54 protein-coding genes (2 of these 54 only partly in view) are annotated in these 56,884 nt (G+C 51.2%); 26 read left to right on the plus strand and 28 right to left on the minus strand.

Annotated features, from left to right (window positions below):
• From pgeF to D4L85_RS02755, 3 genes are all read left to right on the plus strand, one after another.
• Positions 1 to 656, plus strand: the 3' portion of a protein-coding gene (gene pgeF / locus D4L85_RS02745; protein ID WP_119752882.1) for a peptidoglycan editing factor PgeF. Its footprint begins 118 nt before the window's first position; 656 of the gene's 774 nt are visible here — the last part of the coding sequence; the start codon falls outside the window, past its left edge; its stop codon occupies positions 654 to 656.
• Between the two features lie 10 nt (positions 657 to 666).
• Positions 667 to 1,563, plus strand: a complete 897-nt coding sequence (locus tag D4L85_RS02750) for a helix-turn-helix domain-containing protein (RefSeq protein WP_119752883.1) — start codon at positions 667 to 669, stop codon at positions 1,561 to 1,563.
• Between the two features lie 64 nt (positions 1,564 to 1,627).
• Positions 1,628 to 2,026: a DUF983 domain-containing protein gene (locus D4L85_RS02755; protein ID WP_119752884.1), complete on the plus strand. Its 399-nt coding sequence runs from the start codon at positions 1,628 to 1,630 to the stop codon at positions 2,024 to 2,026.
• A gap of 8 nt (positions 2,027 to 2,034) precedes the next feature.
• On the opposite strand, the gene D4L85_RS02760 is transcribed toward D4L85_RS02755, so the two are convergent.
• Entirely contained in the window at positions 2,035 to 2,799 is a 765-nt protein-coding gene (locus tag D4L85_RS02760) for an SDR family NAD(P)-dependent oxidoreductase (protein WP_119752885.1), read from the minus strand.
• A 133-nt stretch (positions 2,800 to 2,932) separates the two neighbouring features.
• Complete coding sequence (locus D4L85_RS02765; protein WP_119752886.1) at positions 2,933 to 3,289, minus strand: hypothetical protein; 357 nt, start codon at positions 3,287 to 3,289, stop codon at positions 2,933 to 2,935.
• Positions 3,290 to 3,631: 342 nt separating this feature from the next.
• Between D4L85_RS02765 and D4L85_RS02770 the strand changes: the two genes are divergently transcribed.
• The gene (locus tag D4L85_RS02770; protein WP_119752887.1) at positions 3,632 to 4,879 is read left to right on the plus strand and encodes a DUF748 domain-containing protein; all 1,248 of its coding nucleotides are present in this window, start codon (positions 3,632 to 3,634) and stop codon (positions 4,877 to 4,879) included.
• 48 nt (positions 4,880 to 4,927) lie between these two features.
• Here D4L85_RS02770 and D4L85_RS02775 read toward each other — a convergent pair whose 3' ends face one another.
• Positions 4,928 to 5,149 (minus strand): hypothetical protein, encoded by a 222-nt coding sequence (locus D4L85_RS02775; RefSeq protein ID WP_160143503.1) that lies wholly within the window; start codon positions 5,147 to 5,149, stop codon positions 4,928 to 4,930.
• 402 nt (positions 5,150 to 5,551) lie between these two features.
• Between D4L85_RS02775 and D4L85_RS02785 the strand changes: the two genes are divergently transcribed.
• The 3 genes from D4L85_RS02785 to D4L85_RS02795 all read left to right on the plus strand — a co-directional run bounded on the left by D4L85_RS02785 (position 5,552) and on the right by D4L85_RS02795 (position 7,228).
• Positions 5,552 to 6,079 carry an inorganic diphosphatase gene (locus tag D4L85_RS02785; protein WP_119752890.1) on the plus strand — a complete coding sequence of 176 codons (528 nt, stop codon included), beginning with the start codon at positions 5,552 to 5,554 and terminating at the stop codon, positions 6,077 to 6,079.
• Between the two features lie 186 nt (positions 6,080 to 6,265).
• Complete coding sequence (locus tag D4L85_RS02790; protein ID WP_119758629.1) at positions 6,266 to 6,595, plus strand: DUF3175 domain-containing protein; 330 nt, start codon at positions 6,266 to 6,268, stop codon at positions 6,593 to 6,595.
• A 60-nt stretch (positions 6,596 to 6,655) separates the two neighbouring features.
• A complete protein-coding gene (locus D4L85_RS02795; RefSeq protein ID WP_119752891.1) occupies positions 6,656 to 7,228 on the plus strand; it encodes a DUF4142 domain-containing protein in 573 nt (190 codons plus the stop codon).
• Between the two features lie 85 nt (positions 7,229 to 7,313).
• Here the strand turns inward: D4L85_RS02795 and D4L85_RS02800 are convergent, their stop codons facing one another.
• From D4L85_RS02800 to D4L85_RS02810, 3 genes are all read right to left on the minus strand, one after another.
• The gene (locus D4L85_RS02800; RefSeq protein ID WP_119752892.1) at positions 7,314 to 9,722 is read right to left on the minus strand and encodes an ABC transporter permease; all 2,409 of its coding nucleotides are present in this window, start codon (positions 9,720 to 9,722) and stop codon (positions 7,314 to 7,316) included.
• A gap of 49 nt (positions 9,723 to 9,771) precedes the next feature.
• Positions 9,772 to 12,132 carry an ABC transporter permease gene (locus D4L85_RS02805; RefSeq protein ID WP_119752893.1) on the minus strand — a complete coding sequence of 787 codons (2,361 nt, stop codon included), beginning with the start codon at positions 12,130 to 12,132 and terminating at the stop codon, positions 9,772 to 9,774.
• A 72-nt stretch (positions 12,133 to 12,204) separates the two neighbouring features.
• Positions 12,205 to 14,577, minus strand: a complete 2,373-nt coding sequence (locus D4L85_RS02810; protein ID WP_119752894.1) for an ABC transporter permease — start codon at positions 14,575 to 14,577, stop codon at positions 12,205 to 12,207.
• A 223-nt stretch (positions 14,578 to 14,800) separates the two neighbouring features.
• Between D4L85_RS02810 and D4L85_RS02815 the strand changes: the two genes are divergently transcribed.
• Together D4L85_RS02815 and D4L85_RS02820 are read left to right on the plus strand one after the other, a co-directional pair.
• The gene (locus D4L85_RS02815; protein WP_119752895.1) at positions 14,801 to 16,174 is read left to right on the plus strand and encodes a sigma-54-dependent transcriptional regulator; all 1,374 of its coding nucleotides are present in this window, start codon (positions 14,801 to 14,803) and stop codon (positions 16,172 to 16,174) included.
• Positions 16,164 to 17,519 carry a sensor histidine kinase gene (locus tag D4L85_RS02820; RefSeq protein WP_119752896.1) on the plus strand — a complete coding sequence of 452 codons (1,356 nt, stop codon included), beginning with the start codon at positions 16,164 to 16,166 and terminating at the stop codon, positions 17,517 to 17,519. The genes D4L85_RS02815 and D4L85_RS02820 overlap by 11 nt, the downstream gene beginning before the upstream one ends.
• A gap of 2 nt (positions 17,520 to 17,521) precedes the next feature.
• Here D4L85_RS02820 and D4L85_RS02825 read toward each other — a convergent pair whose 3' ends face one another.
• Positions 17,522 to 17,962 carry a lipocalin-like domain-containing protein gene (locus D4L85_RS02825; RefSeq protein WP_160143504.1) on the minus strand — a complete coding sequence of 147 codons (441 nt, stop codon included), beginning with the start codon at positions 17,960 to 17,962 and terminating at the stop codon, positions 17,522 to 17,524.
• Positions 17,963 to 17,967: 5 nt separating this feature from the next.
• On the minus strand, positions 17,968 to 24,195 hold the full coding sequence (locus D4L85_RS02830) for a type I polyketide synthase (RefSeq protein ID WP_160143505.1): 6,228 nt from the start codon (positions 24,193 to 24,195) through the stop codon (positions 17,968 to 17,970).
• A gap of 238 nt (positions 24,196 to 24,433) precedes the next feature.
• On the opposite strand from D4L85_RS02830, the gene D4L85_RS02840 reads away from it, so the two are divergent.
• Together D4L85_RS02840 and D4L85_RS02845 are read left to right on the plus strand one after the other, a co-directional pair.
• Positions 24,434 to 25,072 (plus strand): 4'-phosphopantetheinyl transferase family protein, encoded by a 639-nt coding sequence (locus D4L85_RS02840; protein ID WP_119752900.1) that lies wholly within the window; start codon positions 24,434 to 24,436, stop codon positions 25,070 to 25,072.
• 166 nt (positions 25,073 to 25,238) lie between these two features.
• Positions 25,239 to 25,625, plus strand: a complete 387-nt coding sequence (locus D4L85_RS02845; RefSeq protein ID WP_119752901.1) for a hypothetical protein — start codon at positions 25,239 to 25,241, stop codon at positions 25,623 to 25,625.
• Between the two features lie 216 nt (positions 25,626 to 25,841).
• Here D4L85_RS02845 and D4L85_RS02850 read toward each other — a convergent pair whose 3' ends face one another.
• Positions 25,842 to 26,045: a hypothetical protein gene (locus D4L85_RS02850; protein ID WP_119752902.1), complete on the minus strand. Its 204-nt coding sequence runs from the start codon at positions 26,043 to 26,045 to the stop codon at positions 25,842 to 25,844.
• A gap of 279 nt (positions 26,046 to 26,324) precedes the next feature.
• On the opposite strand from D4L85_RS02850, the gene D4L85_RS02855 reads away from it, so the two are divergent.
• From D4L85_RS02855 to D4L85_RS02870, 5 genes are all read left to right on the plus strand, one after another.
• Positions 26,325 to 26,894 carry an RNA polymerase sigma-70 factor gene (locus tag D4L85_RS02855; RefSeq protein ID WP_119752903.1) on the plus strand — a complete coding sequence of 190 codons (570 nt, stop codon included), beginning with the start codon at positions 26,325 to 26,327 and terminating at the stop codon, positions 26,892 to 26,894.
• 70 nt (positions 26,895 to 26,964) lie between these two features.
• The gene (locus D4L85_RS02860) at positions 26,965 to 28,062 is read left to right on the plus strand and encodes a FecR family protein (protein WP_119752904.1); all 1,098 of its coding nucleotides are present in this window, start codon (positions 26,965 to 26,967) and stop codon (positions 28,060 to 28,062) included.
• A gap of 273 nt (positions 28,063 to 28,335) precedes the next feature.
• Entirely contained in the window at positions 28,336 to 29,514 is a 1,179-nt protein-coding gene (locus tag D4L85_RS02865) for an acyltransferase family protein (RefSeq protein ID WP_119752905.1), read from the plus strand.
• A gap of 41 nt (positions 29,515 to 29,555) precedes the next feature.
• Complete coding sequence (locus D4L85_RS34310; RefSeq protein WP_160143506.1) at positions 29,556 to 29,750, plus strand: hypothetical protein; 195 nt, start codon at positions 29,556 to 29,558, stop codon at positions 29,748 to 29,750.
• Entirely contained in the window at positions 29,750 to 31,210 is a 1,461-nt protein-coding gene (locus tag D4L85_RS02870; RefSeq protein ID WP_119752906.1) for an O-antigen ligase family protein, read from the plus strand. Before D4L85_RS34310 ends, D4L85_RS02870 begins: the two co-directional genes overlap by 1 nt.
• Positions 31,211 to 31,253: 43 nt before the next feature.
• On the opposite strand, the gene D4L85_RS02875 is transcribed toward D4L85_RS02870, so the two are convergent.
• The 10 genes from D4L85_RS02875 to D4L85_RS02920 form a co-directional block, all read right to left on the minus strand.
• A complete protein-coding gene (locus D4L85_RS02875) occupies positions 31,254 to 31,568 on the minus strand; it encodes a DUF3817 domain-containing protein (protein WP_119752907.1) in 315 nt (104 codons plus the stop codon).
• A 3-nt stretch (positions 31,569 to 31,571) separates the two neighbouring features.
• On the minus strand, positions 31,572 to 32,033 hold the full coding sequence (locus tag D4L85_RS02880) for a hypothetical protein (RefSeq protein ID WP_119752908.1): 462 nt from the start codon (positions 32,031 to 32,033) through the stop codon (positions 31,572 to 31,574).
• 72 nt (positions 32,034 to 32,105) lie between these two features.
• A complete protein-coding gene (locus D4L85_RS02885; protein WP_119752909.1) occupies positions 32,106 to 33,062 on the minus strand; it encodes an AraC family transcriptional regulator in 957 nt (318 codons plus the stop codon).
• Entirely contained in the window at positions 33,062 to 33,928 is an 867-nt protein-coding gene (locus D4L85_RS02890; RefSeq protein ID WP_119752910.1) for an NAD(P)-dependent oxidoreductase, read from the minus strand. Before D4L85_RS02890 ends, D4L85_RS02885 begins: the two co-directional genes overlap by 1 nt.
• A 117-nt stretch (positions 33,929 to 34,045) precedes the next feature.
• On the minus strand, positions 34,046 to 34,819 hold the full coding sequence (locus D4L85_RS02895; protein ID WP_119758630.1) for a helix-turn-helix domain-containing protein: 774 nt from the start codon (positions 34,817 to 34,819) through the stop codon (positions 34,046 to 34,048).
• 85 nt (positions 34,820 to 34,904) lie between these two features.
• Positions 34,905 to 35,165: a hypothetical protein gene (locus D4L85_RS02900; protein WP_228450751.1), complete on the minus strand. Its 261-nt coding sequence runs from the start codon at positions 35,163 to 35,165 to the stop codon at positions 34,905 to 34,907.
• A 79-nt stretch (positions 35,166 to 35,244) separates the two neighbouring features.
• A complete protein-coding gene (locus tag D4L85_RS02905; RefSeq protein WP_119752911.1) occupies positions 35,245 to 35,676 on the minus strand; it encodes a VOC family protein in 432 nt (143 codons plus the stop codon).
• A gap of 249 nt (positions 35,677 to 35,925) precedes the next feature.
• Positions 35,926 to 36,309 carry a DUF3037 domain-containing protein gene (locus D4L85_RS02910; RefSeq protein WP_119752912.1) on the minus strand — a complete coding sequence of 128 codons (384 nt, stop codon included), beginning with the start codon at positions 36,307 to 36,309 and terminating at the stop codon, positions 35,926 to 35,928.
• Positions 36,287 to 37,081 (minus strand): HipA family kinase, encoded by a 795-nt coding sequence (locus D4L85_RS02915; RefSeq protein WP_119752913.1) that lies wholly within the window; start codon positions 37,079 to 37,081, stop codon positions 36,287 to 36,289. Before D4L85_RS02915 ends, D4L85_RS02910 begins: the two co-directional genes overlap by 23 nt.
• A gap of 86 nt (positions 37,082 to 37,167) precedes the next feature.
• Complete coding sequence (locus tag D4L85_RS02920; RefSeq protein WP_119752914.1) at positions 37,168 to 38,523, minus strand: FAD-binding protein; 1,356 nt, start codon at positions 38,521 to 38,523, stop codon at positions 37,168 to 37,170.
• A gap of 211 nt (positions 38,524 to 38,734) precedes the next feature.
• Between D4L85_RS02920 and D4L85_RS02925 the strand changes: the two genes are divergently transcribed.
• The gene (locus tag D4L85_RS02925) at positions 38,735 to 39,355 is read left to right on the plus strand and encodes a 3-keto-disaccharide hydrolase (protein ID WP_119752915.1); all 621 of its coding nucleotides are present in this window, start codon (positions 38,735 to 38,737) and stop codon (positions 39,353 to 39,355) included.
• Positions 39,356 to 39,387: 32 nt separating this feature from the next.
• On the opposite strand, the gene D4L85_RS02930 is transcribed toward D4L85_RS02925, so the two are convergent.
• Positions 39,388 to 40,431 carry a GNAT family N-acetyltransferase gene (locus D4L85_RS02930; protein ID WP_119752916.1) on the minus strand — a complete coding sequence of 348 codons (1,044 nt, stop codon included), beginning with the start codon at positions 40,429 to 40,431 and terminating at the stop codon, positions 39,388 to 39,390.
• 209 nt (positions 40,432 to 40,640) lie between these two features.
• Here D4L85_RS02930 and D4L85_RS02935 point away from each other — a divergent pair, with 209 nt between their 5' ends.
• Positions 40,641 to 41,717: a hypothetical protein gene (locus tag D4L85_RS02935; protein ID WP_119752917.1), complete on the plus strand. Its 1,077-nt coding sequence runs from the start codon at positions 40,641 to 40,643 to the stop codon at positions 41,715 to 41,717.
• A gap of 42 nt (positions 41,718 to 41,759) precedes the next feature.
• Here the strand turns inward: D4L85_RS02935 and D4L85_RS02940 are convergent, their stop codons facing one another.
• The 3 genes from D4L85_RS02940 to D4L85_RS02950 all read right to left on the minus strand — a co-directional run bounded on the left by D4L85_RS02940 (position 41,760) and on the right by D4L85_RS02950 (position 43,572).
• Positions 41,760 to 42,662 (minus strand): alpha/beta hydrolase, encoded by a 903-nt coding sequence (locus D4L85_RS02940; RefSeq protein WP_119752918.1) that lies wholly within the window; start codon positions 42,660 to 42,662, stop codon positions 41,760 to 41,762.
• Between the two features lie 117 nt (positions 42,663 to 42,779).
• Positions 42,780 to 43,196, minus strand: coding sequence for a response regulator (locus D4L85_RS02945; protein WP_119752919.1), 417 nt, complete (start codon positions 43,194 to 43,196; stop codon positions 42,780 to 42,782).
• A 181-nt stretch (positions 43,197 to 43,377) separates the two neighbouring features.
• Entirely contained in the window at positions 43,378 to 43,572 is a 195-nt protein-coding gene (locus D4L85_RS02950; protein ID WP_119752920.1) for a hypothetical protein, read from the minus strand.
• 233 nt (positions 43,573 to 43,805) lie between these two features.
• Here D4L85_RS02950 and D4L85_RS02955 point away from each other — a divergent pair, with 233 nt between their 5' ends.
• The 5 genes from D4L85_RS02955 (at position 43,806) to D4L85_RS02975 (ending at position 47,965) form a co-directional block, all read left to right on the plus strand.
• A complete protein-coding gene (locus D4L85_RS02955) occupies positions 43,806 to 44,114 on the plus strand; it encodes a protein-tyrosine phosphatase family protein (protein ID WP_119752921.1) in 309 nt (102 codons plus the stop codon).
• Positions 44,115 to 44,307: 193 nt separating this feature from the next.
• Positions 44,308 to 44,964, plus strand: coding sequence for a response regulator transcription factor (locus D4L85_RS02960; RefSeq protein WP_119752922.1), 657 nt, complete (start codon positions 44,308 to 44,310; stop codon positions 44,962 to 44,964).
• A 155-nt stretch (positions 44,965 to 45,119) separates the two neighbouring features.
• Entirely contained in the window at positions 45,120 to 45,713 is a 594-nt protein-coding gene (locus tag D4L85_RS02965) for an RNA polymerase sigma factor (RefSeq protein ID WP_119752923.1), read from the plus strand.
• A 42-nt stretch (positions 45,714 to 45,755) separates the two neighbouring features.
• Positions 45,756 to 46,304, plus strand: coding sequence for a hypothetical protein (locus tag D4L85_RS02970; protein ID WP_119752924.1), 549 nt, complete (start codon positions 45,756 to 45,758; stop codon positions 46,302 to 46,304).
• 251 nt (positions 46,305 to 46,555) lie between these two features.
• A complete protein-coding gene (locus D4L85_RS02975) occupies positions 46,556 to 47,965 on the plus strand; it encodes an ATP-binding protein (RefSeq protein ID WP_160143507.1) in 1,410 nt (469 codons plus the stop codon).
• Positions 47,966 to 47,975: 10 nt separating this feature from the next.
• On the opposite strand, the gene D4L85_RS02980 is transcribed toward D4L85_RS02975, so the two are convergent.
• Complete coding sequence (locus D4L85_RS02980; RefSeq protein WP_160143508.1) at positions 47,976 to 48,344, minus strand: bleomycin resistance protein; 369 nt, start codon at positions 48,342 to 48,344, stop codon at positions 47,976 to 47,978.
• Positions 48,345 to 48,374: 30 nt separating this feature from the next.
• Complete coding sequence (locus D4L85_RS02985; RefSeq protein ID WP_119752927.1) at positions 48,375 to 49,358, minus strand: GlxA family transcriptional regulator; 984 nt, start codon at positions 49,356 to 49,358, stop codon at positions 48,375 to 48,377.
• A gap of 144 nt (positions 49,359 to 49,502) precedes the next feature.
• Here D4L85_RS02985 and D4L85_RS02990 point away from each other — a divergent pair, with 144 nt between their 5' ends.
• Positions 49,503 to 49,922 (plus strand): VOC family protein, encoded by a 420-nt coding sequence (locus tag D4L85_RS02990; protein WP_119752928.1) that lies wholly within the window; start codon positions 49,503 to 49,505, stop codon positions 49,920 to 49,922.
• A 36-nt stretch (positions 49,923 to 49,958) separates the two neighbouring features.
• Positions 49,959 to 50,336 carry a DoxX family protein gene (locus D4L85_RS02995; protein WP_119752929.1) on the plus strand — a complete coding sequence of 126 codons (378 nt, stop codon included), beginning with the start codon at positions 49,959 to 49,961 and terminating at the stop codon, positions 50,334 to 50,336.
• Between the two features lie 61 nt (positions 50,337 to 50,397).
• Here the strand turns inward: D4L85_RS02995 and D4L85_RS03000 are convergent, their stop codons facing one another.
• Positions 50,398 to 52,809 carry an ABC transporter permease gene (locus D4L85_RS03000; RefSeq protein ID WP_160143509.1) on the minus strand — a complete coding sequence of 804 codons (2,412 nt, stop codon included), beginning with the start codon at positions 52,807 to 52,809 and terminating at the stop codon, positions 50,398 to 50,400.
• A 188-nt stretch (positions 52,810 to 52,997) separates the two neighbouring features.
• On the opposite strand from D4L85_RS03000, the gene D4L85_RS03005 reads away from it, so the two are divergent.
• A complete protein-coding gene (locus tag D4L85_RS03005; protein ID WP_119752931.1) occupies positions 52,998 to 53,975 on the plus strand; it encodes a toxin-antitoxin system YwqK family antitoxin in 978 nt (325 codons plus the stop codon).
• 64 nt (positions 53,976 to 54,039) lie between these two features.
• On the opposite strand, the gene D4L85_RS03010 is transcribed toward D4L85_RS03005, so the two are convergent.
• Together D4L85_RS03010 and D4L85_RS03015 are read right to left on the minus strand one after the other, a co-directional pair.
• Entirely contained in the window at positions 54,040 to 56,451 is a 2,412-nt protein-coding gene (locus D4L85_RS03010; RefSeq protein WP_119752932.1) for an ABC transporter permease, read from the minus strand.
• 158 nt (positions 56,452 to 56,609) lie between these two features.
• Positions 56,610 to 56,884, minus strand: partial view of an ABC transporter permease gene (locus D4L85_RS03015; RefSeq protein WP_228450752.1) — the end only. It continues 2,380 nt past the right edge of the window; the window shows 275 of its 2,655 coding nt (coding positions 2,381–2,655); the start codon falls outside the window, past its right edge; its stop codon occupies positions 56,610 to 56,612.

Here is a 56,884-nt window from a genome sequence, read left to right on the forward strand (position 1 = left end):
CCTTGAGCTTTTCCAGTACACCCGATAAAGAATTGGTCCGGCGCAACCGGCACCTGTTGGCGAAGGCCATGGGCGTGGACGATGGGCATTTGTTCTTTCCCTCGCAGGTGCACAAGACCCGGATCGTTCGGGTCACGTCACAAACGCCTTTGGCGGAGCTCCTGGAAACGGATGCGCTGATGACCAATCAGAAAGGTTTGTGTATTGCTGTGATGTCGGCGGATTGTGTTCCGATCTTGCTCTATGACAAAACAAACAAAGCTGTCGCTGCCGTGCATTCAGGATGGCGCGGAACAGTAGCCCGCATCCTCGAGAAAACATTGCACGCCATGCATGATGCCTTCGGTACGGAAGGAAAAGACATCATCGCCGGCATTGGGCCGTCGGTGAGCCAGGATGCGTATGAGGTGGGCGAGGAAGTCGTGCAGTCAGTACACCACGCGTTTGGGAGAGAAAGCGGACTGATGATCCCCCAGCCGGATGACAAGGCAAAGCTCGATCTCTGGAAGGCCAACCAAATCCAACTGCAGGAATTCGGTGTGCACGACAAAGTCATCGAAATCTCCAATCTTTGCTCGGTAAAAAACAACGCGCATTTCTTCTCGGCCCGCAAGGGAGACGCCGGACGCTTTGCCGCAGGCATCCTTCTAACCTAGCCCGGCATTGATGGCAACGCGCTCCTCTTCCAACCATACCCCGGTGTATTGCCTCGACACCTTTAGCAAAAAGGCAGACGACAGCCTCTTCTACATCGAGAAGCTTCAGACCCACCTGAAGCAACACGAGTTTGTCAGCAAGCCCCACCGCCATGACTTTTACCTGCTTTTATACATCACCCAAGGCTCGGGCAAACACCACATCGACTTTGTTGCTTATGACCTTGGCCCCGGATCCATTTTTGTGATGACGCCCGGCCAGGTGCATGCCTGGAACCTGGCCCCCGGAACCGACGGCTATATCGTTTTCTTTATACCCGAATTCTATCGGATGGGGTTGACGGAAAACAGTTTGCTGGATTTTCCATTCTTTCACTCGCTCCACCCCAATCCATTGATCCAACTGGGCCCGCAGGCCGAACCGATGTTGGACCGGGTACTCCAGGAAATGCAAGCCGAATTTCACCGTCCGATCCCCCCAGACCTGCGCCTCCTGCGAAGCTATCTGGACATCGTGCTGTTGAAGGTGGCCCGTCACTACACCACCGATGTGAAAGGGCAGGCCGCACAAGGCACGACCTTTAAGCTTCGAAAACTGGAGGCGTTGATCGACCAACATTACGCCACCCTAAAGCAGCCCTCCGAGTATGCCGAACACATGCACCTCTCTGCATCCTATCTCAACAACATCTGCAAAAAGAATCTGAACAAGACCCTGAGCGACCTGATCCACGAGCGTGTGGTCCTGGAAGCAAAACGGTACTTTGCATATTCCGATCTCACCATCAACGAGGTGGCGCATGCCCTGAATTTCACGGAAACGTCCTATTTTATACGATTCTTCAAAAAGCAGACAGGCCTGACGCCTGAACAGTTTAAAGAATCCACGATTCGTGCTATAGAATAGCTAAACCGTCCTGTGCAACGGAGGCTCCGGATACGTTTATTTGATAGATCAAACAAAAAACGCCATGGACCTCAGCCGTTCTACATTCTACAGCATGCTGGCCATCCGATGCCCGCGTTGCCACGAGGGCAAGATGTTTCCCTCCGACACCCTCTATCATCCCACCAAGTTCACCACCATGAACAAGACCTGCGCTTGCTGCGGACAATCGTTCGAGCCGGAACCCGGGTATTATTACGGGGCCATGTTCGTGAGCTATGCGATCAACACCGCCCTTTTTGTTGCCGTATGGGTAGCCCTCTCGGTTTTGGTTAGCGAGATCAGCACCACCCTCATGGTCGTCACCTTGCTGGCCGTGGTGTTCGGGTTCCTGCCCATCACCTTCCGGTTATCGCGGGTGTTGTGGATCAATATCTTTGTTCACTACGAAGGCGTCTGCAACGAGATCCCCCGTCGCAGTTGACCAAGCGGTTATAAGAACATCCCACCTGAAGCTTCGATGCGTTGTGCGTTGATCCAGCGTGCCTCTTCCGTGCAAAGGAAGGCCACCACACCACCGATGTCGTCGGGCACGCCGGTTCTTCCCAGCGCGGTGTTGGCTTCGATATGTTTTATGACCTGGGGTGCATGTTCAAAGGTGGCTTTCGTAAAATCCGTTTGAATAATGCCCGGCGCTACAACATTGGCCGTGATGCCCCGGGATCCCACTTCCTTTGCCAGGTAGCGCGTGAACACTTCAACGCCACCCTTCATGGAAGCATAGGCGGCATAACCCGGTGTGGTGAAACGCGCCAGTCCCGTGGAAAGGTTTATGATGCGGCCGTTGTCGTTTAAATGCGGCAGCGCTTTTTGCGTGAGGAAAAAAACGCCTTTGAGATGGATGTTCATCAATTCATCAAACATTTGTTCCTCTGTTGCCGCGATCGAAGCGTGAATGCCAATGCCCGCATTGTTAATAAGAAAGTCAAACTTTTCGGTGCCGAAGCTTTCCTTCAGTTGAGCAGACAGGCGTTTAAAGAAATCATCGAAGGTCTTGCTGTCGCCCACATTCAATTGGAGTGCGGCAGCATTTCTTCCCAGTGCTTTGATATCGGCCACCACATTTTCGGCTTCCTGTCTATTGTTGTTGTAGGTGATGAGCACGTCGTTTCCTTTTTCGGCCAGTTTTATAGCCATGTTCTTTCCCAATCCCCGGTTACCGCCGGTGACCAGGGCGATTTTGTTTTTTGATTCCATAAGCAAATTCATTTTTTAGTGCTACAAAGCTGGCGGATCCTGGTTTCTTCAGAATGGTGACAGCTTCAGTAAAAAATGGTGAGCACTTCAGTATTTGCACGTCCGTTTGCCTTCCTCCCCGTTTTTTTTCCGCTCATTGAACTTTACAACTCCGCATAAAGAAACCGATGCCTTCGTCTGTGATTGCGATCTTGTAGTTCACTCCCACATAATCCGACTTCTTCCAATCGTCTACATAGCCCATGAGCCTTTCAACGTTAACCTCAAAATTATCCAGGGCCGTTTCTTCGCCCGTAAAACTGTAGCCCTCAAAGACACGGATGTAATTCGCCGTTAACAAAAAACTCATTGAACCAATCAAGGCATTCACCAGCTGATCCTCATTCTTTCCCCCGATAGCTTTTTTCACCATCGACAAGATCTCCACGATAGACAGCGAATGACCTTGTACTGCATCCAGCACAAGGCAGTGCATCTTTTTTTGTTCCATACAATTTGTTTTAAATATTCCAGGACGAAACCTTCTATAGGTGCATCGTCGATTGACAAGGCAGGCGTGTTGAAGAAAGAGGGCGAGACGATTCCACAGGGCGCTGTTCAAATCTATATAGAAAATTCGGAACAATGAAGGCCCGGTTTATTGCCAGAGATGCGATGACCTGGAAGGCGTCAAGAGACCTCGGAGCAAATCTTGTAGATAAAATTCCGCAGTGACCACGGGATACCCTTTGGCATGAATTTTCCACTGTCTTATCAAAAGGTAAATCCGTTTCGACCACGATCAATCGCAGGTCTGGCCATTAGCGCGGGTTAAGCCTCCAAAGAGAATTTTATGACCACGGCGAAAACTAAACATAAAAAAAGAACAGGTGTTATCATCACCATCAGTCTTGTAGTGCTGTTGGTGACCGGCCGGCTCCTATTGCCTTACATTGTTTTAAATTATCTCAATAAAACCCTGGCCAACATGAAAGGCTACCGGGGTCATATTGAAGACGTGGACATCGCACTGATACGGGGCGCTTACAAAATCGATAGCATTTATCTCCACAAAGTTGACACCGCAAAAGATAAAGAGACGCCGTTCTTTGCCGCTTCCAGCGTAGACCTTTCCGTAGAGTGGAAGGCCCTCTTTCACGGATCCATCGTTGGTGAAATGATTTTTGAACGGCCCATGATCCGCTTCACAAAAGACAAAGTTGAACCCAAACAAGTGCGCAACGATTCGACGGGGTTTAAAAACCTTTTGGACGATTTCATGCCGCTAAAAGTGAACCGGGTCGAGATCAACGACGGCGAGATCCAGTACAAGGATGAATTCTCAAAACCGAAAGTGGACCTCGCGCTAACCCACACCTATGCCCAGGCACTCAATCTCCGGAACAGCTACGACTCCGCCGCCCTCTTGCCTGCCTCTCTCACGATTCGGGCAGACCTCTATGAAGGCAAGCTCTCCCTGAATGCAAAACTGAACCCACTCGCCGACGATCCCACCTTCGACATGAATGCCGACCTGAAGCACACCAACCTGGTGAAGTTGAACGAGTTCTTCCAGGCCTACGCCAAGGTGGACGTGAACAAAGGCGACTTTGGCCTATATGCCGAAGTGGCCGCTAAGAAAGGAAACTTCGCCGGTTATGTGAAGCCGCTCATCCAAGACCTGGACGTGCTCGGTAAGGAAGACCGAAAAGACAATGTGTTTCAAAAAATGTGGGAAGGATTTGTTGGAACCGTTGGTGAGGTCTTTCGAAATCAGCCAAAAGACCAGGTAGCCACTAAGGTTGAATTTAAAGGAAGCCTCAAGAATCCGGATACCAACGTCTGGAGCGCGATCTATAACGTGTTGGAAAACGCCTTTATTCAGGCCCTTCAACCGTCCATCGATCACGAGATCAACATTGCTTCTGTAGACACAAAGAAAGAAGAAAAGAAAAATTTCCTGCAGAAGATTTTTGACAAGAAAGACGATAAGGATAAAGAAAAAGGCAAAGCCGAAAAAAAGAAAGAAAAGGAGAAAAAGAAGAAAGAAAAGGAGAAGAAGAAAAACAACAACAAAGAAGAGTCCAGCAACAACGTTTAGTCGCTCAAACCTATACCCGGGTAAAATTGATCTTGCCACCTCCCATCATCATTGTTCATTGCTGATGGATGAATACAACAGCCGGATGCGGTCGATGTATTGCAGGGCATTGAGCGAGTTGATTTTGGTTGGATATTCGTTGGTGCCCGGTCGGACAACAATAAAATTCTCGTCTGCGATCCAGGCACAACGTTCTTTGTTGTAGCGCTGGGCTGAACTGTCGCGAAGGTTGCTCCGCAAGATGTTCAATATAATTCTATAGTCTATCATAAGGATCTCATTTAAAAATACGAACGATTAATCAACCTAAAGATTCGTACCAAAACAGAAGACATAGATTTCACATCCATTTTTGCCAGATCGGAAAATGTTATGTGGATTCTTTTTCCCCGTCATGCGATTATTTCTACACCCTTTTGGCGTGAGAAAATGTCCACACTTCGCTCCGTATGCATTGGCATGAGATTGAAAGCCACGGGGATTTGCATATCTTTAATTCACTTAACCCGGAGCCCTATGAATAACTTATTGAGAGGACTTATTGCCGGCTATGGCGCAAAAAAACTCGGCGGCGGATGCCTGGGGACCATCATCGTTTTTATCCTGATCTGGGTTGCGTTAGGACAGTGCCAATAATGAAAGACCATCCCCAGTTGACTCATCATCGCGTCTATGAACCTATCCCGTATACCCACCTTTGTTAATCAGCATATCCATGTGGTGATCGAAACTCCCAAGGGTAGTCGCTTCAAATATGCTTACGAGGAAAATGTTGATCTCCTGGTGGTTCGTCACGAACTGCCCGAGGGATTCACCTTTCCGATCAACTTCGGTTTTATCCCCCATACGCTGGCCGGTGATGGAGATCCATTGGACGTGTTGGTCATGAGCGAAACGCCGGCCATTAGCGGATGCCTGATGGAGTGCCGTGTCGTTGGAGCCGTCACTGCCCGGCAGCGCGATCGAAATAAATGGGTGCGCAACGATCGGGTGTGGGCTGTGCCGGTAGCCAGCCGGTCGTATGAGAATATTCAGTCGTTGAGCGATATCAGCAAAACATTTCTCACCCAGGTCGAACAATTTTTTGTTGCGTATAATGCTGCCCGTGGCAAAACCTATCAATCGTTGAAGCGGTTGAGTCCGGTGCAGGCGTTGGCATTGATCCGAAAAAGTCAAGTTCCACTCCCGCCACATACATAAGGGCAACTGTGTAGCCACACCGAAACTGTGGAATTCTTTCCCTCTTTTGCTGACTTGAATACTCAAAGTCGCAAAACAGGTTCGTTCCATCCAATAAAAAAGCTGCGTTACATTCCAGAACGACACGGGCACGAACTGGCATTTTTTTCGCGTCTTCGCAAAAGAAACAACATCTCCGGAACGGCTATGCTGACCAAAAGAAAAAACACCACCCCATCCCCGCACCACCGACCACGCAAACCCCGCAAGTGGTCCGCGCAGGTAACCCAAACCAGCGATGCCATGGACCTCCGGAAAAATGTTTTTCGTTTGTCGGACCCTAAACGGATCGCCCGGTCGGTGAAGCGGTCGGCCCAGCAAAGCAAACGCAGGAAAGGCACGCCCTATCAATCCGCGATGTCGATGTTGAACTTCTACATCAACCGGGCAGGAAAAAATCTAACCCCCGCTAAAAAAGCAAAACTCGAAAAAGCCAAGGACGAGTTGAGAGCGCTTTTCCATCGAACCGGGGATTAATATTGGCTCGAATAAAAACGGGTGGTATCCTTTCAAATCATCACCTTAAATTCAACGGATATGAAAATCAACATAGTGTTCGTGATGTTCCTTACCCTGGTGGTTGTAGCTAGCATCAACTCCTGTAAGAAATCCCCGCCCGATAGTAAGGACGTGGCGGAAGCGCAAAACAAAGCCGTGTTCGATACCACCAGCGTGGAAGATGATGTGCAGTTTGCCATTGCCGCCGCCGACGGCGGCTTGCTGGAAATTCAATTGGGAAACCTGGCCCTTACCAACGCGTCGTCTGCCGAGGTGAAAAAATTCGGCCAAAGCATGATCGACGACCACAGCGGGGCCAACAAGGAACTGTCGGCCCTGGCTTCGCAAAAAAATATTACGCTTCCGCAATCGCTAAGTGAGAAAAATCAGAAACGTTATGACGAACTTCAGCAAATGAAGGGCAAGGAGTTCGACGAAGCCTATGCCGACTTCATGGTGAAAGACCATAAGCAAGACATTGACGAATTCAAAAAAGAAGCAGAAAAAGGAAACGACAAAGACTTGCAATCCTGGGCCCAGGGAAAGGTGCCTGTGTTGGAGCACCATTTGAGTATGGCGCAACAAACACAGGAATCGCTGAAGAACCAGTAGTCTCTCAAAAAAAACGATTTCATCACAGGGTGAAAACGGGTCGCGAAAACTCTTTAAGATCGACGCGCGGCACAAGCGTTAGGCATCACTCTTCTTTCAAGGATTGGGTTGGACTGACACGTGAAGCCCGGATGGCCTGACTCCCCACGGTCAACCACGTAATGATCAGTGCACCCATGCCCGGGATCAAAAAGTACCAGGCATTCAGAGCGATCTTATAGGCAAAGCTTTGCAACCATACGGTGACTATAAAATAGCTCACGGGCACAGCGATCACGACTGCCGCCAGCACAATTTTTGTAAAGTCGCCCGACAACAAATAGACGATACCCATTTCGCTCGAGCCCAGGATCTTCCGGATGCCGATCTCTTTCAACCGGCGCTCGGCCGTGAAGGCGGCCAGGCCAAAGAGGCCCAGACAAGAAATGAGAATGGCCAACACCGCGAAGCAACGCGACAGCACAGAAACACGCTGCTCGGCGGCGTACAACGCCTGGTAGTCGTCGTCAAGAAATCTATAGTCGAACGCCAGGCCAGGGTTTTGTTCCTGATAGAGCTTTTGGATCTGCGGGAGTGTTTCGGCCTCCGTTCCTTTTTTCATTTTTACCATGATTCGGGGAACTCTTGGCTCCAGTTGGATCAGACACGGCTTCATCTCCTCGAAAAGGGATTCGAAATGAAAATTTTTCGTCACCCCGATAATCTGTTTCTCCTCACCCCAAACCCGAATGGTCTTTCCGATAGGGTCCTTCAGGTCCATCATGTCAATGGCGGCTTCGTTGAGAACGATCTTTTGCTTTTCGCCGCTGAGCTCTTTAGAATACGACCGGCCTTCTTTCATTTGAATGCCCAGCGTTTCAATAAAATCAAAACCCACCTCGAGGTTAGAAAAACTTTTTTTACTGTCCTCGTCACCCGGTTTCCAGTCCACGCCGCCAAGGCCGCCGTGATGGCCAACGACATCGTGATCAAAGTTAGCCGCATTCACCACGTTGGGGAGACTTCGCACGCGATTCAGGAATGACGCCACTGCATGGTCCAGCGTTCCTCCAATCTCAAAAAACATCGGGTCGCCGGTGTTCTTCACCTGGATCTCGAAGTGTATAACGTTATCGCGGTCGTAGCCCAGATTTTTCGACTGCACATAGTCGATCTGTTTGTACACCACCAGCACCGTCACAATGAGAATCACCGACGCCGTGAATTGAAACACCACCAGTCCCTGGCGTGCCCAACGTTCGCCCAGCGAGCTGTTCAATTTTCCCTTCAGCACGGCAGCAGGCTTGAATCCTGAAAGGTATAAGGCCGGATAGCTGCCGGCAATCAGCCCGGTGATGAAGGTGATGCTCAACACCGTCAGCATAAAGCTGGGCGTTAATTGCAGGATAAGGTGTTTGCCGGTGATGACGTTGAATTGCGGCAGGCCGATGTCGACCAAGAGTATCGATAGCGCCAGCGACAAAAATGTCATGAACATCGATTCGCTGAGGTATTGCAATACCAGCGTGTAGCGGCTCGCGCCAACGGCCTTCTTGATGCCGATCTCCTTGATACGCCGTGAAGCCTTCGCCGTGGAAAGATTCATGAAATTGATACAGGCAATCACCAGAATAAAAATGGCAATGACGGAAAGCAACCGGACGTATTCGATGCGCCCTCCGACAGGCACTCCGTTTTCATAGCGTCCATGTAAATAGCGGTCGGAGTAGCGTTGCAGCAGCAACGTATTCTTCGTCTCTTTATTTTTCGTTTTGATAAACCCGGCAATTTTTGCGCTGAACGCCTTGGGGTCGGTGCCCTTCTTCAATAACACGAACGTGCTGGGATCGCTGTTCGTCCAATATTGCAATCCCTCCCGGTTCGAGAAGAACAATTCGTAGTTGAATAAAATATCGAATTGATCGGTCGCGTTAGCCGGTCGGTCTTCAAAAACGCCAACGATGTGAACGGGCTCTTTGAACTGATCTCCGGTCCAATCCACGATCTTGCCTATCGCATTCGCCGGTGATTGAAAAAGCTTCATGGCCAATTGCTCGGAAATGGCCATCCCGTATTTATCGACAAACAAAAGATTCTGGTCACCTTCTTTAAAAGGAACCGTGAACATCTTGAAGTAGTCTTTGCTCACGTACTGGCTGCCGGCCTTTACACTGTTGCCTTCAAAAGAAACGATGCCCTTCGCCGAAAACCAATCGGCAGGAACAACCGAGGCGGCATATTCCACTTCGGGCATCTCATCGGCCAAGGCGCGGGCCAGGAGTCCTTGTGTGCCTTCCCCGGTTCCGATGTTACCCTCGTTGTAGAAATTCTGCAGCACCTGGTAAAGGTGCTCGTCGTGTTCGTTGAATTTGTCTACGTGCCACTCGTCATTTACCCAAAGATAGATGAATAGCGAGCACGACAGGCCTGCGGACAATCCAATAAGGTTGATGAAAAAAGTGCTTTTGAAACGCTTGAAGTTCCGGTAGAGTAAGAGGAAGGCATGCCTTATCATAATGTCGTCTGTTTTTGTCGAAAGCCAGTTAAGTTAGGATGGTCACTGTCTATTGTTCCTTCAGACACTTGACCGGATTGACCCGGGCCGCTTTGAAAGCCTGCACGCTCACCGTAAGCCAGGCGATGCACAAAGCGATGAGGCCTGCCGCCACAAAGTACCACCACTCCAAGGGCGTTTTGTAGGCAAAGCCTTCCAACCAATAGTGCGATAAGAAATAGCTCAACGGCAAGGCCACGAGGATGGAGATCAGCACCGTTTTGGTGAAGTCACCCGACAACAGGAACACGATGCGAAACACACTTGACCCCAAGACTTTCCGGATGCCAATTTCCTTCAAACGGCGCTCGGCCGTGAACGACACCAAACCAAAAAGCCCCAGGCATGAAATGAGCACCGCCAAACCGGCAAAATAGCGCGACAACACGGCCACGCGGCGTTCAGCGGCATAGAGTGCCTGTTGGTTCTCATCCAAAAAGCTGTATTCGAAAATAAACCCCGGATTGACTTTGCGAAAGGTATCTTCAATGCGCTTTATGGTTTCGTGTTGCGGTCCCCGTGCCAGTTTGATCACGATGTGCCAGGTGTTGCCCGCATACATTCGCAAGAACAAGGGCTTCACCTTTTGATGCAACGACTCGAAATTAAAATCCTTTACCACGCCGATGATCTCCATATTATCGCCCCATAACTTCACCACCTTCCCAATCGGATCCTCCATGCCCATAAAGCGGATGGCGGCTTCGTTGAAAATGATTCGCGCCGTATCGGAAAAATCTTTGGAAAAAGCCCGGCCCTCTTTCAATTCTATGCCCATCGTTTCCATCAGGTCATGATTAACGCTCATGTTCTCGAACTCGGTTTTATCTTTCAAATCTTTTCCGGGCCACTCTACGCCGGAGGTGCCGCTGTTGTGCCCCATAAGATTGTGACCGAGGCTCGACGCGTTCACCACGCCGGGGATCGCTTTTATTTCCGACAGAAAAGTTTCCAGAGAGGCGTCGGTCCAAATATTTCCTTCGCGACGCACAAAAATCACGTTCTCTTTGTCATATCCAAGATCGCGCGATTGCACGAATTCGATTTGTTTATAGACCACCACCACCGAAACAATAAAGATGATGGAGATTGTAAACTGAAAGATCACCAATCCTTTCCGCGCCCATTGCTCGCCCCATGAAGCGCTGAATTGACCTTTCAGTACCGTGGCCGGGTTGAACCCCGAAAGGTATACCGCAGGATAACTCCCCGCCAGCAAACCCGTGATCGTCGTGATCGCCATCAACTGCAATCCCGTGACGGCATCGAGGTGAAGCGCAATGTGTTTACTCGTGATCTCATTGAATTTCGGCAACAACAGATCCGCGATGAGAATGGCCAGCACCAGGGAGAGCAAGCTCATGAATAACGATTCGCCGAGGTATTGAATAACAAGTGTTTTGCGTCCAGCGCCAACGGCTTTTTTGATACCCACCTCCTTCATGCGTCGTGAAGCTTTGGCGGTAGACAAGTTCATAAAATTGATGGAGGCGATGACCAGGATAAAGGCTGCAATGATGGAAAACAGTTTTACGTAGGTGATCCTTCCACCCGTTTCAACGCCATTCTCATAGTTACCATGCAGGTAGTTTCTCGAAAAAAGTTTCAGGAATGGCGTGCGGTAGCGATCTTCATCTTTTGTTTTAATGCTGATATAGCTGGCAAACTTTGCATTGAAAGCCGCCACGTCCGCGCCCGGTTTGAGCAACACAAAAGCATAGGTTCCCGTGTTGCCCCAATCCAGAAGCCATTCCTTTCCGTCCTTGAACTTTTCGAAGGAGCCTAAAAAATCCATCTGCAAAGACGATTGCTGGGGCACTTTCTTAAACACACCCGAAATCACGTACGAATCGTGATGATCATATTCAACGGTCCGGCCCACCACATTATCGGTCGTGTTGAAAAGTTTTAGGGCCAACTCGTCACTGATCACCAGGGAACTCTTGTCGAGCAGGACCTGGTTGACGTCGCCTTGCAATAGGGAAAAGGAGAACATTTTAAAAAAATCTTTTCCGACGAAGCGACCTTCCGCCTTCATATTCTTATCGCCTATCGTGAGCGTGGCACCTTGACCCGAAGACGTGTTCATGGCATACTCCACCTCGGGCATTTCTCCTGACAGTGTTTCGCCTAAAAGACCCGACGTCGTGTAGGCTGTCCAGATGCCACTAGGCCTCATGCGATTCTCGATCACCTGGTACAACCGATCCTTTTTCTCGTGAAATTGATCGAACGCCAATTCGTCGTTCACCCAAAAATAAATGAGCAACGAGCACGCCAGGCCGGCAGTGAGTCCGGCGAGGTTGATAAAAAAGGTCGTTTTGAACCGAAGAAAATTGCGGAAGAGCAAAAGGAGATTATGCTTTATCATAGTGATTCGGTCTGATTAATTTTATTTAGCAATTATTTGATTCAGGGTGCTTATTGTACCCGGGATTAACGGTCATTGCTCCTTCAAACATTTCGATGGATTGATCCGGGCCGCCTTAAACGCCTGCGTGCTTACCGTCAGCCAGGCGATCATCAAAGACAGACCGCCCGCACCGACAAAGTACCAGACGGACAGATCGATCTTGAACACAAACGTATCGAGCCAGTAGCGCACGATGAAATAGCTTACGGGCAAACCGATCGCGATCGACACCAACACGATGCGGGTGAAATCTTTTGTCAACAGGTAGACAATGCCCGCTTCGCTGGAGCCCAACACCTTGCGAATACCCATCTCTTTCAAACGGCGCTCGGCGGTGAAAGCCGCCAGTCCAAACAGGCCCAGGCATGAAATGATGATGGCGAGCGCCGCGAAATAGCGCGACAAAATTGCTACGCGTTTTTCCGCCACGTATTGCGCCTGGTAGTCCTGGTCAAGGAATTTATAGTCGAAAGTGAAGCCGGGATTGAAGGTCGTGTAGAATCGACCGAGGCGCTCCAATGTTTCTTTTGTCTTGCCCCCTTCGATCTTCACCATCACGTGCAGGGTTTCGTCGGGAACGTATCGAAAGAAAAGTGGCTTCACATTTTCGTGCAGTGATTGAAAGTGGAAATTCTTGACCACACCGATGATCTGCATTTTTTTGCCCCACATCGTGATCTCTTTTCCCACGGGGTCTTTCAGGCCCATCACGTCGATGGCCGCTTCGTTGAAGATGATCTTCGATTGCTCGTCGCCAAAGCGGTTGGAGAACGTGCGCCCGGCAAGCATCTGCACACCCAAGGTCTCGATCATCTCGTAGTTGACGCCGACATTTTCAAAGGGTATGATGTCCGAGGGATTTTTTCCCTCCCACTCCATCCCGGTCGTGCTGTTTTCAGCTCGCACCATCGCATGAGCGCTGCTGGACGCATTGATCACTCCCGGCATCCGTCTCACCTCTGCCAGGAACGTTTCCAGGCTTTCGCCCACTTTTCCACTGGGCTTGAAGTAGACGATGTTGTCTTTGTCGAAGCCTATATTTTTGTTTTGAACGTACTCGATTTGTTTGTACACCACCATCACCGAAACAATGAAGACGATGGACAGCGCAAATTGAAACACCACCAGTCCCTTTCGCGCCCACATTTCGTTGGCCGAGTTGACGAACCGCCCCTTCAATACCAACGCGGGGTTGAATCCCGAAAGGTACAGGGCAGGATAACTGCCCGCGAGCAACCCGGTCGCTGTGGCAATCCCAACCAAAGCCAGCGCAAAGCGACCGGTAAAGTTCAGCGTCAACTGTTTGCCGGTGACGTCATTGAACAGCGGAAGTAAAAGATCTACCAGCAACACGGCCACGGCCAACGACAAGAACGCCATCAACAGCGATTCCACGAGGTGCTGCGCAACCAACGTTCTCCTTCCCGCACCGATCGCTTTTTTGATGCCCACTTCTTTGATGCGGGTCGTGGCTTTGGCCGTCGACAAGTTCATGAAGTTGATGCAGGCGATGATGAGAATGAAAATGGCAATCAGGGAGAACAACCGGACGTATTCAATCCTACCGCCGGCTTGCACGCCGTTCTCGTAGTGCCCATGCAGATAGCGGTCGGAGTAGCGCTGCAAAAACAAGGTCACGTGCGACGAGGGATCTTTTCGTTTTATAAAATCCGCGATCTTCGCGTCGACGTCGGCTGGACGCACACCCTCTTTCAATACGGCATAGGTGTTTGTTCCAAAATTTCCATACGTCAACGCATCCTTCCCCACAATTTCCTTATATACTTCGAACGACAAAGCAAAGTCAAACCGGTCGGAAGCCGAGGCGGGAAGCTCTTTAAAGATACCCGTGATCACAAATTGTTTCTTGATGTTCAACACCTCCCACGACACCACCTTTCCCACGACATTGCGGGTGGTATTGAAAAATTTCTTTGCCAGGGTTTCCGAAATGACGATCGAACCTTTGTCGGTCAGCACGTTGGCAGGATCGCCCTGCAGGAAAGTATAGGAGAACACTTTGAAATAATCCTCACTGATCATCTGACCCACGGCACTCACGTGCTTGTCTTCCACGGAAACCGAAAACTCGTAGGGCTCATTGAAACCAACCGAGGTGGCCACATTTTCAAATTCCGGAACCTCCGCGATCAATGCCTCGCGAAGTATCGCCGGCGTGGAGGGAGACGTGTCGATGCCCTCGGTTAACTTTTTATAGGTCATCACCGAAAAGAGACGCGCATCGTTTTTGTGAAATGTATCGACAGACAGTTCATCGTTCACCCAAAGAAAGATCAACACCGCGCAAGTCAACCCGGTGGACAATCCGATCAGGTTAATGAGAAACGTACTCTTGAAGCGTTTAAAATTCCGAAAGACGAGGAGTAAATAGTGTAGTATCATGATGCTCGATCCAGTTAAATTAGGTTGCTCGCTCCTTCCTATGGCAGGGCTTGTGCCACAATGCGAAAGCCCATTTCCAGGCTGGAAAGCCATTTTTTTGACGTTCCCCATCCAAAACTGCCCATCCGTAGAAAAGTCACTGTCCAATATTGGGCACTTTTTATGGTTTTTCGATGGCCGATGGATAGCTTTAAATTCTCTTTTATAAATGTAGCGTCAGAAAATGAGTAAACCCCTGGGCCGTATTTTGTTGGTAGACGATGATGAGTTTGTGCTGCTTTCGGTGAAAATGTTGCTGGAGCCGCACTTCGCCGTGGTGAAGACCGTGAACAACCCCGAGCGCATCCCCGCATTAATTGACCACGAGGGATTTGATGTCGTGGTGCTCGACATGAATTTCAGAAGCGGCGACACAACCGGCAACCAGGGACGTTTCTGGCTCAAGAAAATCCTCAGCCGGCACCCCGACACGCAAGTGATCCTCCTTACCGCCTATGGCGATATTCAGCTTGCCGTGGATTCTATCAAGGAAGGCGCGCTGGATTTTATTGTCAAACCTTGGCAAAATGAAAAACTGCTCACCACCGTGAAAACCGCCAACCTCGTGAGCCAGGAAAAAAATAAAGTAAAACAGCTGCGCTCACAGCAACGCTCGCTGGTGTCGGCGCTACGTCAAAAGAACGAGCCACTGGTGGGCACATCTTCCGGCATCATGGCCATTCGCAAGACGATCGAGAAAGTGGCACCCACCGAGGCGGAAGTGCTCATCCTAGGCCAGAACGGCACGGGGAAAGAAGTGATCGCCCGCGAGATCCATGAGAAGTCTCAGCGCGCCGAAGGCATCTTCATGACGGTGGATGTGGGGGCCTTGAGTGAAAATCTCTTTGAAAGCGAAATGTTCGGTCATCGCAAGGGTGCATTCACCGACGCCAAAGAAGATCGCGTCGGCCGGTTCGAAGCGGCGGCCGGGGGCACGTTGTTGCTGGACGAGATCGGGAACCTTCCCTTGTCGCTTCAGGCCAAACTGCTCACGGTGCTGCAAAGCAAAAAAGTGACCCGCCTGGGAACGCACGATCCCATCGACCTGGACGTTCGCATCATTTGTGCCACCAATTGCAACCTGCATGCGATGGTAGAGGCGGGAAAATTCAGGGAGGATCTTTTGTACCGCATCAACACCGTAGAGCTCACCGTCCCAACCCTGCACGACCGGCCTGAAGATATTCCCCTGCTGGCGCAACACTTCCTGAAAAAATTCGCATCAAAATATCAAAAGCCTTATCTTAAAATTTCAGCAGAGGCCCTGTCACAACTGGGTGGCTACCGGTGGCCCGGAAACATTCGCGAACTTCAACATGCCGTGGAGCGGGCCGTCATCATGTGTGAAGGCGAAGCATTGATGCCCGACGATTTCGGATCGGTGCAGCAAACCCCGTCGGGTGAATTCAGGTTCGACCACCTCAACCTCGAGCAACTGGAAGCGTGGGCCATTCGCAAGGTCATTGCCAAACACCAGGGAAACATCAGTCACGCCGCAGAAGAACTAGGGCTTTCACGCGGGGCGCTTTACCGGAGAATGGAAACGTATGGTATTTAAAAATTTCCGCATCAACGTTATTTTCAGAGTGCTCTTGCTGGTGGTGAGCATCGGGTTGCTGGCGTGGTGCGTGGTGCATGAGCGATACCTCCGCAGCGTTTACCTAGCCGCCGCTGTCTGCATCGTGGTGGGGGAATTCATTTGGTATGTCGACCGTTTCAACCGCGATATGAAGGTGTTTATGGTGAGCCTGATGCAGAAGGATTTCACAACGCATTTTCAATCAACAGGAAGAGGCAAACGTTTGGATGAGCTTTACACTATATTGAACGCTATCTCCGAAGCCTTTAAAAAGATCAGCACGGAAAAAGAAACGCAGTATCGCTATTTGGAAATGCTGGTGGAACACGTCCGCGTGAGCATTCTCAGCATCGACGAAGAGGGGAAGATCCACCTGGCGAACCCGTCGTTAAAAAATATGCTTCAGAAAAGCATTCTTCCCAACCTGAAAGCACTGGAAGTATTCGGCGAACATTTTGTCAAGACTTTGCGGGAGATACGCTCGGGGGAAACGCGGTTGGAAAAACTCCGTGTACAAAACGACGTATTGCAGTTGTCTATCCATGCCTCCGAGTTCAAACTGCAGGGCCGCTACTATAAACTGATCTCCATGCAAGACATCCGCAGCGAACTCGATGCGCGCGAAGTGGAAGCGTGGCAGAAACTGATCCGGGTGCTGGGTCACGAGATCATGAACTCCGTGTCGCCCATCACGTCCCTGAGCGCCACCCTCCACGGTATGGTTACCGCAAACCAACCTGCGTTTGGCGACGATCACACATCGCTTTATGGCTCCCTCGACAAAGGATTGGAGGCCATCAAAATACGAAGCGAAGGCCTTTACAATTTCACACAGACGTATCGAAAACTGACCGGTATCCCCAAACACGCGCCTCGAAAAACGAATCTGAAAGACATCGTTGAACGCGTACACCTGTTGCTACAAACCAAGCTTCAGGAACATAACATTGTCCTGCAAACCTCTGCCGTTGACTTAACCATTTTCGCAGACCCGGAAATGATGGAGCATGTGCTGATCAACCTTATTCTTAATGCGGTTGACGCTTTGGCGTCCACACCCGGTCCACGCATTGAAATCAACACGTCACGCCACCCGAACGGGAGCACCATCATTCACATTCTCGACAACGGCGAGGGTATGGATGAACTCACCCTGGAAAAGATCTTTATTCCTTTTTACACCACGCGCAAGCATGGCTCCGGCATCGGGCTGGCCATCACCAAACAAATCCTTCAACTGCATCAAGCCGACATCCGTGTGACCAGCGAGCCTGGAAAAGGAACCGAATTCATGATCGCGTTGAACGCAACACCTGCCACCTAGAGTCAGACCACTCGCTCCCAGGTTACGGTGAACACCGTTTCGCCGGTTTGGGTTGGTACAGGTGGCGTGCTCACCTGCAGGACGTTGCCGGTGAGCACGGCATAGCGCAGTTGCTCCATACCCATCCAATTCGGAAATAAACTCCCCTCTACAAAGTGAATGATCTCTCCGGGAGCGCGTTCATAGTACTTTCCAAAATAGGCGAGGTAACTGTGAAAGGCATGTTTCGATTCTTCCGCCGTGCCACTGTTGATGGAGTCGGAGGCAAAAGGCACACGGCCCGCTTTCATCAATTGGGCGTTCATGTTCCCCGCTGTGTCGTACATCAAAATGCCGGTGGCATCTTTCCCGAAATAATCGATCAATTCATTTTTTTCATTCACATAGGTCCAGGAAACCAATTTCCATGTGCCCACGACTTTATCTTTTACGGAGGCTTTCATAGGCATCAAGAAGGTTGGTTAACGGACAATACCGCCTCCTCATCGCCAATGGCATCCAGGATCGTCGCCGTCACAAACGCCGCTTCATGTTCAATGTAACGGTGTCCGCCGGGACGGGAAACCAGTTGGAAAGATTTTGTGGTCTCGTTCTGCCACTGTTCCACCTGCTGACGGGTGACGCGTGCATCTTCTTTGCCATGGAATCCAACAATAGAAACCGGGATCGGTTCTTCCGCCGTGTATTGATAGTTGTTCAACAACTCCAGGTCGGCACGCAATATGCGCATGAGGATCTGTTGAAGTTCGGCGTCCTTGCTGTTCTCGATCGACACATGGGGGAACATGGCCGTCAGGTCTTCGTCGGAAAGTTGATGGTCAACTTGCCCTTTGTCATAAGAGAACAGGCTTGGGGTGGACGACACGAATAGCTTGTCCGGCAAGGCCTTGTTCATGCGCCGCAGGGAACGGATCACTTCGAACGCGATGAGACCTCCCATACTGTGACCAAAGAATGAGAATGGTTTATCCATTTTGTCGAGCAATATGGGCATCATGTCTTTCAACAGGTCTTCCAGTTTGCGATACGGCTGTTCGGCCCAACGTGTGCCACGACCCGGAAGCTCCACCAACACAACCTCCACGCCATCGCCCAGGCGATTTTCCCAATCATGATAGAGGGAAGCATTTCCGCCGGCGTCGTGAAAACAGAAGAGTCGGCGTATGGCCTTGTCGTTTACTTTTGTGGTCACAAACCAACGGTTGTCCACGGTAGCTTCGGCGGCGGCGTCCTGTTTTTCCAGGGCAATGATAAGTCTTTGTTCTGCCGTTTGCGGGCGAAGATTATCAAAGAGATAGACCGCATATTCGCGAATGCTGGGATGCGACCAGAACATCGCCACGGAAAGCTTCAGGTCGACACTTTTCTCTAATAGATTCCGCAGCTGAATGGCCATGAGCGAATCCACACCCAAACCCTTAAAGGTCATGGAAGCGTTGATGCGTGCAACCGGCATTTTGATGATCTTGCTGACATGGCGGGTGATGAGTTGTTCCAACGCCTCTTTGCGTTCACGGGCGTCTGTCAGGCCGGCAAAGGTATCCAGGAAGCTGACCTCTTTTTCATCCGCGGTCGTTTTGTCGATCGTCAACAAGCCTTTGAAATAATGCGTACGGGACATGGCCGAATAATAAGAGCCCATTTGCGTCGCGTCAATTTTCATGATGCCGATCTGCGTGAAGTCTTGCATGGCGATGGTATCGTATACGTCCATCGCCTCTTTCATCACGATGGGTTCGAAGCCTTCGGCACGTGCATATTTTTCCAACTCGCTTTCATTGGCAACCATGCCCACGTCTTTGATCACGCCCCAGTTGATGCTTTGCGCCGTGAGTCCTTTTTGTTTACGGCGATGGGCCAGCACATCCAGGAAACTGTTGGCCGCCACGTAGCTGGCTTGTCCGCTGAGCCCGATTAGCGAAGAGGCTGATGAGAACAGGACGAAACAATCCAGGGTGAGGTGTTGGGTGAGCAGGTGGAGATTCCAGGCTCCTTTCAATTTCGGCGCCAGCGTTTCCATGAATTCAATCTCCGAGATCTTGTCGATGGACTTTGCTTCGATCACACCGGCGGCGTGGATCACCCCTTTCAAGGGTGGCATAGAGCTTTGAATTTTTTCCAACACGTTTTGCAATTGGTCTGCATGGCTCGCATCGGCCTGGAAGGTCGTGAAGCGACATCCTTGCGACTCATACGCCAGGATCTTTGTCAGGACACTATCGGGGGCTTTACCCGTGCGGCTCAGGAGTGCGAAGTTGCGGGCACCACGACGGATCATCCATTCGATGAAAACAAATCCCAGGCCTCTGAAACCGGTCACCAGGTAGGTGGCCTGATCCGAATAGCGGGCTTGCAACGCCTTGGCTGCTGTTTCCGTATTGGACAATGCTTTCAACCGGGGTGTGAATTGCATCCGGCCGCGCAACGTGATCTCGCGATCGGCGACGTCGGATTCCTGGATCATTTGAACAACCTGATCCAACTCTTCCATCATGGGATTGAAGCTAAGGTCGTAGCGCTTGGCTTCATACTGGGGTAACTCATTGCTCACCACGCGCAGCAGTCCCGACAACGCTGCATGAACTACCTGGGGCTGATGTTTGTCAGATCCGACGACTTGCATACCGTTGGTGACTACTGCCAGCTTCGGCGCCTTTGATGTTTGACGCGCCATCACTTCCTGGAGGGCATACAACACGCTGATGCTGCCATATACTTGTTCCCCTTCCATTTCATTGGACGTCAGCTCCCGCTCGCTGGAGGGGTAGTAGAGTCCGCCCATGTGCAACACGCCATCCAAAACCGGCACATGGTGCGCCAGGTCTTTGGCCAGTCGTGCATAACCGTCCTTGTCTGCATAGTCGAGTTTGTATTGCAGCAGGCCGGAACCATCCTCCACTCTGCCAAATTCCCGATCGGGTGTGACGTGGATAAACCGGATGCCGGCGGCTTCCATTTTCTCCAGGAGGATGCCACTCAGTCCATAAACATCGCCGAACAACAGCCACGTTTGCAGTTCTGATTTGACGTTGTTCTTTTCTGCCACAGCACGCTCGTTCCACTCGACATCATACAACCAACTCTTGATCTTTTCACTTTCGCGACGGATGAGGTCGGCGTCAAGGATCTTGCCTTGCAATCCCGAAACTTTCAACACCACGTTGTCGTGGGCGCCGAAAATGATGAGGTCGGCTTTCACGGTGATCGTTCCCCGTTCGCTGTCGGTGCGCGCCGGGTAGAGCCGGGCTTCACCGCGAACCGGTTGCGAATAGTCTATTTTTCCAAGCAACTGCACTTCGTCCACCGATGTGAGGAAGGTGGTTCGATCGGACGATGCGTCGGGTTGCTGCGCGATGGTGAGGAACAGCGGTTGGAAGCAAGCGTCGAGCAAAGCCGGGTGCAGTGCATAGCGGTTTGCGTTCTGACGAATGCTTTCTTCGGGCTGCACTTCAAAGGACACATACGTATTGGCACCACGGCGCTCCATCGACAAGGTTTGGAGTCCCTGAAAATGTTTTCCATACTGCAATCCAAGACCTTGCAACGATTGGTAATATTCCTTTGTATCGACAGAAGAAACCGCCGCCGATGTCGTGTTGATAAACCGATCGGTATGCGTGAGTGAACCGGTGTACATGGTCAGCACGCCTTCCGCCAACAATGTCCATCCTGACTTATCTTCTGCATTGCCGCGGGCGAAGAATTTAAAATCATTGCGACCGTTCTCGTTTTCCACCATGCGCAACTGCACGCGCTTGAGTTCACCCTCCGCCAGGTTGATAGATTGAATGAAGTTGAGCTTCCGGATGATCGGCACACCTGCCCCATGAATTTCCAGGGCTGCCTCCAGGATGATCTCCACGTAGCCGGCACCAGGAAATACAGGCGTTGCATTTACCTGGTGATCGGCGAGATAGGGATATTTACCGAGCCCGATCTGCGATTCCCAGTAGCGCACTTCATCCAGGCCGGCGAGTGTGAGGGATTGTCCCAGCAAAGGGAAACGCAGGCCGGTGCTTTTATCGCGTTGTTCGGCCGAGCGGTCTTCCAGCGCATAGGTCTCCCGTTGAAACGGATAAGCCGGAAGGGAAACGATGGGTGCCTTGGCGATACCGTAAAAATCTTTCCAGCACACATCGAACCCTTTGGCATAAAGATCTCCCAGGTTTTTGAGGAGTGATTCCTGTTCCGGCTTCTCGCGGAAAAGCGAGGGCACGGTGATGACTTTCATTTTCCCAGCTTCCGCACATTCGTTGACCGCATTGGTCAGCACGGGGTGCGGGCTCACTTCAATGAACACGACGTGCTGGCGGTCCATCAGTTGTTGCATGATGGTCGAGAACTGAACGGTGTTCCGGAGATTGCTCACCCAATATTCAGCATTCATCTCCCTGCCCTCCATTTGTCGTGCCTGTACCGTAGAGTACAATGCGATCTCGCCCTCGCGCGGCGTGATGCCTTGCAGGGCAAGACGAAGGTCTTCCTTCAAAGGATCCATCTGCTGGCTATGAGAGGCTACATCCACCTTAACCAACCGGCCGAAGAGACCTTTGCTTTCCAATTCTTGCAGGAGTTGATCGATCGCCTGTTTGTCTCCTGCGACTACCGTAGACTTCGGACTGTTGGATACGGCTACCGAAAGGCCGGGGTAGCGCTTGATCATTTCTGCAGCAGCGTTTTGATCCAGTTCAGTTACGGCCATGGCACCGCCTTGGCCGCTGACGCGCTTCATTAATTTGCTGCGTGTGCAAATGATGTTGGCTGCATCTTCCAGGCTGATGGTTCCTGCAATGTGCGCGGCCGCCACCTCCCCCATACTGTGACCAACCACAGCCTGCGGGCGAACGCCCCAAGCCATCCACAATTTGGCCAGCGCAATTTGAATCGCACAGATGGCCGGTTGAATGACGTTGATCTCGTTCCACCGACCGGTGTTGTCCGTTGATTGAAGTTGCTCCAGCAACGACCAGTCTGTATACGGACGATAGGCCTTGTCGCAGGCTTCGATGGCCTTGCGGAAAACCGTTTCCTTTTGCATCAGTTCTCTGCCCATGCCAAGCCATTGTGATCCCTGACCTGGAAATACAAAAACAACTTTCTCGCGCGCCGACAACGGTGCTGCCGGGGTCAATTCTTGTTCATCTTTCAGAAAATCTTCAAGGCTGTTCAACACCGCTTCTTTGTTGGTGCCCGTGTGCAGAACGCGGAAGTCGAAGCCCGGTTTCAGCAAAGCCGTAGCCACCGAAAGATTCGCGAATGCTTCTTCGTTACCCGCCTTGATGCGGTCGGCATATTCCTTTGCATAGGATTTCAATGCTTTTTGCGAGCGGGCCGACAACGGCAGCGCATAGCGGTTTGTGACACTGTGCGTGGGTGCCGACTGCACCACGATCGGCCTGTATTCTTCAATGACGGTATGCGCGTTGGTACCACCCCAACCAAAGGAGTTGATACCGGCTCTTAACTTTTCGCCGTGGCCGGTCGGCCATTGGCCCAGTTCATTTTGCACTTGAATTTTTAATTCTTCAAAAGCGATGGCTGGGTTGGGATTCTTAAAGTTGAGACTTGGGGGGAGCATTTTATGCCGGATCGCGAGCACTACCTTGATCAGGCCTGCCATGCCGGCCGCGGCTTCCAGGTGGCCGATGTTTGTTTTCACAGAGCCCACGCGAAGTTTGGTGGTGCGACCCTGGCCAAAAAATTCTCCCAGCGCGCGCGTCTCCGTGGGATCACCCAATTTGGTTCCTGTGCCGTGGGCTTCTACGTAATGCACGTCTTTGGGTGCAATGCCCGAGCCTGCATAGGCTTCGCGCAATACTTGCTTTTGGCCTTCCGTGCTGGTCGCGGGGAGGTTGACGTTGTAGCCGTTGTTGTTCATGGCCGAACCTTTGACAACGGCATAGATCGTGTCGCCATCGCGCTCGGCATCCGAGAGTCGTTTTAGAAAGAGTACGCCCGCGCCTTCGCCGCGCACGAAGCCATCGGCGGCCTCGTCGAAGGTGCTGCACTTTCCTTTTTTGGAGAGGCCTCCGAACTTGGCGAGCAGAACGTTTTGGTCGGGGTCGAGGATGTGGTTGATGCCCGCAGCAAACGACATCTCCGTGCTGCCGTCCCACAGACTTTGACACGCCAGGTGAAGCGCTACCAGCGACGAAGAGCAACCGGTATCCATCACCAGGCTGGGTCCCGTGAAGCCGAACGCGAACGATACGCGGTTAGCAATAATATTGGAGGATTGTCCCACCGCCGAGTGTGACGTGACGGGGGCATTCTTGTGTTTGCGCAAATGTTCGAAGTCGTTCCAGATGTTGCCGACATACACGCCCACCTTCTTTCCTTGCACGGACTGCATGGGAATGGTCGAGTTCTCGACAGCCTCCCAAACCAACTCCAGCATCAGCTTTTGGGAAGGGTTCATCTCGGCAGCTTCCGCGGGCGAGATGTTGAAGAAGAGCGGATCGAAGTCGTGGATATTCTCCAGCATGGAGGCGTGACGTTGGTGTGACTTGCCCTGTGCGAGCGGGTCGGAGTCGTAATAGTCATCGTTGTTCCAGCGCGACTTTGGTATTTCTGTAATGGTATCCCTACCTTCACTGAGCAGTTTCCAAAAAGCTTGCAAGGTTTCGGCTTGGGGAAAACGGCACGACATGCCGACGATGGCGATGGGTTCTTTCATAACTGGGGATTGTGGGTTGTTGTGAGGTGTCTTCATAAAAAATATTGCTATCGTGAAATAATAATCGAATGTAGTATGAAGTATTCCTGCATACTTTTGAACAACCGTTGAAACATTACCCAAAAACCTTTTTCGAAAATTGCGCGCGATCTAAGTAGTTTTTCGGATGTACTCCCCGGAATCAGGGGTATATCAATGACCATCCCAAACCATTGCATAACCCAACGCACCATTCTCTATGATCACCGGCGCACGCTATGACAAAAGAGGCTTTTCAGAAACACCAGGCCTTCAAACGCTTAAAAAGAAAATCGCGCCCGCGTTGTTGCCTGCTACGAAATACGTATTTGAAAGTGAGTTACTTAACAGTCTGATCGGAAGATGGCTGCTGCAGCGTCTACTGGAAAAAAAAGAAGTTTCCCTCGAAAAGTTACACCTTACTCCCGATGATCATGGCAAGCCCCGTCTCTCCTTGCCGTTGGATTTTTCTATCGCGCATTCGTTCGACGTGGTGATTTGTCTGGTTTCGGATGAGGGCCCTGTGGGCGTTGATGTTGAAAAGATACGCGATGTGCCGTTGGAGGAATATCAATCCAGCTTCACGGAGCATGAGTGGTCCTTCATTATGAAAGATCACAACAAGATCGAATCTTTCTTTTCCTTGTGGACAAAGAAAGAAAGCCTGCTCAAGATGCATGGTCTCGGGCTACAGGTTCCCCTGACACAGGTGACGGTGTTGGATACGGTAGGTGTTATCACAGCTAATGCTTCCATTCATACAGGCGTGTGGCATCGCCACGCTATCCCAGGATACAGCTGTCATGTTGCCGTTCCCGAAAATGCCTCATCGTTTGAAATCGATGTGGTGGTGTTTTGATCTCACCGCCGGGAGGCCGGCACCCTTTTCCCTGCACTCGTCCATCCCAGTCCAAGCATCAATTTTTTGAAGCATGCTTTTGATGTTTGTATTACATCGGCTATCTTCATTACTTTCTTTCATCATTTGGCCATTATGTTATTAGCCGCAACCCAAACCCAAAATTATGCAGTCATTATCCAAACAAAAGAATCTTGAAATCAGTTACGATCCAGAGCACAAGTATCTCTACTGTAACTGGCTTGGATTCCAGAACAAGGAGTCGATCATGAAATCCGGTTTCATCATCCTGGACTTGCTCAAGCAAAAGAAAGTAAGCAAGGTATTGAATGACAACTCGCAAGTGACCGGGCCTTGGCAAGAAGCGGCCGAATGGACGGCTACGGTGTGGTTCCCGCAAATGATCGAGAACGGTCTCAAACATTTTGCGTGGATCTTTTCTCCGAACATCTTCTCTGAACTATCGGCAAAGAAGGCCATGCCTTCCTCCGGTATTGTAAAATCTTTTAATTCTTATAATGACGCGTTGAGCTGGCTGGTGTTGCAGAAGTAAGCTGGCTACCGCTCGCCGTATATTTTATTTGTAAAGGCATAGCGAAACAAGGTTAACGCAAAAGTGTTTTTGCGTAACGTGATTTTTCTGTGCCTTTTTTGTGACCTTCTCTTTTCCAGTATTCATAAAAAAGCCCCGCGACGGAAAACCGTGCGGGGCTACCACGATGTTACATTCGTCCGGGTTAAGGATCGGAGTGCAACATACTGCTAAAGGCTAACGGATCATGTCTCTCCACTTGTTGATCAAGTGTTGTTTTTTCAACTTAAGCTTCGATTCATCCAAATACTCGACATGCTTGTCGGCGGTGATCTCCACTTTAAACACTTTGGCCGGCATTTGCGTGATCAGCTCAAGCACTTTGGCCTCTCTGCCGTCCAACAGCGTTATCAAGTCTCGTTTACGAATGAGTTGTTTCATTTGGGTTTCTTTTTAATTAGCGGCCGGTAGGGTTGGGCTTCTAATCAAAATCAGGCGTCCTTCTCACCTGTCACTACAAACAGGTTCAAAAATTGTACCGTGTACGGTTGATTGAGTCAAGGGTCGTTCATGGTCTAGGTTTTTGGGTTCAACGGTATAGCACGCCAGCTTTATTCAACCCCCAACCCAGACCAAAAGAAAACTGATTTTCCCAAATCTGAACTAATCTTATCCAGGATTGGGAAATTTGCCGGCTGTAAACGCTCAACCCGAACCCTCATGCAAGACTTCTCCGAAAAGAATTTTCAGGACCTGTTCCGGCAGCACCATCGGGAACTCTGCAACATGGCCTACAACCTGGTGAACGACCCAGACGCTGCCAAAGACATCGTACAGGAAGTTTTTGCAAAACTGTGGACCGGCCGCCACCACCTGGACCTGGATGGCCCCATTAAACACTATCTCTTTAAAGCCACCGCCCACACCGCCTATAACCACCTGCGATTCCAGAAAAAGATCCTTCGCCTGCGGGACCACGTGACCGACGACACCCTCCACGCCCACCCCGGGACCGACCGCGTGGAATTCACGGAACTGGAACACCACGTGCGCCTGGCCATCGACAATCTTCCACCCCAATGCAAGACCATCTATATGCTCAATCGCCAGGAGGGTATGAAATACCAGGAGATCGCCGACGTGCTGCGGCTTTCGCCAAAAACCGTGGAGAACCAAATGGGCATTGCCCTGGAAAAGCTTCGCGTGGCGCTGAAGCCGTTTATTACAGTGAAATCGTTTGTGGCACTGGCTTTGGCCGGATGGATAGTCTATTATTTACTATTACAATGATTATTTCTGGTCGCTTTGGGGGTTCCTGGCCTGTTGTGTGCTATGAGAGAAGACGTGCAGAAGATACTCTATGAAGGACCATCAGTCTCAGGAAGCAGCCATTATCGCTTATTTGTCCAACGAGCTGGATGAGGCCGGTCGCTTAGCGCTGGAATCCTGGCTGCAGGAATCGGATGAGCACCGCCGTATCTTCCAGGAAGCGAAGGCGCTTTGGAAAAACTCCGGAAAGAAACTTGTCCTCTATAATCCCGATACCGAGACCGAACTCACGCGCCTCCTGGAACGCATCAAAAAAGACGAAACGGACCGCACAAAAATCAGCCGCGCGTTTCCCGACCGGGCGTTGTTCCTGAAGGTTGCTGCTTGTCTGCTCATCGTCATGCTTTCGGTGTACGCTTATTTCACCCTGACGCCGGCTGCTGAATTCGAACGGACCACCGGCGATCAGGTCGCCAGCTTTTATCTCCCCGACAGCAGCAGAGTTTGGTTGAATACACATAGCCGGCTTTCCTACACAAAAGAATTTCACGGCAACCTCCGGCGGGTGACGCTGGAAGGCGAGGGTTATTTTCAAGTGACTCCCGATGCAAGCCGCCCCTTCGAGGTGGTCACCGGCGCCACCACCACGCGCGTCTTGGGAACATCCTTTAACGTGAAGGCGCAGGATACCCTCACAACACTTTCCGTTACGGAAGGGAAAGTAAAATTTGCTGCCACGGGAGAGCCGGAAAGCGAAGTGCTCGTCACCACCCACGAACACGCCACCTTCAGTACGCGACAGCGAACGGTAACAAAAACCGAAGTCACCGATATGGGTTTTTCGTCGTGGCGTAAAAAGAATAACCCCGTCTACGAAGAAGAGGCACGGAACGCCAAAACGTTTCTTCATCACCATCACACGTGGAAGAAAAATCCCATCCGTCAAACGGTCATCAACGGACGTCTCCGGAACACCGCTTCGCTGACTACTTATAAAAATGTCGTGTTGTTGGTTACGTATGGAAAATCTGCTGACGCCACTCGCGTCACGCGCTTCACGATTGTCGAGCCGATAAAACCGGGGCAGGAAGTGGCGTATCAGCGACGGCTGGTGGACACGTTCACCGAGACGGCGTTTGTCCGAATGGTGGTGGAGTCGGCGGAGGTGGTGCTGGACGATGCTCGCTAGTCCAAGGCACGCCCCATTTAGTTGCCAACGGAACTGTGAAAAATTTTACACATCCAGGTTTACCATGAATGTGTGAACGCTTAAAATAAACTTAAACTTCTGGGCATACTACCATAACCAGATTTTGAAAAACGCATCGGCAACATTCCAATCCACCCCGCCAGATAAGACATTACCTTGAATTCCACAATTTCACTAGAAATAGGTTGGTCAATAGGTAAAAATCAAGAATGAACGGTTATTTTTAAAGCTGATAAAACTACCCTTGCCTCAATGTTTGAATTTTTGAACAGATTGCCCGATCGGCTCAAACGGATCACGACCGGTGCCGAGCTCATCCGGGAAATCGACGGCCTTCGCTTCATTGCCATTTTTACCGTTCTCATCCAGCACCTGCACGAACGTTTTGTACGGAATACGATCATCGAGTTTTCCAGCCCGGTGGAAGACAATGTCCTGGCGTTTGTGGCCACGCGGGGTTTTATCGGGGTCTATGTGTTTTTCATCATCAGCGGTTTTATCCTGGCGCTACCGTTTGCGGCCAAGCGTCTGGCCGGGCAAACGGAAATGAAACTGAAAAACTACTATATCCGCCGGCTCACCCGCCTGGAACCACCCTACATCATTTGGATGTCGATCATGTTTGTGGCGTTTGTCCTTTTCAAGCACCAAAGTTTTGCCGAATACCTGCCGCATTATTTTGCCAATATCACCTACACCCACGGGCTTATTTATCAAGGTTGGTCGCTCATCAACCCCGCCACGTGGACGCTAGAGGTCGAAGTCCAGTTCTATGTGCTGGCGCCTTTCCTCGCCTGGGGATTTTTCTCCATCCGCAACAAGGTGACGCGGCGCATTTGCATGACGTTGTTCATTTTTCTTTTCATGATCGTGCAGCAGAAGTTTGAATTCTTCCGCCTGCCCTATTACCTCACCGTGCTGGGATATCTTCACTATTTCCTCATCGGCTTTATCCTCACCGACATTTACCTGGTGGATTGGAAAGAGGTACGCCCCCGGCGCAATACGCTTTTCGATTTCCTGGCGCTGGCTTCGCTGGTATTGGTCATTCTCGTTTGGGATTGGGAATTCAATTTCCCCGATCGTTTGGCGGAAGCGGTGTTGTTCTTTGTTTTCTTTTATTCTGTTTTCCGTGGCAACTATGCAAACCGCTTTGTCACCAACCGTTGGATCATGTCCATTGGTGGCATGTGCTACACGATCTATCTCGTTCACTTGCCGCTCGCAGAGTTCCTGATGATCCTGACCCGTAATTTGCAGATCACGAACTATTACGAAGTGAACCTCATCGTGCAAGCGGTTATTTTCCTACCGTTGGTGTTTGTGGTGAGCGTGATCAGCTACCTGCTGTTCGAGAAGCCGTTCATGAACAAGGATTGGCCCAAAGTGGTTATCAACCTGCTATCCTCCAAGACCCGCAGCACCTTGTAGGGCGAGGAGGATGAAGCGTCCAGCCTGAACCGGCTGGCAGAATGACCATCCAAATCCACAAATCGGGCGATCCGGGAAAGCGTCAAATTCGCTATCTTTGGTGCGAATGCCCCAAAATGCTGCAGCGCATGGACGATGAGAATAAAATCGGCTTCGAAAAAATTCACAGGTTTGCCCTGATCTTGCTGGGCGCGGTCACCTCCTTGTTCTTCTTCTATAAAATTCTGTTTGGATAATGCCTGCGCCTGTCTTTTCCCTCCGGAATTCGTGGCTCATGGGCATCCTGCTCATCGCGCTCAACGTCGGCGTCCTGTTGCTCGCGAATCTTTTCGGCATTGTCATTAATGTGCTGGTCGTCGGCATCATCTTGTTTGTTTCCGTTTTTTACATCTCGTACCGGTTCCCGCGCTATAACATATTTTTTCTGCTGGCCAGTAGCTTTCTGATCCCGTTTTTTATCAAAGCATTCGGATTGTTTGGCATACCGGTGGGCGAGGCCATTCAGGGGCTTTGTTTTGTCATTTTGCTCACGCTCATCCTCAACGGCCGGATCGGTGGTCTGAAAACTTTACCGGGCATTTTGCTTTCCCTCTGGGTCTTTTACCTGTTTCTCCAACTGCTCAACCCTGCCGCCACCTCGCGTGTGGCCGGAGCGCTGGCCTTGCGTGGATACATCCCCCTGATCTCGGCATTCTTCATTGTTTATTCCTCGATCGAAAGCAAAAAGGATATTCACGCGCTTTACATCGCCTGGTTTTCGCTGGGATTGCTTTGCGGTATGTACGGATTGTTCCAGGAATTTGCCGGCTTACCCTCCTTCGACTATGCCTGGGCCAGCAGTGATGAGAATTTGTATGGGGCCTTGTTCACCTGGGGCCGCCTGCGCAAATTCTCATTCTTCTTCTCTCCTTCCGAATTTGGGATGGTGATGGCCATCACCGGCGTTGCCGCTTTCATTGTCTTTTTCTACGAAACGAAATTGAGGTTGCGCATACTTTCGGTCATTACGTGCTTTGTTTGTTTTTGGTCAATGCTCTATACCGGTTCGCGCACGGCCATGATCATGCTGCCGGTGGGCATGGTTATCTTTGCCGCCATCACGTTGCATCGCAAAGTGCTGATTGTCGTGGGGTGTTTTATTCTGATCGGCGCGGCGGTAGTGGTCGGGCCTTCATCCGGAGCGTTGTATGTGATGAGCACTGCTTTCTCCGGCACCGACGATCCGTCCATGGCGGTGCGCCTGAGAAACCAGGCAACCATACGGGCCTACATTCGTGCCAATCCCATAGGCTTTGGGTTGGGTAGCACCGGCTACCTGGGGATGAAATATTCACCCAACACCTTCATCGGTTCATTCCCGCCCGACTCTGAGTACGTGAAGATCGCTATTGAAACCGGCTGGGTTGGGCTGCTCTTATGGTGTGCCATCTCGGCCATCATGTTCGGGTACGGTGTCTCCATCTACTTCAAAACACGTGACCCGGTGTGGCGATCGGTAGTCATCATTGCGCTTACGGTTTTCTTTATGATGATCGTCGGGCTATATCCGCAGGAAGTGTTCTTCATTTCCCAGGTGCTTTCCATTATCTTCATGACCATGCTGGGACTCATCGCCCGCATCGATGCACGGGTGAGGCCCGGGGAACCGCGCCTTCCTGAGGCGGAGGAATACGAAGCGGAGGAATATCTTCCGTAACTACGCGATATTTTGACCCTACGCTTGGAAACGCATCGCGGCGTTATTCCGCGGTTGTCGCTTTGCGCAGAATGGTCTTGTCGATATAAAATGTTCCAAAGGGGATAAAGCTGGCCAGCAATACTTTCCAGGTGGTGGTCATAAATTTCCAACGCTGCTCCACGGCCACGCCCAGGGTGATGATGACATACACCACGAACAAGACGCCGTGCACGGGACCGATGGTCTTCACCAGCATGGGATTGCCCATCAAATACTTGACCGGCACACCGACAAATACCAGGAGGATCAACGATAAACCTTCGAGAAATGCTACGAGGCGCAACCGGCCGAGCGGTGATTGGAGATATTGTTTCATATTTTAAAATGGTCGTATATACGGACGATGGGCCCATGGCAAAAAGGGCCACGGAACGGCCAGCAATATAACGAGCAGCGCCACGCCAAACCAACCCAGCATGGTCCGGAATTTATCGCGGCTGGAAGCTTTTCGTTTTGCCCGCGCAGAGCCCAGGGTGATCATCACCACGGCCATCAGCATGCACGTGATGTGGATCAACCCAAAAAATGTTCCTTCGGTGTATCCAGCGGATTTAGCGCTAGAAAAATACGCTTTCACAAACGGACTGATCAGATACAAGTAGAAACCGGCCGTCAATTGAATATGCGCCAGCGTAGCCGTCCAGTGGCGCACGGCTTCATCGTGTTTTGTGAAATCCATTTGCAGCCGGTATCCACGGTAGGCGCGATAAAGAGCATACAACAGGCCGGCCAACACCGCCCAACGAAAAAGGGAATGAAACCATAAGACAAAGGCATACATGAGGGGCGTCGATTTGTTCCTCACAAAAGAAGACCGAAACCTGCTGCTGGATTAGGATGAATGCGGACTCTTTTAGGATTTTTCAATCCTGTTCCGGAATTGCAGCGGCGTCACGCCTTCCTGTTTCTTGAACAAGCGGCTGAAATAGGATGGATCAAAAAGACCAACTTCCGCGGCGATCTCGCTGACCGACAAATTACTTTGGTGCAGCAACACTTTCGCCTCCAACACCAGCGCCTCATCAATCCATTTGGTTGGCGATTTGCCCGTGACGGCTTTAACGGATTTGTTGAGGTGATTGGCGCTGATGTTCAGCAAAGCCGCATAATCGCCTACGCGGTGATGCGATTTGCTATGCGTAAATAACAGTGCTTTGAAACGATTTGTGAGATGCCCCGCCGGCGATGGTTTGTCCACCGACACGTTCGTGCGCGCTTGATTGATTTCACATAACAACGCGATAAAGTTCGACTGGATCACATCGATGTGATCCAGTCCATGTTTGGAATATTCGTTGAGCAATCTTTTGAAAAGATGCTCAACGTGCTGTGACGTCTCGCCGTCCAGTGCGATGCGTGGCGCGTTCCAGGGCTGTAGGAATTCGAAGTCTTTAAGCAACGCATGCTTGCTAAACTTCCCTAGCAGGCTGTCGTCCCGAAAATGACACAAATATCCTTTGTTCACATCGCGGTGCCGGAATGAAAAAACCTGGGTTGCCGGCACAACCAGACATTCATCCTTATAGATCGTGTACGACTCGCTGCCGATGGTCATGTTGGCTTCGCCGGACGTCAGGTAGATGAGCGTGTGCGCCGTCGAGCGCGCCGGTGGCACGGGCAGTTTGATCAGCCGCAACATGTCCTCTACACGCACGATAAAGAATTTTCCAAAATCCGATTTCAGGATATTGTCCAACGCTTGTTCCTGCTGCATGAAACGGTCGCGAAAAGACCGGGTGTCATAGGTTTTTATCTTCGCTTCTTGCGCAACCTTTTTTTCTTTCTCTCCGCGGTATTTCCGTTGTTGCATTACCTGTATTTTTTTTCCAGGTATTTGAAAATGGCCATGACGTCTTCTTCCGCGAAAGCGGTCTGTGAGGCTTGCTGATAGCTGTCGTGGACCGCCGGAAACATGGGCGTGTCCAATCCCGCGTCTTTCATCAGACGGAGGTCCTTGGCCATGAGCTTTAAGGCAAATGCAGGTGAAAAAGTATTGGCGACCAGGGATGACGATTTCAGCTTCAAGGCGGGACTGCCAAACGATCCCTCATTCATGATCGTGAGCATGTCTTCTTTTTTCACTCCGTTCTCTTCGGCAAAGACCACCATCTCGGCGAGGCCTTGCAGCGTGAGGGCTACAAAATAGTTCATCGCCAACTTTGCCGAGCTGCCGGCGCCCTGGCCACCCAGGTGCAATGATAGTTTTCCAATAACATCAAAAAGTGGTTTTGCTTTGGCATAGGCATCCGCTTCACCACCCGCTAAAATAATAAGCGTGCCATCCTGCGCAGGTTTCACGCTGCCTGACACCGGCGCTTCCAGGAATGCGATACCTCTTTGCAGACAACGGTCGGCCAAGTAGCGCGAAGTTTCAGGGGAAACCGTGCTCATATCGATCACCAGCTTGCCGGTGTGATTCTTTTCCAACAAGCCGTCTTTGCCATCGAATACCGCCTTCACGGCCACATCATCCGACACCATTGTGAAGATGATGTCGCATGATTCTATGATCGCGGCGGGGCTTGTGGCCGAAACTGCCCCGGCAGCAACGGCTTCCTTTTCCTTTTCTTTCGTGCGATTGAAGACCTGGACGCCATAACCGGCTTTCAACAAATTCTTTACGATCGGTGTGCCCATATTGCCCAGCCCAATCCATCCTACTTTTGGTTTACTCATCTTTTGTGCTTTAAAATTCAAAACTAATGTAGTGGGTAAATATTTCGCAATCGTTCTTCCGCAAACCAACATCATTAACATGCAGGGTGGTGCGCTTCAAACGATGCAACTGCAAGCTTACCAATGTGGCGGCACTTTGAAGAAGTCGTGTGGCGTGAGGCCGGTGAATACCTTAAAATCCTTTATGAAATGCGCCTGGTCGAAATAACCAGCCGCGTGACCGGCATAGGTCAGGCTTTTATGGGTGGAATAATTATCGATCAACGCTCGCAGTCGCACGAGGGACGAAAAATGTTTGGGGGAAGTACCGACAATTTTGCGAAAACGCTTCTCGAACGGATCCCGGCTGATGGGCAACGTGTCCATGAGGGTGGCGATGCGAATGTCGCCTTTTGCCTGTTGTATGGTTTGCACCGCATGAAGCACCAAGGGATCGTGCGGAGTTTCTCTTTTTGTGGACAAAAGAAATTGTTCTAATAAAGCAATACGGCGGCGGTTGCTTACGGCCTCCATCAACTGCTCTTCCAAATCCCGCAGCCGGTCACGGCGCACAATATCCTCCAGGTCAACGCTCGCTCCAAACCATTCGTGCAAAGACTCCCGAAACCAAGCCGATGCCCCGCCCTCTTCAAAGATGACCAATAGCGTGGCCGCACCTTTTTCGTAACGGACAAGCCGGGGTGTTTTTCGCAAGCCTGTGATGATGGACGAGGGCAAGGGTGCAGTGCTATCCTGTTCAGCAATCGTAATATCCCCGGCAAGGCGGAAAGCCATCACCATGGATGTGCTGGGCAAAATCCGGTTTTCCATCCCCCCATCGCTCGCCACGATCATAAAGGCCTTGATGTAAGGCCTCAATGCGGGGGAGGGAATGTATTTTTCTACCTTCATGCGAAATGCAATGTCGTAGAAACGTTCGTGCCAAACAAAAAGTTTGGCTTCCCTTGGGGGAACAATGTCCGGAGGCAAAAAAATCTTAAGGCAGCAACCGGAACAACGGATCGGCCGGCTGGTCCTCCATGGGCAGGACCTCGGCATGAAATCCAAACTCCTGCAGAATGTCGATCAGCACCTGCGGTTCCAGTTCGTCTGTTGAAGATTTCACGCGAAGGATCCGGTCGCAATCTTCCAGGTCGAAGGTGGCTTTGTAGTGCGAACACGTTTCATGAATGTGTTCGATCAACATGTTGGCGATGGCGCGATGCCGGACGTTGGTTTTAAAAACTTCGATCATCATTTTCTTGGCGTTACAAGTGATCTCAAAAGAAAATTGAACCTAAGTAAAAGCGAGCTGCCGACAGGCAGCTCGCTTCCCTCTATCCTTTGTTATTATTGTTGTCCTGATTGATCATCCAGGAGATTCCGAACTTGTCGGTAGCCATCCCAAAGTATGCGCCCCAGGATTGATCTGCCATCGGCACCACGGGCGTGCCTCCTGCCGAAAGTGCCTTGAACAGTCTATCGGCCTCCGCTTTGGAATCGGGACTCAGGCACAAGTGAATGTTGTTGCCCGGTTTCACCACTTGCCCCATCGACTCCACGGCGTCGGTTCCCATGAGCATGTTGCCACCGATCGGCAAGGATACGTGCATCAGACCTTTGGCTTCTTTGGGCGACATGCCTGCACCAGCCGGCGATTCATTGAAGCGTTGTATGAACGCAAATTCTCCGCCGAACACCGATTTGTAAAAGTTGAAAGCTTCTTCCGTGTTGCCCTGGAAATTCAGATAGGGATTTAAGATTACCATGGTATTAATTTTTAGGTTGATGGATCACGAATGGTGTTACACGCCGTTGTATTCACAAACCGCTCCAAAGCAGAAATGTTATGCGTGATAGCGATACAAAGATATTGGCGTCCGCTGCAACAGAGGGTGTCTGAACGCGGCAATTAGAGGGGTTGTTTGCGACACTTTTTCACTGGGGTGGCGTGAAGAAGTAAAATAGAACTCAAAAAGCCCCCATGGATCAGGGACGTTTCATACGCGGCTATTCATTCACAAGACCAGCTCATGATATAAACGCAACAAGGTTTTGTTTGCGTCGTCACACAGTCCCGGGTGCACCTTGGACGTTTGGAGGATCGTACTGCGTGTGGCCGTAAGCCAGCGAAAACGTTCGGCGATCGAGAGCGCGCCAATGGGACCGGCCGCGGAACCTCCTCGGCAGATGCGTTCGAAAGATTCGATGTGATTGTTCAATTCCATCAGGTCGACTTCGCCGCACAGGGCTTTGACCCGATCCGGGTTTAGGATGAAGCGGGTATCGAGAAACTTTTCATGCGAGCAATACAGGATCACGCCCACGTTGACGAACTCCTCTCGCTCGACACGGGGCACCACGCGGATGACGGCGTACTCAAACAAGTGACTCTCTTGCATACTGGGCTTCTTTTACAAAAAAATCGGAATGGGCAATGCGCGTGGTCAAAAATTGCGTATAGGCCTCGCGGTGTTTCTCAGGTGTTTCAAAGGGTGTGCCCTCCACCAACCACTCGTCGGGGATCAGGGCCACGATGTCGCGAATGCGGGCTTCGGTAAGCAACGCCGCGTACTCGGCGTTCACCGCGTCCAGTTCTTTGGCCTGGCGCAGCAGCACGTGATTCTTGACCAGCGGGAATGGTTTTTCAGGTTCTTCCCAACCATTCCAGGAATGATGAAAGTACAGCGATGCGCCATGGTCGATGAGCCACAGTTCTTTATGCCACCACAGCATATTGGTATTGCGCGCGGTGCGGTCCACGTTCATCAGCAAACTATCGAGCCACACAATCCGGGAAGCAAGCCGTGTGTCTACCGGTATCACCAACGAATCGAATGTGATGGAGCCCGACAAATAATGGAGTGCCAGGTTCAGACCCACGCTGGCTTTTAACAGGTCTTGTATTTCTTCGTCGCCTTCAATCCGTCCGAAGGCGCTATCGAGGTTGGCGAAAACTATTTCGGGAACCCGCAGGCCCAGGATGCGCGCGATCTCGCCGCCGACCAGTTCGGCAATCAAGGCCTTGGAGCCTTGGCCCGCGCCCCGAAACTTCAGTACATAAAGAAACTGGTCGTCGGCTTCGGCGATGGCCGGCAGCGACCCGCCTTCGCGCAACGGCGTGACGTAGCGGGTTACGTTTACGGTTCTCAATTGAGGATGGTCGTCCTTCATAGAATGCAAGGGATTCAGCTTGGGCTGGACAAACGTCTAAAAATACAACGAAAACGGGTATGCTGGGTAAAGGCCTGCATACTCTGCTAACTCGCCGCCGGGTAAAGGTTGACGTCCAGGAACTCGTTTCTGAATTTTCCCTGGGGATCATACCGGTTAAAAAGTTTCCGGGCGTCATCCAGCTTTTCGATGCGCGACTGCAACACCGCTGGTGCCAGGGTGAACAGCTTGCCCCAATGCGGGCGGGTGCCAAAGGGTGCGAGTTGTTCTTCAATGAGCGGCAGCACGCTCATCACGCCATCCCAATCCTGCTTCCAGGTGGTGTGCAACGCCACGGCATCGCGTTTGTAGCAAGGGCTTAGCCAGAGGTTGTCGGCGGCGATGGTGCGGATCTCGGAAATAAAGATGTACGGGGCGATCTTATCGTGAAGCTTTTCCATCGCCATCATGGCTTCGTAGCCGTGTTCGAGCGGCACAAAATATTCGGCCTGCAGTTCTTTACCGGCGCTGGGTGTGAACCCCATTTTAAAGTGGGGCAGCCTTTCAAACCACGGGCCTGGGATGCCCATTTGTTCGGTGCAATTTCCCGCCGGCTGGTCTTCGATGGGGTGCATGTTTTGCGTCGCGAGTTTGGCCCCGTAAAACTCCGGTGCTATCGCGGGGGGTACGCCATCCTCTACGCGGCTTTTGATCCAGACCTCGTTCACGTTTTTGTTCTTCCAATCCGTAAACAAGCTCACGCTATAGCCGCTGGACATGATCTCGAGAAAATTATTTTCTAACGCCTGCATGGGCAGGTTGCGATACACCACTTGCTGCATGTTGAACGTCGGTTGAAGTTGCAGCGTCACCTTCGTGACCACCCCAATCCCGCCTAACCCCACCACAGCGCCGTAGAACACGTCGCCATCTTTTTCGGCCGACAGGTGTATGATCTCGGCATTGCCGTTCACAAATTCGATCGCGATAACCTGCGTGGCCAGGTTTCCATTTTTTACGCCCGAGCCATGGGTGGCCGTCGCGATGGAACCCGCAATAGAAATGTGAGGCAACGATGCGAGGTTGTGCAATGCAAACCCATTCTCATGCAGGTATTGACATACTTCGCCGTATTTCACACCAGCCTCCACGGTGACCGTACCGGCTGTTTTGTCGAGGGAAACGATTTTGTTCAGGTCTCGCAGCGAGATCTGGTTTTCCGTGCTGTCGGCAATGCGGTTGAAGGAGTGGCGCGAACCCAAGGCACGCACCTTGTCGCATTGCCGCACCGCCGCCTGCACTTCTTCGACGGTTTTAGGATAGAACACATTGCCGGTGCTGTACTCCAAATTGCCCGACCAGTTGGACAGCGGTTTTTTATCGGGCGAACAAGCTACCAGGCGCGATAAAGCCGTGCCGGCCACCAAAGCGGTTGATGCTTTCAGAAATGATCGTTTATCCATGGGTGTACTCTTTTAAGCTTGGAAGACCGGTCTTCATTAACAAAGATGCAAAAATCGAAAGCAATCCAAATGACCCGCCGCACTTATTCAGCGGACCTTGCCGCGCAGCTACCGCACATCCATTCCGCCTTGCCTCTCGTGTATTCCGTTTGTGAAGGCGATTCCCTTTAGAAACATTTCGGTATCTTTATTTTTCACAAAAAACTCAGCCATGAAAACCTTCGTCACCCTTTGCCTGCCCCTCCTCTTGTTGCTCACCTTGTCGTCGCATAGACCTCCTGAAAATAAAGCGAGCGAATGGATCAGTCTCTGGGATGGCAAAACATTCGACGGTTGGAAAGTCGCCGAACATCCGGGTACGTTTACCATCGCCGATGGCGCGATCGTGGTGAATGGCGATCGTGCACATTTGTTCTATGAAGGGCCGGTGATGAATCACACGTTCAAAAATTTTGAATTCAAAGTGAAGGTCATGACCACACCCGGGTCGAATTCCGGCATCTTTATTCACACGACCTACCAGGAAGACGGATGGCCCTCCAAGGGCTACGAGATCCAGGTGAACAATACCCATACCGATTGGCGCAAGACCGGCAGTGTCTATGGCATCCAGGATGTTAAAGTTGCGCCAGCAAAAGACAACGAGTGGTTCACGCAAAGCATTACCGTGCAAGGCAAAAAGATCACGATAAAGATCAACGATAAAGTGATCAACGAATACACCGAAGGCGAAAATGGCAAGCTTTCCTCCGGCACGTTCGCCTTGCAAGGACACGATCCAAAAAGCAAAGTCTATTACAAAGACATCCTGGTGAAACCCCTGCCCGACTGATCGGGCACTTCACTCTTTTCCCGTTAAAAAAATTATGATAAGGGCCTGACAAATTTCAGGATCACTTCGGCCATGTCGTGTGGCGACGGCGTTGAAAAGAGCTCCTGTTCTACCAGGAGGAGATGGCGCGAGTAAAAGTCCGGATCGCTCGTGGGTTCTTTTGGCGTGAACGCCGGTGAGCAAAGCAGCATGTGAAACTCTCCGTCGCGCACATCAAACGTGACCGTCTGGAGAATGCCGTTCTCCGAAGGATCCGAATATTGCAGCAACAACGGAAAATCAAACAACTCGAAATCCTTCAAGTCGGGTACGAGGTTCGCGTCAAAATATTCATATTTCAGGATCTGGCCGGCGGGCAAAAGTGCCTTGAGGCTTTCAAGTTTGTTGAACATCACCTGGTAGGGCACATCGTCATCGTTGAATTGGGCGATGGGCACCCACTGTTGGGTGGTGAGTTTTAGAAATTGAAGTGCCGTGCGGCCGATGGTGAGCTTGTAGTCGAAATAGGCATAGCCGGGAACAAAATATCCCGGATAAAAATAGCGGAGCCCCTGCATTTTACAGAAATCCATTTTCCGGTAAATGAGGTATTTCCCCAGGCTGTATTTTTTGTATTCCGGATCGTACACGGAGGTAATGCCCATGGCGCTGTGCAAGCCCAGGTCAAAAAAACCAACGGCGATAAGCTTTTCACCGTCGTGTACCGTTATCTCATAGGTATTGTAGATCGTATTCACCGCGCGCTTGCCAAACAGCAACTGGCCCAACGAGGCGGAAGGCTCGAACGCCAGCGGCTGCCGGTAGCGGTGGTAGAGCGCTTCGTGCTCGGAAGTGAGTACCGCCGGTTGAATGCGGGTTTGAAAATTTTTGTTCTGTTTGAACAATTTTGCCTGGGCACTGTCTTTACCAAAATCGTCGAGCGCTACACGCAGCCATATGGCGCTGTACATTTGGTCCGAAAAATGCAGGAAGTTGGTGGTGAAGATGGTTTGGCCCATCCTAAACCAGCCCCGCGCCAGGTAGGCGTCCAGCGCTTGCGGATCTAAATGGTCGGGGTGCTCAACCTGGGCGAACATAGCGGAGTTAAAAAATAGCGCGTGACAATCATCAAAAAGGCATCGAATGCGTAAATATAATGTACGGGAATAATTTTCTCCGGATTTCGGAATACAACCGAAAAATTGGCAGAATCCTTGATTTGATCTGCTTAAACCTCGCCCCTTCAACCCAGTCTAACCTATAAAATAGTGCAGACGCAAATAAAGAAGACATAAATAGCGAAGCCATGAAAGTAACGAAGATCATATGCCTCATAGCCTATACGCTTGCCGCCGGGGCACTCCCGGCGCAGAACAGCGTGGCGCAAGATTCCACAGGCCTGCCCGGCGACAATTTCAGCCTGGAAGGCGCCTTGGAAATGTTCAAAAAAGCCGGTTCGCCGCAAGAATTCGAGCGTTTGATCAACACCGAAAACAACGGGGTGAACAACCTGGACCTGAACGGCGACGGCGACATCGACTACATCCGTGTGATCGATAAACGCGATGGCGATAATCACGCCTTCGTTCTCCAGGATGCCATATCCGAAACCGAGAGCCAGGACATTGCCGTGGTGGAAGTGGAGCGAAAGGGAAATCAAGACGTGGTGCTCCAAATCGTCGGTGACGAAGATATTTACGGTGAGCAATTGATCGTGGAGCCCCAATCAACCCAGGCCAGCCAGCCTGAGCCGGCTGCAGCGGTAGCGCCGCCGGTAGTCGTCAATGTTTGGGGTTGGCCTGCCGTGCAATACATCTATGGCCCCTCGTATACAGTGTGGGCTTCGCCGTGGGGTTGGGGTGGATGGCCCGGGTGGTGGCACCCTTGGCGCCCGTGGGGCTGGCATCGATTCTATGCGTATTGCTCGCCATACCGTCCGTATTATCGCGTCGTGAATTATCACCGGGTTGTGTATGCTCACCGCATGTATTCGCCAATGCGGTCGACCTCGGTTATCGTGCGAACCCGTACGGGGCCGGCGGTCACGCACTATCGCTACACGCGGGCGGTTTACCATCCGGCCAGTAGCCGTTACGTGAACACGCGAAACACCGTCCACGGAACGTACGGTCGAACACGAACCACCACCTATCAGGGAACCAACGGGCGGACACGAACCACTACCTATCAGGGAACCAACGGGCGGACACGCACCACAACGTTTCACCCAACCAACGGACGGACGCGAACCGCACCGGTCCATGTCACCAACGGCCGGACACGAACCACGGTCGTTCACGGAACCGGCGGCCGATCACACGCCTCAACACCGCATGCAACCGGTGGCCGCGCACGATCCGTACGAGCGCCATCGCATCATTAAGAAATAAGCAGAAAGGCATCCACCACGACGGGTGCCTTTTTTTTATTTCATGACGCTATCCAGGAAAGCAAATAATTTTGTGCGCACTTCTTCCGTGTCGAACATTTCACCAAAGTGCGGAGCACCTTTCACGACCGTCAACTCGTTTCTAACATGTGCCAGGTCCAGATAGGATTTGAGGAGATACGATTGCGTAGGCGGAACGTCCTGGTCCTTTTCGCCGTGAACAATAAAAAACGGCGGGTCGTTTTTATCGACATAGGTCACGGGACTGGCCGTGTTGCTGAGATCGGGACGTTTCACCGGCGAAGCGCCAAGCAGTTTTCCGACAGGCGTTTCGTCGGGCACATTGGGATCCGCGCCTCCGTAGAAAAGTAAAAAGTTGCTGGGGCCATAAAAGTCCAGCACCGCTTTGATCGGGAACGAAGGCTTTTTATTCCCGGCATAAAAACCAGGTTGGTTTTGGTTGTTCGACAGGGCCAACAGCGATGCCAGGTGTCCACCGGCAGAGAAACCCATCAGTACAAATTTATTCTTATCGAACTTGTAGGTCGCCGCATGGTTGTACAAGTATTCGACCGCCTGGTTGCAATCCTGGATCTGTGCGGGGAACACCGCCGTCGTGCTGTGCCGGTAGTCGATGGAAGCCAGGGCATAGCCTTTTTCCAGGATCGTGCGGATGGTGTTTTTCATATATCCCATGTCCGCATATTTATCGTTCAACATCCACGCGCCACCATGCACCCAGATCACTAGGGGCGTGTTGGCAGTGGCTTTGGCGGGGAGGTAAATATCCAGCAAATGCTTTTTCAGTGTATCGTTCGCGTAGGCGATGTTTTGATGCATGACCGTACCCGCGGGGAAGATCGATTTTATCCGGTCGGGCTGCGCGACAACGTTTAGGGTAATGCAAAAGAAGACGAAAGCAGGGAAAAGCGGTTTCATATGCATACGGGTTATGGATATGAAATGTAGGAAATTGGGTCCTGAAAAAAATCAGCCCGTCGTTTTTTTGTTACGGGCGGGTCTGGGATGGGCGCAGAGCAGCCGTGTTCCCTTGGACTAATTGATTTTATAAGCCTGTGTAGACCTCAGGTTCTTCAAAATGGACTCAATGTCCTCGCGCAGTTTTTTATAGTTTGCGGCTTTACAGAGATAGTCTGAAGCGCCCAGTTCCAAACATTGCACGACTTCGTGCTCGGTGCTGGAGGTGGAATACATCACCACGGGGATCGTTTTCAAATTCTCGTCACGGCGAATCTCCATCAGGCATTCCTTGCCATTGATGAGGGGCATGTTGATGTCGAGGAAAACAACATCGGGGAGGACGATCGCTTCTCGAAGTACCCTCAGGGCCTGAAGGCCATCGGCGGCATACAGGAACAGGATGGAGCGATCGATCTCGCGCAAAATTTCTTGAAACATTTCGACGTCGTCTGCATCATCATCAGCATACAACACACAGATCTTTTTCTCCATTTTTTCGACACCAGAGAACGGACTATAGACGGGGGTTCTCTCCTTTCCCTGCAAAAATAATATTTTCGCGAACGGAAATCTAGTGCCGACCAAATCTATACCTGAATAAATAAATCATCCCAGTCCTGTAGATACAACAATTGTCGGTCGCTGTAACACCTGCAATCGATAAAGCCCGGCTCTAGGAAGACTTTGTTCTGGCTTTTTTCAGACGAGCTTGTTCCGCGGCAGACTCATTGCCTTCCCGCACGTTTTGGGGTGTCGATGTTTCCTGGCGCCGGGTATCGTAGGAGGTGAACTTCCGGTCGTCGTTGCTTCCTCTGGTGGAGGGCGTCACGCGTTGGTGATCGTTTGGATTTTTAGGTGCCTTTTTCATGGTGATCGTGAAATTGGGTCTTTGATACTTACCACAATTTCATGCCACATGCTGATCCTCAAAGCCGGCTTCAACGACGCGCTTTTCTTGTGGCGCTGGGGCAAATTTTCCGGGCGCCCTGGGTATTTTTGCCCACAGGCTAACCGGCCGTCGAATAATTTGTATTTCTGAAATACATTTTGGTTTGATCGCATGAACTATTTACGGACTTTCACCCGCAAAACCCCCGATAAATGATCACCCGAATCTGGCATGGACGAACCGCTCTGAAGAACGCAGCGTCCTATCTTCAATTTCTCCTCAACGAGGGCACACGGGAATACCTGCAAACACCCGGCAACCTGTCGGTCAAAGTATGGCAAAAGATGGACGCCGATTGCTGTCATTTTTGGACGGTAACGGAATGGACGGACATCGAGGCGATTAAGAAGTTTGCAGGAGAGGATTATAAAAAGGCGAAGTATTATCCGGAGGATGAGGGGATATTGTTGGAGTTTGAGGAGGGGGTGGAGCATTGTGAGAGTTTTGTCGTGAGGGGATAAGTCAGGAGCCAGGAGCCAGGAGCCAGAAGCCAGGAGCCAGCAGTCAGTAGCCAGTAGTCAGTAGCCAGTAGCCAGTAGTCAGTAGTCAGTAGCCAGTAGTCAGGGTGCGGGTTGGGGTGCGATTGGGGGGAGTTTTTTGGGGGTGGTGAAATTTAATTGGGGGAGTGCCGTTTATTTTTTGTAAAATAGGATTATGAGCAAGATCAAGGTATTGTTGGCGGATGATCATAAGATCATCCGGATTGGGTTGCGGGGGATATTGGAGCGCGAGGAGGATATGGAGGTTGTGGGGGAAGCCGAGAGCGGGGGCGAGGTGTTGGATATGCTTCAAAAAACCGTGACGGATGTGGTGTTGATGGACATCGACATGGGGCGGAGCAATGGAACGGAGACTACCCGGAAGGTGCGGGCCATGTTTCCGGATGTCCGGGTGCTGGCCCTGACGATGCATGAGGAGGCGGAGCATATCATCTATATGCTGGAGGCTGGCGCGAGCGGGTATTTGCTGAAAAATGTGGGACGTGACGAATTGCTTTCCGCTATCCGTACCGTTGTACAGGGAAACAGTTATTTCAGTCATACGGTGTCGGCTACATTGTTGAAGGCCATTACCGATCTGAAAAGCAAGCCCTCTTCTGCATCCAAACAGAGTTCGGGGTCGCCCCTCTCCGATCGCGAGATCGAGGTGCTCAAGCTCATCGCCCAGGAACACTCCAACGGCGAGATCGCAGAAAAGCTTTTCATCAGCATCCGGACAGTGGATACACACCGCAGAAACATCCTGGAAAAATTACAGGTAAAGAATACGGCGGGGCTTGTCAAGTACGCTATCGAAAAAGCGCTTATTTAGGCTGTTTTTCCTCGTGGGCTACGAGAAATGCGCAGTCGCTAAGAGAATTGCGTAGTGCGCTAAGCGTTTTACCGGTTTTTTAAAATACGCTTTTATACTCTACCCTGTTGGATTGGGATGAGCCAACTTTAGGCATCATTTCAAACCCCCAGCGTATGAAGACCGAGGTCCGCAAATCCGACGAAGAATTGATCACCGCCATCCTGGCAAACGACACCGATGCCCTTGGCGAATTGTATAACCGCTACTACAAAAAAGTTTTTCAAAAGTGTCTCTCGTTGGTAAAAGATCCCGACGAAGCGTTTGACCTGGCGCAGGAAGCTTTGTTGAAAGCATTCGACCATCTCAAGAATTTCCGGAAAGATTCTTCCTTCTCCACTTGGTTATATATCATCGCACACCGCCATTGCCTTTTGGCGCTGCGAAAGAAAAATAAAAACGGCGTGCAATCCAACGAAGTGTTGGATGACGAAGCCGACCGTCTTGCCGAAAACACCGACGAAGCAGAACATCGCATCGAATCGGAGGCCATCATGTTTAGCCTCATCAACCAGTTGCCCGAAGCCGACAGAGAATTGCTCTTCCTGAAATACCGCGAAGGCGAATCCATCGAAGCGCTGCAACAAAAATTGCAGCTTTCCACCAGCGCCATCAAAATGCGTCTGAAGCGTTCCAAGGAAAAACTGAACAACGTCTATGTGGTAGCCCTTAGCGTTGGCCTAGCGGAAGCGTTGGCCATGTTGGCATAATGTGACTTTCTTGCTTTTCTCGCTCTAAAGAAAAATGGCAGTATGACCAAGACCATTCTCTATCCTTTCCGGATCGATCATGATTTTCGCATGGGCTATGCCTGGTCTGCCGAATTGGCGCGCCGGCTGCGAGGCCGTCTGTCGCTATTCACCACAGTGACTGAATCTACAGGGGAATCATTGGAGGAGGTCTACCATTCGTTGGCCGATGCGCAGGGTTTTTATGTGAAAAATTTCCAGCTGCTGCAGCTCCGGCTCAAACCCGTGCGGTCGGAACGAAATTTTCTAAAGGGCGAATTCCTGCCCACGTTTCGCGACTTCGTAAGCCGCGATCTACCACACATCCTGGTCCTGCCCTCCCATATTTTTCCCAGCGATGTCATCAAAGAATACATCGTTTCCGGTCAGCCGCTCGCCGTGCTGCCGTCTGTCCAAAACCCGGAAATCCCCGCTACGCGGAGAGACCGCTCACAATGGTTCATCGGCATGTTGAAAGACGTTGCCCTGTATAACGTGCCCGCATCGTTCTTTGTCACCATCAGCGAAGACCAGGGCCTTTTCAATTCCATTGCGGCATTTTTCAGAAAATAATTTCCTTCGAAAAAAAAGCCACTCATCCCTGAGTGGCTCTACCCTACCTAACCCTGCAAAACTGTCTCCTATTTTCTCGGGCGCATTCGTATTTTCGTTAACGCCCTTTGTTTCCTTTTTGATGGCCCACCGGGGAAAAAGTCACAGCACCAGCTAATTTTCTTATTGACCGTTTGTATGCGAGAGTGCCCGCCGTGCCGTTTCCGGTGTATATTTTCCCTATTTTAGACAGCAAAATCGAGAACCCCCGCATGAAGATAAAACCCAACCGGTTGCAGGCCACTGGCATCTACGTATTGCTCGTGCTCTCCATTTTACTGGTGATCGTGAGTGCCTACATCACGCACTACAACACGGTTGAAAAAGAAGAGTCGACCAAAACGGTGATCCGTCGCTACCGGTCCATCGAGTCGGCTACGAAGCTGCTTTCGCTGATCCATGACATGGAGTCGGCGCAAAGGGGCTATATTCTTTCCGGCGACAGCGTTTTCCTTACGCCGTACCAACAGGCCCAGGGCGCGATCTCAACCGAAACCAGCATCCTCAAGAAGCTGATCAACGACAACGAGGAGCAAACCCGCTTCCTGGAAGGCGAGATCCTGCAGGTCATTCGACAGCGATCGGAAGACCTGGACAATGGGATCCGCATCTATAATGCTCACGGCAAAGACAGCGCCGATCACCGCATAAACATCAAGACGGGGCAGACCCACATGGACGCGCTGCGCATTTTGGTGGAAGACCTGGTGCGCCGGGAACGTCTGCTTTTGGCGCGGCAAAATGAGACGCTGGAGAAGAACATGAGCGTGGAGGACACCGTGCGCTTCATCGCTTTCTCGCTCATCGGCCTCACTTCGCTGGTGGCGCTGATCGCGTTGATCGAACGGCAGCGAAGCATCAAAAATCTTGTCGAAACGCTAAACCGGGCCAACGAAGCGTTGGAAGAAAAAGTGCAGGAACGCACCAAGCAGTTGGTGGAAGCCAATGCCGCCAAAGACCATTTCCTCGGCATCGCATCGCACGATCTGAAGGCGCCTTTGTCGGGGATTCTCCGTCTCATTGAGGTGCTGAAATTGGAAGGGTCCATGCGCGCAGAAAAAGACCAGGAATACCTGAACTATATGGAGGACGCCTGCCACGACATGCTGCGCCTCATCCTAAACCTGCTCGACATCAACCGGATCGAACGCGGGGCCACACCCATCGTGAAACAACCGGTGGATGTGGGTAAGCTTATGGCCAAACTGGAAAATGAATTTTCGCACCAGGCCCGGCTGAAACACATTGACTTCAAGGCCGGGACGATCTCGGGCCTGCTCAACACGGATGCCGATGCGTTGTCGCGCGTGTTGGAAAATCTCCTTTCCAACGCCATCAAATTTTCGCCGCGTCACCGGGTCGTACAATTGCATGCAGAAAAAAATGCCGATGGCTTTCGCTTCGCGGTCACGGATGAAGGGCCCGGGATCCCGGAAGAAGATCTTCCTTACCTGTTCGGAAAATTTCAAAAGCTTTCGAATAAACCTACCGGTGGTGAAGGCTCAACCGGTCTGGGATTGTCCATCGCCAAAGAACTGACCCATCTGTTAGGGGGAAAAATTACGGTCGCCAGCGAATTGGCTAAAGGAACGGTATTCACGGTAACCATTCCTGAAAGTTGAATGAAAGCCGTTAACGCTGGACAAATCGCAGCGTGTTCCCATCGGGATCATCCACATAGAACTCCCGTGTTCCCCAGGTTTGATCCGTAGGGCCCTGGTGAACCGGTGAATCCCTTTTTGCTTTCGCATTCAACCCGCGCGCTACATACTGTTGAAAAAGCTGATCGATGTTTTGAATCAGAATGCATGCTACGTTGCCAAAGGTACCATCGCCGGAATAGCTAGACAGGTGCAACTCGGCGCCTTCACGACTGAGAATGCTATAGGAAGGCGACCCGGTGTCGGGCCACGTTCCATGGTGCTTGAAGTCGAGCACTGTGGTGTAGAAATCCAGTGATCGCTTCATGTCACTGCATCGCATGGAAGGGATAATGTTCATGGTATGGGCTTTCAGGATGGTCAAGCAAGATCACACCGTGACCTCTAGTTTATTGTACTTATTCCTATACTCCACCGGGGTTAGTCCCGTGATCTTTTTGAAGATCGTGCGGAACGCTTTCGTATCGGTGTAGCCCACATCATAGATCACTTCGTTGATGTTTTTACCGCTCGTTTCAAAGTCGCGTTTTGCGGCTTCGATCTTTATGCGTTGAATGTATTCCATCACGGTGTTGCCGGTAGCCTTCTTGAACCGGCGTTCGAAACTTCTTCTGCCCAAGGCAAATTGATGAGAGAGTTTATCCACGGTGATGCGGTCCTGGTAGTTGCCTTCAATAAACGCCTGTACTTGTTTGATGGGTTCGTCCTGGTGCGACTTCTGTCCTTCAAAAATAATGAACGGCGATTGGCTTTGACGGTCGATGTCGATCGCATAGGCTTTGGAAGCAAGCACGGCGACGTCGCGGCCAGCCATTTTTTCCACGAGATAGAGGATCAGGTTGAGGTATGAATACGCTCCTCCACTGGTATAGACGCGATCTTTTTCGGTGATGATCTTATTGTCCATCAGGTTGATCTGCGGGAACATTTGCCGGAACGCGGAGGCCATCATCCAATGGGTGGCGCAGGGCTTATCGTCCAGGAGGCCCGTGAAGGCGAGAAAGAATGCGCCCAGGCACAAGCTGGCTACCGACGCACCTTGTGCGTATTGCGTTTTGATCCAGGGAATAAATTCGGCGTTCATTTCCATGGCTTGCTTCTGGTCGCCATGCACAGAGGGGATAATAATGAGATCGGTCTTCTTTACATCCCGGATCAGCACATCGGGTGCGATGGTAAAAAGTCCGTTGCGCTGACTGGTTCCTTTTTCGACGCCTACCAACTGCACGGTAAACAGGGGCGCTCTACCGAGTTGATTCAGAAAAACATTCAGCTCTGAAAAGATCTGGTGACTCCCTTCGATGTTCACCAGGCTGGTATGGCCACGCGGTACGAGAATGGATATGTGTTTCATGATAGTAAAGATAAAACAATGTTCGTCCCTAAATCAATCCTGTCGGGATTCGCCTTGCAATTGACGGAATCCCCCCTTTTCATTCCCGTCATGACGCCCCAACTTTGTATCATCAACAGAGACTGATCCAAACAGCGAAAAAATATGGCCAGCATCAACTCCTACCTCACATTTTCCGGCAACTGCCTCGAGGCGATGACCTTCTACAAGGAGTGCCTGGGCGGTGAGTTGGTCTTGCAAACCGTAGGCGAATCACCCTTTGCTGCGTTCATGCCGTCGCATATGAAACACTATGTGCTCAACTCCACGCTCACCAACGACACGCTGGTGCTGATGGGTTCGGACATGGTTCCGGAGACCGGGCTTTCGCGGGGAAACTCCATTTCCATGATGCTCCACTGCAACAGCGAAGAACAGGCCCGCACCTATTATTCGCGTCTCGCGGCCGATGGCGTACCAACGCATCCCCTGGAAGACACGTTTTGGGGCGCCGTCTTTGGTGATCTCACCGACAAATTCGGCAACCACTGGCTCCTTTATTTTGAAAAAAAATCTAATGCTTAACTTTCTTATCAACTACACTCAAAAAACCTTATTGTCATGAAAACAATCAACATTCTGTATTGGGTATTCACCGGGCTCTTCGCCGCCCTGATGATCTTTTCCTCCTTCTCCAATATCGTCACGGCACCCGACGCTGTGGAATTGATAAAAGCAAAATTGGGATATCCCACTTATATCATTCCCTTTCTTGGAGTAGCCAAATTGCTGGGCGCCATCACCATCCTCATTCCCCGCTTTCCGCGACTGAAGGAATGGGCCTATGCAGGGTTGATGTTCGACCTGATCGGCGCAACCTATTCGGCATTCGCGATCGGCGAAGCAGGCGCTGCATTCATGTTCATCTTTGTCGCCCTGGGGTTTATTTCCTATTACTTCTATCGCCGGAGAGAAACGATGATGGCGGCATCGAAATAATTTTTCGCTATTCAAGCATCACACGACATAAGAACCGGTATCCACGCCGGTTCTTTTTTATTTACTGATCTTTAAGACTCTTTGCGGGATTGGCCATCGCGGCCTGAATCGACTGCCCCGCAATGGTGGCCAGTGTAGCCACCAGCACGATCACCCCCGGCAACACGATCATCCAAACCTGCACGTCGATCTTATAGGCAAAAGTTTGCAGCCACTGCCGCGTTAAATAGTAGGCCAGCGGGAAGGCCAGCACACAACTGATGACGATCAGCCTGATGTAGGTCTTCGAAAGCATCACCAAAATATTCCACACCGAGGCGCCCAATACTTTGCGCACGCCGATCTCCTTTGTGCGCTTCACCATCGCCAGCGACGCCATACCAAAAAGTCCCAGGCTGGCCACGGCGATGGAAATGATACTAAAAAGATTCAGCAGGCGGGCAAAAAGCTCGTCGGCCTGGAATTGTTCACCAAAAAAACGATCCATGAAATAATAAATGAACGGGTCGTTCGGATAATGTTTATGCCACAGCGTCTGTAAGTTCTGGAGATATTCACCCTGGCGTGACTGGACATAGAACGTGTAATAGCCATATTCATTCGGATGGCGATGGTAGAACACGATCGGGTCTACGGGCTTGTGTACCGATTCATGATGATAATCTTTCCAGACACCGATAATCGTTGCCTTGTCGTGCGCGGCGTTCATGATGCTGGTGTTTACCGCATCGGTCGGATTGTCGTAGCCCAGGGCGCGCGCGGCTGTCTCGTTGATCATGCAGGTGAGGCCCGTTTCACTTTCCTGGAAGTTGCGCCCCCCAAGCAGTGTGAGGCCGAAGGTTTCCTGGTAGCCTTCGTCGATCCACATGACCCAGAAGGATTGCTTTTTTATATTGGAAGACCCCACGGCGTGAATGTCTTCGTCATGGAAGCGGATCTCCTGTCCGGGGATATTCATGGAAGCGGTGCCCGACCGGAAAGCGGAATGCTGCATCACGTCGTTTCGGAAAGAGCGATAGCGTGAACGCCGCAGCGAGTCGGAGTTGGTTGAGGCGGGTGCGCGCAGGGTGATGGTGTGGCTGGTGTTAAAACCCGAATCGAAGTTGCGCATAAACCTGAGCTGCCGCCCCGCGATCAGCGTGATGCCAATGATGGCGACGGCCAGGAAAAGCTGGAAGACCATGAGGCTATGCTGCAGCACGTTCGCTTTGCCCCTGCCAATGCTGAGTTTGTTCTTCAGGATGAGGGCCGGTTTGTAGCGCGAAATGAAAAGGGCTGGATAAAAAGCAATCAGTGTCGTGCCCGTCACAAAACCCGCAAAGTATAGGGCCCACGTAGTGGGTTCGGTTGGACGGAAGGCGATGTTTGTGAAGAGCAAGTTGGCAAACGGACCCGAAAAAAGCAGGTAGAGGCCTGCCCCCAGACCAAAGGTGACGCTGGAAAGCACGACGGCCTCCAGCAGGAACTGTCCGCTGATGGCCGAGCGCGAAGCCCCGAAGACCTTGCGCACTCCGATCTCGTCCGCACGCTCCAGGGAGCGGGCCAGCGACAGGTTCACATAGTTGATCCACGCGGCCACCACAATGAAGATCGCCAGCGAGATCAATGCAAACAAGATCGTCTTGCTGATGGCCGGTTTGGCCTCGCCTGACAACGCGCCGGCTGAGGTGTGCAGGTCTTCATAGGCGCTCAATGCATAGCGCGCCGTGTGTCCCCGCTTCTCCAAGGTCGTAATATGCTTGTTGGCCATCTCGGTCAGTTCGCGGTCGATGGCGCCGATGTCGGTCACGTGGTCTTTCAGCTTCACGTAGGTAAAGGTCCATGGTGCGTTGAAGTCACCGTCGCGCGAGATCCATCCATAGTAGGGCATGGTCGACCAGGAGAGGAGAAAGTCAAATTCCAGGGAGGTGTTGGCGGGGATATCTTCAAACACGCCGGTCACCGTGAACGGCAGGCGCTCGTTGAAGTACAGGATCTTCCCCATGGGGTCGGCGTCGCCGAAATAGACGCGGGCTTGCGATTGAGAGATCATTACCGAACTGGGCGGCGTCAGCGATTGATCTGCCGAGCCGCTGATGAGCTTCAGGGGGAAAACTTTCAGGAACGAGCTGTCGACGTAGAGCATGTTCTGATCTACGATGCGCACATCTTCGGTAAAGATATAGGCCTTCTCATTATACACCCGCGTCACGGCCTCCACCTGGGGTGCGTAGGCGTGCATCAGCAGCGCTGTGCGATCGTGCGTGCGTGCACTTTGCAAGACGGGCTGGCCTTGTTGGTACTCGAAATAGTCGACGCGGTAAATGCGGTCGCCGCCCGGGTAAAATTTGTCGTAGCTAAGCTGGTAGCCCACATAGTTCGTCAGCGCCAGGAACACGGCCATGCTGATGGACAGGCCGATCATGTTGATGATCGTGAAACGCTTGTGGCGAATGAGATTCCGGAGGGCGGTATTCCAATAATGTTTGAGCATCTGGGGGCGGGCTATATGGGAAGGTAAAATACCGAATTGAAATAATTCTTTATTATTTATTTTGAAATATGGCGGGAAAACAACGCCCGTTGGTGTGCGTCGGAACCCCGTCCCGTTAAAAAACATCGATCATTTGTCGATAAACTCGTATTTTGCGCCAGCATCCCGTAATGGATTTACACGGAACTATGAAAAAAATCGTCTTAGTTACTTTGTTCAATATGCTGATCGTCTCCCTTTCCCTGGGCCAGACCATCATAAAATATCCGCATTGCAATTGCCAGGAAAAGATCACCTACTCCAGCACCGAACCCAAAAGGCCGGACGGTCCCTACGAGTGGGTTTGCAACGATGTGGTGATTGAATCGGGCCAATTCAAAAACGGTTTGAAAGACGGCGCGTGGATCAGCAAAAGCAAACGGGGTGTCATCATCGGCCAGATCGAGTATACCGATGGAAAATTGAATGGTGCCTACGAACTCTTCCACTCCGACGGCACACCCAAGCTGGTGGCGCGCTTTGTGAATGGCAACCCGGAAGGCAGCTGGCAATACTTCAACGCAAAAACCAAAGTCATCAAGACCGGGAGTTATAAAAACGGGACCCCCGTAGGCGTTTGGACCATCTACGACAAGTTTGGCAAGAAGGTGTTGATGGAATACAATTTTGATCAGAAATCCGTCGCGCCCGAAACACTCGCCCCGTATTACAAGAACAACACCATGCTTCACGATGATCAAAGTGAAGAGTTCGTCCTCCTCTACTACCCTGACCGCACCCCCCGCGCTGAGGTGCAGCCCTTGGGTGGCTTTTTATTGGCCAACGACTATTTTGTGGAGTACATGACGATCCCGGCCGTGATGATGGATACCTATACCAACTACAACTTCCAGGTGAGCGTGAGCGTTGAAGCCAACGCCGTCAAGACCATCGACGTGCTTTTTGTAGACAAAGCGGAATACCATCCCCAGACGCCATCCCTATCCTACATCGTGTCGACCAATCCATCGGGAAAATTGCAACGGATAGACCACACGGTACTGAACCTGAAATACCTGAGGGGAAAGATCCAGGAAGCCATGAGCATTATGGGGCCTTGGGTGGGTACGTCGGGAAATCCGGTGGAGATCCAGGTTCCTTTTGTGCTGAACGATATCAAGCACTAGCCTGGGTTGGCCGGAAGCAAGAACATCATCCTGCTCCGACCGCAAGCGCCTTCAAAATTAAAGCTCATTCTGAGCGAAGACTCTTCACCGGGTTCATCAACGCTGCCTTTATCGATTGGAAACTCACCGTGATCAACGTGAGCAACACAGCCCCTAACCCCACGTAGAGGAATACCCATGCGGTAATGGTGATCCGGTAGGAATAGCTCTGCAACCAACTGTCCAGCGAATAGTAAGCGATAGGAATGGCCACGCCACAAGCCAACACGGTGAGCACCACAAAATCTTTGGACAGCATTTGCCAGAGGTTGAATACGGATGCTCCCACCACTTTACGGATCCCAATCTCTTTGGTGCGTTGTTCCGCCACAAAAGAAGACAGTCCGAAAAGTCCAAGACAGCTGATGAAAATGGCCAGTACCGAGAACACCGAAGCCAACTTGCCCACGCGTTCCTCCGAGGCAAACTTCAGCGCATATTGCTGATCGGCGAATTTATAATCGAACGGAACGGCGGGAATTATCTTTTTAAACACAGCCTCGATCTTGGGCATGGCTTCGCTAACGCTTACATTCGGATCGATCTTCATTACAAACCAGCCGTGATAACCCTGCACAAAATAAATAGCAGGTTCCATCGGCTCGAAGGGTGACTGCATGACCATGTCTTTGATCACGCCCAATATTCTGTAGTCGCGGTCCACGCCATAAGCATCATTTTTCCAATGCATGATCTGGCCGACAGGATTTTTTATATTCATGTATTTGATAGCCGCCTCGTTGAGCACGAATCCACTGGAGTCGGATGCGTATTCCTCGGAAAAGTCGCGACCGTCGACGAATTGCCATCCCACGGTTCGTCCGAAGGCATGTGAAACGGAAAGCGTGGCAAAATTTGCTTCGAAGGCAGGGTCCTTGCCTTGCCAGTCGAAGCCACCGTTGCCCGACCATGTTTCGGTGACCTGTCCGCCGGACTCGGCCACTTCTTTTACGACGCCGGTTTTTAGCAATTCGTTCCGGAGTGCTTCAGACTGGGTGAAGAATTCATCGGTTTTGCGTTGCACCATCACCAACCCTTCGCGGTCATAGCCGGTAGGGCGAGCTTTGGCGTACATCACTTGCTGGTAAATAATGATCGTTCCAATGATGAGCGATACGGAGACGGCAAACTGCAATACCACCAATACTTTGCGCGGCAAGGAGGCGAGCTTTCCCATCCGGAAGGTACCCTTCAGGGCACGGATGGCATTGAAAGACGAGAGGTAAAGGGCCGGATAGCTGCCCGCCAACACACCCGTGACGATACAAAAGAGAATACAGCCCATCCAAAACAACAGGTTTGTCCAGGGCATCTGCATTTCTTTCGACGTGAGGTCGTTGAACCAAGGCAAGGCCAGGGTGATCGCCACCAGGCTCAGCAAGAAAGCAAGGCCTACTACCAGGAACGATTCGCAATAGAATTGCCATACCAGTTGGCTTCGGATGGACCCTATGGATTTTCGAATGCCCACTTCCTTGGCTCTTTTTTCAGAGCGCGCCGTGCTCAGGTTCATGAAATTGATGCAGGCCAGGAGCAGTACAAAACCTCCGATCATGCCGATGATGCGCACCGACTGGATGGGTCCGTTCTGGGCCACACCATCCTTGAAGTCGGAGTATAAATGCCAGTCGGACATAGGATGGACCATCACCGATGGGCTGTACGCCAATTCAGCCTGCATCGCAGGGATGTTGCGGATCGCCCTGATCTCGGCCTCACGAATGTTCTCGTTTACATGGGCGATGGTAGTGTTCGGCGCGATCTCCGCATAGATGAGCAGGAAGTGGTTCGCCCAGCTTTGCTCCTTCATCCACGTGTTGTTGATCTCATTCAGCGACCAGGGCATCAGGAATTTCCAATCTTTGAATTGGGTGTTATACGGAAGATCCTCATACACGCCCGTGACCTTTACGTCGATCTTGCTATTGACCTGGATAATTTTATTCATCGCCTCCCCGGCGTCGCCAAACAACGCCTTCGCTGTGGAAGCGGATAACAAAACCGAATGCGGATCCTGTAATCCCAGACGTGTGCCCTCCACCATGTGTAACGTCAGCATGTCAGCAATTCCCTCGCCGGCATAACCACCACTTTGCGAAATGATCTTTTCACCAAAAGACAAAACATAGTCGCCTCCCCAGGTAGGGACGATGTGTTTGAAGTTGTTGCTATAATTGGTTTTCAGCTCTTCGATCAGCGGATGGGGAAGGTGGCGCTGGCCCTTCCAGGTCTTACCCTCAAAGGTACCCCCTTTCATGATCTGCACGATGCGATCGTAATTATCGTGATAGGTGTTGAACGACAATTCGTCGAACACCCACATACCGATGAGCATGGCCACGGTCATCCCCGCAGCCAGGCCACCGATATTGATGGCGGAATATCCTTTGTTTTTTCGGAGGTTGCGCAGGGCAACGGCCAGGTAATTTCTGATCATGACGTTAGAGGTTATGTATTAAACACGACGTACCCTGTCGCGATATACCAATCCTATGCCATGCTGAAATGCAGCCGTATACCCAAAAAAATCGATTACGAGGCCTGAATCGTGTTCACATCCAATCAAGCGTTGTGCGAAAACGATCATGGTCCAACCTATTCCGACCGCAAGCTCGCCGCCGGGTTTGCCAGGCCGGCACGGATGGCCTGGTAGCTGATGGTAATCAAAGCGATCACTACCGCCATCACACCCCCCAGCACAAAGACATCCCAGCTCAACTCTGTTTTATAAGTAAAGTCTTGCAACCATTTGTCCATCATATACCACGCCACCGGCGCCGCGATAACGATCGAGATGAGGACCAGTTTCACGAAATTGACGGTGAGCAACCGGAATATATTTTCCAGCGAAGCACCCAAAACCAACCGGA

Origin of the sequence: Chryseolinea soli (assembly GCF_003589925.1) — a bacterium.
Lineage (GTDB): Bacteria > Bacteroidota > Bacteroidia > Cytophagales > Cyclobacteriaceae > Chryseolinea > Chryseolinea soli.

What these genes read in the sequence shown, in the direction of transcription:
- D4L85_RS02750 (WP_119752883.1), top strand. Translation starts at nt 667, where the DNA reads ATGGCAACGCGCTCCTCTTCCAACCATACCCCGGTGTATTGCCTCGAC.
- D4L85_RS02800 (WP_119752892.1), bottom strand. Translation starts at nt 9,722, where the DNA reads ATGATAAGGCATGCCTTCCTCTTACTCTACCGGAACTTCAAGCGTTTC.
- D4L85_RS02865 (WP_119752905.1), top strand. Translation starts at nt 28,336, where the DNA reads ATGTTTGAATTTTTGAACAGATTGCCCGATCGGCTCAAACGGATCACG.
- D4L85_RS02920 (WP_119752914.1), bottom strand. Translation starts at nt 38,523, where the DNA reads ATGGATAAACGATCATTTCTGAAAGCATCAACCGCTTTGGTGGCCGGC.
- D4L85_RS02790 (WP_119758629.1), top strand. Translation starts at nt 6,266, where the DNA reads ATGCTGACCAAAAGAAAAAACACCACCCCATCCCCGCACCACCGACCA.
- D4L85_RS02815 (WP_119752895.1), top strand. Translation starts at nt 14,801, where the DNA reads ATGAGTAAACCCCTGGGCCGTATTTTGTTGGTAGACGATGATGAGTTT.
- D4L85_RS02840 (WP_119752900.1), top strand. Translation starts at nt 24,434, where the DNA reads ATGATCACCGGCGCACGCTATGACAAAAGAGGCTTTTCAGAAACACCA.
- D4L85_RS02990 (WP_119752928.1), top strand. Translation starts at nt 49,503, where the DNA reads ATGGCCAGCATCAACTCCTACCTCACATTTTCCGGCAACTGCCTCGAG.
- D4L85_RS02765 (WP_119752886.1), bottom strand. Translation starts at nt 3,289, where the DNA reads ATGGAACAAAAAAAGATGCACTGCCTTGTGCTGGATGCAGTACAAGGT.
- D4L85_RS02785 (WP_119752890.1), top strand. Translation starts at nt 5,552, where the DNA reads ATGAACCTATCCCGTATACCCACCTTTGTTAATCAGCATATCCATGTG.
- D4L85_RS02935 (WP_119752917.1), top strand. Translation starts at nt 40,641, where the DNA reads ATGAAAGTAACGAAGATCATATGCCTCATAGCCTATACGCTTGCCGCC.
- D4L85_RS03005 (WP_119752931.1), top strand. Translation starts at nt 52,998, where the DNA reads ATGAAAAAAATCGTCTTAGTTACTTTGTTCAATATGCTGATCGTCTCC.
- D4L85_RS02925 (WP_119752915.1), top strand. Translation starts at nt 38,735, where the DNA reads ATGAAAACCTTCGTCACCCTTTGCCTGCCCCTCCTCTTGTTGCTCACC.
- D4L85_RS02825 (WP_160143504.1), bottom strand. Translation starts at nt 17,962, where the DNA reads ATGAAAGCCTCCGTAAAAGATAAAGTCGTGGGCACATGGAAATTGGTT.
- D4L85_RS02805 (WP_119752893.1), bottom strand. Translation starts at nt 12,132, where the DNA reads ATGATAAAGCATAATCTCCTTTTGCTCTTCCGCAATTTTCTTCGGTTC.
- D4L85_RS02970 (WP_119752924.1), top strand. Translation starts at nt 45,756, where the DNA reads ATGACCAAGACCATTCTCTATCCTTTCCGGATCGATCATGATTTTCGC.
- D4L85_RS02810 (WP_119752894.1), bottom strand. Translation starts at nt 14,577, where the DNA reads ATGATACTACACTATTTACTCCTCGTCTTTCGGAATTTTAAACGCTTC.
- D4L85_RS02900 (WP_228450751.1), bottom strand. Translation starts at nt 35,165, where the DNA reads ATGATGATCGAAGTTTTTAAAACCAACGTCCGGCATCGCGCCATCGCC.
- D4L85_RS02875 (WP_119752907.1), bottom strand. Translation starts at nt 31,568, where the DNA reads ATGAAACAATATCTCCAATCACCGCTCGGCCGGTTGCGCCTCGTAGCA.
- D4L85_RS02760 (WP_119752885.1), bottom strand. Translation starts at nt 2,799, where the DNA reads ATGGAATCAAAAAACAAAATCGCCCTGGTCACCGGCGGTAACCGGGGA.
- D4L85_RS02980 (WP_160143508.1), bottom strand. Translation starts at nt 48,344, where the DNA reads ATGAACATTATCCCTTCCATGCGATGCAGTGACATGAAGCGATCACTG.
- D4L85_RS02910 (WP_119752912.1), bottom strand. Translation starts at nt 36,309, where the DNA reads ATGCAAGAGAGTCACTTGTTTGAGTACGCCGTCATCCGCGTGGTGCCC.
- D4L85_RS02795 (WP_119752891.1), top strand. Translation starts at nt 6,656, where the DNA reads ATGAAAATCAACATAGTGTTCGTGATGTTCCTTACCCTGGTGGTTGTA.
- D4L85_RS02755 (WP_119752884.1), top strand. Translation starts at nt 1,628, where the DNA reads ATGGACCTCAGCCGTTCTACATTCTACAGCATGCTGGCCATCCGATGC.
- D4L85_RS02845 (WP_119752901.1), top strand. Translation starts at nt 25,239, where the DNA reads ATGCAGTCATTATCCAAACAAAAGAATCTTGAAATCAGTTACGATCCA.
- D4L85_RS03000 (WP_160143509.1), bottom strand. Translation starts at nt 52,809, where the DNA reads ATGCTCAAACATTATTGGAATACCGCCCTCCGGAATCTCATTCGCCAC.
- D4L85_RS02895 (WP_119758630.1), bottom strand. Translation starts at nt 34,819, where the DNA reads ATGAAGGTAGAAAAATACATTCCCTCCCCCGCATTGAGGCCTTACATC.
- D4L85_RS03010 (WP_119752932.1), bottom strand. Translation starts at nt 56,451, where the DNA reads ATGATCAGAAATTACCTGGCCGTTGCCCTGCGCAACCTCCGAAAAAAC.
- D4L85_RS02870 (WP_119752906.1), top strand. Translation starts at nt 29,750, where the DNA reads ATGCCTGCGCCTGTCTTTTCCCTCCGGAATTCGTGGCTCATGGGCATC.
- D4L85_RS02965 (WP_119752923.1), top strand. Translation starts at nt 45,120, where the DNA reads ATGAAGACCGAGGTCCGCAAATCCGACGAAGAATTGATCACCGCCATC.
- D4L85_RS02950 (WP_119752920.1), bottom strand. Translation starts at nt 43,572, where the DNA reads ATGAAAAAGGCACCTAAAAATCCAAACGATCACCAACGCGTGACGCCC.
- D4L85_RS34310 (WP_160143506.1), top strand. Translation starts at nt 29,556, where the DNA reads ATGACCATCCAAATCCACAAATCGGGCGATCCGGGAAAGCGTCAAATT.
- D4L85_RS02955 (WP_119752921.1), top strand. Translation starts at nt 43,806, where the DNA reads ATGATCACCCGAATCTGGCATGGACGAACCGCTCTGAAGAACGCAGCG.
- D4L85_RS02860 (WP_119752904.1), top strand. Translation starts at nt 26,965, where the DNA reads ATGAAGGACCATCAGTCTCAGGAAGCAGCCATTATCGCTTATTTGTCC.
- D4L85_RS02880 (WP_119752908.1), bottom strand. Translation starts at nt 32,033, where the DNA reads ATGTATGCCTTTGTCTTATGGTTTCATTCCCTTTTTCGTTGGGCGGTG.
- D4L85_RS02850 (WP_119752902.1), bottom strand. Translation starts at nt 26,045, where the DNA reads ATGAAACAACTCATTCGTAAACGAGACTTGATAACGCTGTTGGACGGC.
- D4L85_RS02770 (WP_119752887.1), top strand. Translation starts at nt 3,632, where the DNA reads ATGACCACGGCGAAAACTAAACATAAAAAAAGAACAGGTGTTATCATC.
- D4L85_RS02885 (WP_119752909.1), bottom strand. Translation starts at nt 33,062, where the DNA reads ATGCAACAACGGAAATACCGCGGAGAGAAAGAAAAAAAGGTTGCGCAA.
- D4L85_RS02905 (WP_119752911.1), bottom strand. Translation starts at nt 35,676, where the DNA reads ATGGTAATCTTAAATCCCTATCTGAATTTCCAGGGCAACACGGAAGAA.
- D4L85_RS02945 (WP_119752919.1), bottom strand. Translation starts at nt 43,196, where the DNA reads ATGGAGAAAAAGATCTGTGTGTTGTATGCTGATGATGATGCAGACGAC.
- D4L85_RS02915 (WP_119752913.1), bottom strand. Translation starts at nt 37,081, where the DNA reads ATGAAGGACGACCATCCTCAATTGAGAACCGTAAACGTAACCCGCTAC.
- D4L85_RS02775 (WP_160143503.1), bottom strand. Translation starts at nt 5,149, where the DNA reads ATGATAGACTATAGAATTATATTGAACATCTTGCGGAGCAACCTTCGC.
- D4L85_RS02855 (WP_119752903.1), top strand. Translation starts at nt 26,325, where the DNA reads ATGCAAGACTTCTCCGAAAAGAATTTTCAGGACCTGTTCCGGCAGCAC.
- D4L85_RS02820 (WP_119752896.1), top strand. Translation starts at nt 16,164, where the DNA reads ATGGTATTTAAAAATTTCCGCATCAACGTTATTTTCAGAGTGCTCTTG.
- D4L85_RS02995 (WP_119752929.1), top strand. Translation starts at nt 49,959, where the DNA reads ATGAAAACAATCAACATTCTGTATTGGGTATTCACCGGGCTCTTCGCC.
- D4L85_RS02830 (WP_160143505.1), bottom strand. Translation starts at nt 24,195, where the DNA reads ATGAAAGAACCCATCGCCATCGTCGGCATGTCGTGCCGTTTTCCCCAA.
- D4L85_RS02975 (WP_160143507.1), top strand. Translation starts at nt 46,556, where the DNA reads ATGAAGATAAAACCCAACCGGTTGCAGGCCACTGGCATCTACGTATTG.
- D4L85_RS02930 (WP_119752916.1), bottom strand. Translation starts at nt 40,431, where the DNA reads ATGTTCGCCCAGGTTGAGCACCCCGACCATTTAGATCCGCAAGCGCTG.
- D4L85_RS02960 (WP_119752922.1), top strand. Translation starts at nt 44,308, where the DNA reads ATGAGCAAGATCAAGGTATTGTTGGCGGATGATCATAAGATCATCCGG.
- D4L85_RS02985 (WP_119752927.1), bottom strand. Translation starts at nt 49,358, where the DNA reads ATGAAACACATATCCATTCTCGTACCGCGTGGCCATACCAGCCTGGTG.
- D4L85_RS02940 (WP_119752918.1), bottom strand. Translation starts at nt 42,662, where the DNA reads ATGAAACCGCTTTTCCCTGCTTTCGTCTTCTTTTGCATTACCCTAAAC.
- D4L85_RS02890 (WP_119752910.1), bottom strand. Translation starts at nt 33,928, where the DNA reads ATGAGTAAACCAAAAGTAGGATGGATTGGGCTGGGCAATATGGGCACA.